Origin of the sequence: uncultured Tissierella sp., assembly GCF_902479755.1 — a bacterium.
Lineage (GTDB): Bacteria > Bacillota > Clostridia > Tissierellales > Tissierellaceae > Tissierella > Tissierella carlieri.
Map to the genome: position 1 here is coordinate 1 of NZ_CABSQO010000003.1, position 57,671 is coordinate 57,671.

Below are 57,671 nucleotides of genomic sequence, written 5' to 3' on the forward strand. Positions count from 1 at the left end.
TAGAGCAATTCTATGAAGATATTGTACTATTTTTTCATATTTAGTTTACAGAGCCTTTTTAATATTATTGTATATTCAATTATCTTCTATATATAGCAAGAACCATGCCATACTTTTTATCACTTTTTCTAAGTAAATAAAAAAAGCGCCTATGGGCGCGTTAAAGGTAGCTTTTCTTGATATTAAATTATCGATATTAAAATATTAAAGTAAAACTTTAATATTCGTTATAAAAAAGTCATCTCAATAATGAGACAACTTTTAAAAAATTATGTCTATTTTTGTCGTTTAGTGTCCTTTTTATCTATCGTCTCATTATTGAGATAATTCTCATGATTGAGACAGATATTATACTCCTTTATTTTTCTATATAATGTTGCTCTGCTAATGTCTAATTCTTTACAAACACAACTGATCATTTGATCTTTTGTGTTAGAACAAGAATATTTATTTATACATCTTATAATAATTTCCTTTTCTACTATACCTAAAGAGATGGATAAAGATTCACCATCAAATCGTTTAGTAAAGCCTTCATTCTTAGGTTCAAGACGTTTTTCTATCACTTGACTACTTATTAGACTTCCAGTTTCAAAATTACATGCATATTCTATAAGGTTTTGCATCTCTCTAACATTACCAGGCCAATGATATTCCATCATTAGATTAATAGCCTCTTGTGTTAGACCACGGATATCTTTGTTAAGCAGTTTAGAATAATACTTGATAAAATGGTTTGCAATATATAAGATATCTTCATGTCGTTTGACCAATGGAGGAACCATTATAGGTATTACATTTAATCTATAATATAGGTCTTCCCTAAAAAGCCCTTCTTTAACTCTCTTTAGCAAATCTTTATTTGATGCAGCAATGATCTTTACATCAACTTTTTTTACAACATTGCTGCCTATCCTGCAAACTTCTTTTTCTTGTAAAATCCTCAATAGTTTTACTTGAAGATCATAGGGAATGTCTCCAATTTCATCCAAGAAAACTGTCCCTTTATCTGCTACTTCAAATTTACCAATTTTGTTAGCATATGCTCCAGTGAAAGCCCCCTTCTCATAACCAAAGAATTCACTTTCAAATAAATCATAAGGAATAGCTCCGCAGTTAATAGGGACAAATGCGAAGTCCCTCCTGTCACTGGAATTATGTATAGCTCTCGCAAATAATTCTTTGCCTGTCCCACTTTCCCCCTGAATCAATATATTAGATTCAGATAAAGCTGCCTTTTCAGCTAATCGCTTCACTTCTAAAAATTCTTTCGAGATTCCTAAGATATTATCAAACTTTAGCCTGATATGATTTTTTTCAATGGATTGCATAACTTGCTTCTTGAAATAATCTATATTTTGAATAGTTAACATTATTTCTTTAGAATTACTATCCATATTTAAATAAGTTATGGTCACAAGAAGCGTATATTTTATTCCAAGAATATCTATGGCAATTTCACAGGGTCGTATACATTGTCCTGATTCCAATAACTCTTGAAGCTTCTTATGTTTCCTTATCTCGCTTACAAAATCATCTATATTTTCAATACCAACTTCAGCAAATATACCCTCTAGTGCATTGTTTGTATATAATACCTCTCCACTGTCTGTATATAAGATTACACCTGAGTTTATGGTATTTAAGATACCGTTCATTCTTTGTGCATATCTTTTCTTAGATAGATCCATTTGATACTGATCATATTTACCGCCTAATAAAGATGCCATCTTTTCAAGGTAGTTTAAATAAATATCTCTATTACTTTGTATTCGATGTTTTTGCTCATCATTAAATGCTATAACACCTAAAACACCAATTATCTTCTCCTTACACTTAATTGGTACACAAATCTTAGCTAATTCCTGACAATGAATACGATTGGTGCATCTATTATATATAGATTCATTTTTACAATGATTTATAATAACAAAAGATTCATCAGATAAAAGACAACTTTCAAATGCAGAGTTCTTCGCAATTTTATTATTAAGTTCTTTCTTATATATTCCAGTTCCAGCTATCCGATCCATATTTTCATTCATCATCGTAACATCTAAATTAAGAACCGCCTCAATAGCTTCAGCAATCTTTTGTGCTAAGTCATAATACTCTTGTAATTCTAATTCGTTAATCATGGCGTCCTCCTAAAAACACTTATTTGAAAATCTTATAATAAGTATATTATATATAATTAATATGAATAACTGCAATAGAGCTCATATGGTAAATTTTATAATGCTTAAATTAAAATGAGGATTCTTATCCAAAAGAATCCTCATGTCTCCTATATTTACAATACTTCTAGATATAATAAATGCATCTAAGATATTATTCCTAATATATTTAAAGAATCCAAAACACTCTTAATTAATCAAGCCTTATATCTTATATTACATATACATTCATAATAAGCTGCATTATTACCCATATCGGAATATCTCTCAGAGATAAGTCTATTAACTCCTCCCAATCTTTGTATCCACCATCCCTGATATATCATCAGTATATCTCTTCTTATGCTGTCATTATACTCAACTACACAATCTAAACTACCAGTATCTGTGAATACTTCAGCTACTGAGCCATTCCTTATACCCATCTTAGATCCAGTTTCACTGTGCATATATACGATAGGTAACTGTTTTTCATCCACTAGAACAAAGTGCTGGGAATTAAGCGAATCTTTAGTATGTGGAGTAAGCAGATAAAAAGGATATTCTTCATTTGGTTCTACATCTATACTTTTATATACAGGGAGAGGTTCAAATCCCTGATTTTTAGCTAGGTTAGAATAAAGTTCATATTTCCCACTAGGTGTTTGAAAGTTTTTATCATGCCAAGCCACAGGAGTAGCTCCAGGTACTATTATTGGACCTGACTTTATATCATCTATAGTTATACCCGTTAAGTCAGTCATTGGCTTTAGTGCCTTTTCTATCCACCACTCACTATTCTCTATAGGAAAGTTTTCTAGTTTCAATCTCTTAGCCAATTCATTCCAAATCCACAACTCAGATGGTATCCAAGGATTTGGTTCTATTACCTTATTACAATAATTTATATAATTGTGATTAGATGGAGGACAAATTATATTATCTTCCTCTAAAAAATGACGACAAGGTAAAACAACGTCAGATAGATTTGCTGTATCTGTCATGAACATATCTATAGTAACCTTAAATCCTACCTTTTCAAATGCCCTAGTCATTCTGTTACTATCCATAAATTGAGTTAATGGATTAGCTCTAGTAGTAAATATAATCTCTACCTTTGGGTCTTCTGCTGTTTCAATAAATTCAGCCATTTTAGGTCTAGAAAATACTCTATGATGCTTTCTTAGTGTCTCTCCCGACAGAAGCTCATGATCAACATAATCATTCATCCTGCTATTATTATAATTTACTCCTCCGCCACTTATTCCAATATTTCCAGTTATTGCACCTAAGGCGTCAATGGTTCTAACAGTATAGCCTCCATTTGTATATCTTTGTATTCCAAATCCAATTATAATAGAGGAAGGCTTAGATTTGCCATATTTATCTACAAGAACTTCAATATCTTCCATAGGAACACCAGATATTTTAGCCCCTTTCTCTAGGGTAAAATCCTTTATATAACTCCTAAACTCATCAAAACCTACTACATACTGATCTATAAATTCCTTGTCAATCAATCCCCTTTCAATAAGGATATTTGCCATTGTAAGAGCCAATGCTCCGTCGGTCCCTGGCAATGGGGATATATGCATATCTGCTAGTTTTACTGTATTTGTCTCCAAAGGGTCTATAACTATGATATATGATCCCCTTCTCTTTGCTTCCTTTAAAAACGGAACAAGATGAAGTCCAGTATCCATAGGATTTCTTCCCCATATGATGATAGTCTTTGAATTTACAACGTCAGAAATTTCATGGCTTAGAGATTTTCCAAAATCATATCTTTGACCTTCACTTCCTGCTCCTACGCATAAACTGCCTATTGCAGCAGTAACTCCGCCATATGCACTAAAAAATCTATTTTCCACTTTTTTAAGTAGTCCTACGTTACCTGCGTGATTACAATGTAACAAGGCAGTAGTAGGGCATGTTTCCCTCAACTCATAAAGCTTACTTGCTACGAGATCCAAAGCTTCCTTCCAACTAGCCCTTTTCCATCCATTCTTCTCTTTTATCAACGGTTCTCTAATTCTGTCTGGATGGTTTATCATATCCATATACCTCATACCCTTGGCACATAAAACATTACCTGTAATATGGTTTCTATTATCTCCTTTAAGAGATATAATCTTATTATCTGATACAGTAGCTAAAATAGAACATGAATCCCAGCAATCCAAGGTACAAGAAGTACTTATTTTCATTTCATTATAGTTCATTATCAACACCTCAAAATAATTATATCAAACTGGAGAGTTTTTTTCTCTAGTTAATTATATTATCTAATTTTTATAAATTTCTTCCAAATTTAAAAACCCCAAGACTACATTCAAAGCCTTGGGATTTCTATATTATTCTGCTGGATTAATAACAGTTATTCTTCCTTCTAATTCTGGAGATACTGTTTTAACTTTCATTAGATATTCTACAAAAACATCTCTTAAATAAAGCTTAGTTCTCAATGTTTCTGTTGTTTCATCCTTAAGCATAGTGAAATTATCTCCTCCACCTGTTAAGAAATCATTTGATACAACCTTATAAACTTTATCCATTTCTATAGGTTTATCATCTACTAATACTTCTGTTACCCTTGAACCTACTTCCTTAGATGCATCAAATGTATATTTAAGTCCTGCTACTTGTAAGAAGCCACCTGCTGCTCCTGGATACCAAGATACTCCATGCTCTAAAGTCTTCCATATAGTTTCACCAGTAGCTTCTACTACAACTACTGTATTATCAAATGGTAAAACTGCATACACATCATTCATAGTAATAGGCCCTTGGGCAATACTTGCCCTTACTCCACCACCATTTTGAAGAGCAATATCAGCACCAGTTATATCTAATAAGCTATCTGCAATTAAATTTGCTAAATTAGATTCTTTCATTCTTGCTGTTCCTCTTTCACCATCTAAGGCTACAGTAGATTCTCCTACTACTTCTTTCATCTTTTCATCTAATTGAGTCTTATATTTCCCTATTATGCTTTCTGCTACTGGATCATTTTCAAGATTTTCAGTTAAGAAAATATGTGCAAAATTAAGACCTATCATTTTATTATCTAATACATTAATATTTATCTGATTTAATACTTCTGCATGTTTTCCAGGAGAAATTAACCAAGTTCCTTCAATATCTTGTGGAAATCCAACTACGTCTTGTCCACCACCGATTTCTATATCAATACCCTTTACCTTTGTAGGAAGTATCGGATTGTTTCCATGAATATGTGCAAGAGTTATTATTATATCTGTTTCATCCTTAATAGCATCTATAGCATTTTGTGTAGCTTCAAATTGCTCTTTAAAAGTAATTCCTTTAACATTATTAGGATGAGTATATACATGACTCATATCATCTGTTATACCAACAATCCCTACTTTAATTCCATCTACTTCCTTTATAATAGATGGTTTTAAAAACTCTGGATATTTTTCTTCAAAATAAGTATTTGCTGATAAGAATGGGAATTTAGCATTACCAGCATTTCTCTTCATAACCTCAAATGGGAAATCGAAGTCGTGATTTCCTAATGCCATAGCATCATAGCCCATTTCATTCATTACTTCTATAGTTGATGCCCCTTCAAATAAATTAGCAATATTAGTATTATAAGGTGCATCACCACCGTCTATTAATAAAGTATTAGGCTGTTTTTTTCTAAAATCTTTTATAATCTTACTCATTTTAGAAAGTCCACCTATTTCTCTTTCCATTCCTGTTGCTTTATATGGTTCCAAATGACCATGAATATCAGATGTTGCAAATACAGTGATTACTTTAAAATTAGGATTAGATAAGATATTGTGAAGAAGATATGCAGCTTCTTCTCTATTTATCAACTCATCAGAAGTAGCAAATTCCTTAGAAACAAGACCTAAATCAACCATTTCTTGAATGAAATCAATTTCTTTATCTACTCCAAGTACTACCTTAGCTATCATCTCAGTAAATTTTGTTTTTGTAAGAGTATCATTTGGTTTATATTCATTACCAACAACTTTATCTGCCCTTACCTTCAGTAATCCTTCAATATAATTCATTCCCCAATGATTAACTATATCCTTTGAAGAAGGAATAGAGAATGCATCTGTTATTACTTCTAGCGGATTGCTATAGCTAAATTTCTTTTCTAGCTCTGTATTTTCCACCATAAGTGGTTCAATTTCAGATAGCTTAAAACCTCTTACTAATAATGCAGCAGCCTCTGCCTTTGTTAATATTCTTTCAGGATAAAACTTATTATTAGGGTTAGAGCTAATAACACCCTTAGTGTGTAACTCCACTATAGCTTGATTATAAGGTGATTCTCCAATATCATTGAAAACAATCTCCTCTGCTGCTAATGTTGGCATACCAAGTCCTAATACTAGAATGATCGCCATAAAAATGCTAATAAATCTTTTACTCATTGTCATGCCCCCTTAATTTATTATGGTCTATTAAATTATAGTATATATAGGTTAAGGGAACAAGACCTTCGCGTTAAATATTGGTAAATTTAAAACATAAAACCTGTCCCTATATTTCACGGAGACAGGTTTTATTAATTCAACTATTCAAACAGCTCAATATAAGTGAACAAGATATACTCTATTTTTAAATATATTGTTTCTTAAAGTTTTCTCCTATGGCATCTGCAGCCAATATTGCTGCATATACATCTTCTGCTGTTACCTTAAATGGCATATAGTGAATAGTTTCACCTTCTGCACAGCTTAATTCTGCTGCTTCCATTAATTTTTCATTTGATACATTAGCCATATTTAAATCTGCTAATGTAGTTGGAAGACCTACCTCATTACAGAAATATAGCACTTCATTTAATTCTTCTATAGATGCATTTTCTAATACTAATTGAACTAATACACCAAAAGCAACTTTCTCACCATGATATAAATCATGAGCCTCTTCTATAACAGTTAATCCATTGTGAACAGCATGAGCTGCACCAAGTCCTCCACTTTCAAATCCAAGACCGCTCAGAAGCGTATTTGCTTCTACTATTTTTTCCACAGCCTTAGTTACAACTTTCTTCTCTATGGCCAATTTTGCCTTCAAGCCTTCATTTATCAATGTATCATAGCATAAATTTGCTAAAGCAATTGCAGCATCTGTCGGAAGTCCACCAGCCATAGTAGTTGAACCTGATTGAGAACTGGCCCTAGCTTCAAATTTTGTAGCCAAAGCATCACCCATACCTGCAACAAGTAACCTTGCTGGCGCAGATGCAACTGCCTCTAAATCAATCAATACAACATCTGGATTCTTTGGTAAAAGTAGATATTCATCAAATGCTCCTTCGTCTGTATATAATACAGATAAGGCACTACAAGGTGCATCAGTACTTGCAATAGTTGGAACTATGACTACTGGCAAACCTTGATAATAAGCAACAGCTTTTGCAGTGTCATGGATTTTCCCTCCGCCTATACCGATAATAACATCTACACCTATTGATTTTACTTCTTCTTCAAGTCTTTTTATCTCTCCTTTTGAACATTCACCATTAAATTTTGCAAAATGAATATTAACAGAGTCTCCAAAACTTTCCTTCACAGTTTCTCCAAATCTTTTATGACCTGATTCACTAATTATAATAAAGAAAGATTTTCCCAAATGTCCTACATGATCTTTAATTCTCTTTAATTCGCCAGCACCTTGTATATATTTTCCCGGAGAAATTATAATTTTTGTCATAAGTACCACTCCCTAATTGTTTTTAATTAATATACCCTTGATTGACAATTAATAATCAAGCTATAGATATGTTTTATATGGAATTATAATAATATAGATAAATGATAGTATGGAGTAGTAAACCGATTATATAATCATTATGGTGATATAAAAATACCCTAAGGCTTATGATCACTAATAGCCTTAAGGTCTGTTAGATTAATGGCTCTATATTAAATATCTAAATAATAAGCAAACACAATAAATACTTAACAATCTTAATATTATCTTTTCACCCTTACCATTTGTCTTAATTTTAATAGGAAATGATATATTATTTTTCAAAGGGTAAAATAACTTTACTCCTCTAGTAGTAAATAAATCTGCTATTATATGTAGTACATATCCTATAGCAAAACCAGAATATACAGAGGTTAATCCATAATTCACTGTTCCCAGTGTAACTATAGATGTAGATGCTAGAAAACCTACTATACTATGGGTAAAACCCCTATGACTAGATATCCCTATGAGAAAGGATATTAGTCCTAAATAAAGAAAGATACTTATTTGATTTGAATAATACAAATACATAAATAAACTGCCTAAAGATAGATAAAATAATATCCTATAAAAATTATTATTAACCAATAGTATTTTTTGATTTAATTTACCCTTAGGATGATCTAAATCAGGAATTAAAGAGCTTACTGCTGAAGCCAGTACTACTATTAACTGATTTTCTACTGGCTGACCAAAGGATACTGTTAATGCTGCAGTGATTCCTATTACTACATGTGTTTTTCCCGTCATAAAACTCCTCCATAGATGTCATTTTCATATACCTGCCTAATTAGTATACTTTATTATAGAGAAAAGAACAAGTATTCCATTTAATATAAATTTATATTTCTCTATTATATCTAGATATAATCAATACAGTTTTATACCTTCTAGTTCCTTATGGCTTAAATAAACCTGTGGTATAATAATGATAATCAGTCTCTCTCTCATTGACCACTAGAGTAGAATCCTTTAAGGAGAAATTCTTATCATATCTATATAAATATCCATCTCCCAGTATGATAATATCTTCATCATCTAACTCTAACTGTTCTATATTATGTGTAAATTCAACTATATCACTATTTTTATCATCGACATTAAATATACTAATTTTATTTCCTATAACTCCTACAGGATCAAAATGGGTGATAAGTAATTTGTCATTATATCCCATTATTTGGAAAGGAAAGTTTTCTTTTAAGTCATATATTCTAACTTCTCCACTTTCTCTATTGTATTCACATAATTTATTTATCGGTTGACTTTCTGTACCTTCTATTGAATGAGATGCTGAAAAGTATAATTTATTGTCTTTCATTACTGTATCATATTGTCCAAATCCAATATCTGTAATATCTATTTTTTCTAAGATATTTAAAGTATCAGCATCTAGTCTATAAAGAGATGAATTCATTTTTCCATTTTCATTGCTTTCACCAAAGGCAAATAATTCATTCTCATAAATTTCAATATAGCTGATATAGGTGTTAGGTATTTCTACTTTAGATAGTTTCTTTGTTTCCCTATTACATCTTACAATATTTGATACAAAGTTCATGGTATTAACACCATAAATATAGCTATCATCTACAGCAATACTATTCATGTTCTGTAACCCAGTATTATATTTTTTTATTTTCATCTTATCCAAATCATATTCCATAATAAAGGTAAGTTCTTTTTTACTATAAAGTCCTTTAGGAACAATAAACATACTATTTTTAAAAACTTGAGGCAAAGAAAATCCATCTCCCATAGATCCATATTTAATTTTTTCCTCACCTATCTTTTCCAAGTTATCATCATAAAATGATATATATGAGTTATTCTCTTGACCTGTAGTTTCAATCACTCCATACTTATAATTAAAACCCTTTCCCTTAAAGCTCATATTGTTACATCCTGATAATAGGAATAAGATAAGAATTGTAGCTATAAGAAAATTATTTCTTCTATACATTTGTTTCCCTCCTAGGTAATAATAGTGGACATACTAAATGTATATCCACTATTATCTAAAATTATTATTCGTAAAGTTAGTTTTCGTATATTTTTGATGTTCTGCTAGTATTTACTAACTCCATAGGATGAACTGCAACTCCATAGGAACCAGTATCTAAATCTATTCCATATAAATCTAAAAAGGCTGCCCAAACTAACTGAGAACAATAGAAGGAACTCCTTGTTGAAACATTTAAGTAATTCCAGTTATAGCTTTTTCCTCTTTGTCTATAACACCAATCAGCAGCATTGCTATCTTGGGTCGTAGTTGTTCCACTTACAGTTACTCCATAACATTTTGATCTAGTTTTATTCCAATCATTAGGTCCTGTAGTTACTCCGCCAGATAAGGATTCAACAACTGTTGTGCTAGTATAGATAATAGCTGCATGACCTGTAGGGATAATGCCCTTAAATTTGTCAGGTGTAACTAAAATAACTCCTTTTCTTGTTGGATATGTGCCATAGGCAGAAAGTTCAATGCCTTTGGAATTTTCTGAATTTTTATCTTGCACTAAAGGTACTTTTGCTGCCTTTTCCCAATCTTCTTGAACTTGCTTCATATCAATGGTGTAATTATCACTACCATTGGCAAACACTGGAGAGACATTTGTCAACACCAAAATCATCATTAAAAGAACACAACTTAACAAACTTACCCTTTGCCTTTTCATTTCAAATCAACCTCCAACAATTTATTTTTTCCGTATAAAAACTTATGCATGATTATCTTTTAATATTCATTGAAATGAAATTACTTTCTTTTTTATTGCCTATCTAGTGATGATTACTCTCGCATTATAAACTACTTCCTGCTCCTTTATTTTCATTGACCTATCCTCATAACACCTACTTACTATATTACCATTTCTCATATGCTTATCTATTGTAGATAAACTACATAAGCATGGAATGTAGACACCATTAGATAAATATACTACAGTGGATTCTTTTTCTTCTCTAATTTTTTCTATATGTCTCATATTAATATATCCAAAGGCTCCATCATTCTTATACATGGGCACTCTAGTCTTGAAAGGTATGAAAACATCTCTCTTACTTAATGGAATAGGTACTAGATTTGGTGATGATACTAAAGCTCCATATCTCTTCTTCAATTCCTTTAAATCAATCATATAATGTTTACCAATAAGACGTAGAATCGTTTTAATACTTTTATCTAGTATTAATGGTTCTAAACCCACAGCATAAATCTTAGTACAGTTCCCCCTGTTATCTACGTACTGCGGCAAAATTGCCATCAGTTCTTCATTAAGTACTCTTTCCATCATATTCCCTCCTCTTTTTTAACAGTTATTTAACTCTTAGACTTATAATAACAGAACATATGTTTTATTGCAAGTCCTTTGAAAAAAATAAGGACTTTTATTTAGTCACTAAAAATCCGTCTTATTCTTCCCATGACTTGTTATAAATCTGCTTTTCCAATTTAAGTAATAACCAGATATATTAATCCTAAATAATTGTGCACTGTGAATTGTCAAAAAGGGAGTGAATAATATGTTGGATAAATTAATTGAAGAAGCTAGAAAAGGAAATAGGGCGGCAGCAGGAGAAATTATCAATAGATTGCAGCCATTGGTTATAAGCTCAATTAGAAAATATTATAATAATGGAAAAGAGTATGAGGATTTAATACAAGAAGGTAATTTAATGATTTTGGAAAGTTTAAAGAGCTATGACTCTACTAGGGCCGTACATTTCTTAGGATATATAAAATTGAATCTCAAATATCTATATCTAAATAAACATAAAAGAAAAATACATCTATCCCTAAACGACTCGATAGCAGATGGAGAACTGGAAATCATAGATATTCTAGTATCAGATGACAAAGCTGCACTGGATATAGTATTAGAAGATGAAAGAAATATCCAGCTTAACAAAGCTCTAGAAAAGCTTACTGAAAGGCAGAGAGAAATAGTAATTCTTTATTATGTAAAAAATATGAGTATTGGTTATATAGGAAGTAAGCTTGGTATAAGCTACAGAACTGTGGTAAATACAAAGACTAGAGCCTTAGAAAATTTAAAAAAATGGATAAGGTAAGGAAAGAGCCAGTTCCTAAGAGCTGGCTCTTTAATGTGGGACATAAGGTTGCATAAATATAGTTAGATATCATCTGTCCCAGTTATTCAATTTCAATTTTTTTAGTATTGCCTGTATTTTCTTTTTTAGAAACTGTAATATGAAGAACTCCATTATCTAATTTTGCTTTTACTTCATCAGATTTAGCTTCATCTAAATATATAGCACGACTCATTGAACAATACCTGCTCTCTTTGTAAACATAGTTCTTCTTTTCCTCACTAATATTCTCATCTCTTGCCACAGAAATACTAAGTCTACCATCATTTAGTTGAATATCTATTTCCTCTTTTTTCACACCAGGAAGTGCCGCTTCTACTATATACTCCTTATCATTCTCTTGAATGTCTATTTTAAATGACCCATTTCCACCAATTCTGTTAGAGGACCAATTATAATTAAAAAAGTCGTCCATTATGTTGTATAAGTCCTCAAAACGAGAATTAAATATACTTGTGTTTCTTCTGTTAAAAGGTACTAATCCAGACATATTTAACAACTCCTTTTTATATTATTTAATATTTCATTAGCACTCTAAGTCACCGAGTGCTAATTTCTACATATAATATACCATTTATTCAAGATTATGTCAACCTATTTTCTTGATTTATATAAAAAAATAGAAAACCAATTCCCTTGATTGATTCCCTATTTTCCCTTTAATAAATAATGATTTATTCTCTAACTACCTCAACTAATGCCTCAACTATTTCTTTTTCATACCATATGCCTGAATAAGTTCTAAGTTCTTGGATGGCATCATTAACACTCATAGGCTTTCGATATGGTCTATTAGATGTCATAGCGTCAAAACTATCTGCAACTAAAATAATTTTGGCCTCCACAGATATTTCTTTGCCTTTTAGACCAAAGGGATAACCACTGCCATCAATTTTCTCATGATGCTGCAAAATAATTTTAGCAACTTCTTTATCTCCAATTGTCTCCATGACTATATCATGTCCCCTCTGAGGATGTTTTTTTATGAAATTAAATTCTTCTGCAGTCAATTTTCCAGGTTTGTTTAAAATTTCAATAGGGACATCGATCTTCCCTATATCATGAATTTTACCTATAAATAAGACATTTTGAACAACCTCATCTGAAAGCCTTAAATAAGTTGCTATTTTAACAGCTAAATTCCCTGTACTGTTACAATGTTTCTCTGTATAATGATCTTTTTTCTGAATCATATCCATAAGCTCCATGACCTTATTCATTTTGGATACTTGCTCCATGAAAAAACTCTTTTTTCTAATCATCAAGAGTTCTGTATCTTCCTCTACACTGAGGTGATGGGTTTCTTTTAAATTCTTAAAGGTATAATGTTCTCCCCCTAAAATATAAGACTTTGTATTAGTATGATAAAGTTTACCACTTAATACAAAGACTGCATTCATCGAATTCTCACATTCATATGGCTGACAAATCACCGAATGCCCTGCATGTATGTAAGATTCAAAGATTTCAAAATCACTATCTTGAATCATAAGTTTAAATCTTCCTGCTTTGTTTATATCTTCTTTTATGGCTTCACCGTTTTTATAGATTTTAAAACCATCCATGTTGTACCTCCGTGTGAGTTTTCATTAGAACATAAACTTATGAATAATCATTGCTATTACAGTTAGATATTGACTTATTATAATTAAAATAATTATACCAAATATTTCTACAATTTCCAACAAAGTTGTATATAATACGACAAAAGAAAAAAGTTAGCTTTAGCTTAATCTTCACTAAAATCCTAACTCTCTTTCTTTAATATTCTAAGAAAAAAATTTAAATTGTAAATCAATGCTTTCAGGATGTAACTCTAATATAATATAAGAATACCATCTTTCTTGACGTTTATTGGTCAATGACCCAGGATTCAACATCAATATTCCCTTTTTAGTTTTAACTAATGGTTGATGGCTATGACCAAATATGATTATATCCACATCATCTTCTCTGAATTTTTCATAGGCTCGATCTAAAGTATTGCTACTAGTACCATGTCCATGAAAAATCCCTATTCTATAGCCCTCTATAGTGACTATTTCTTTTTCCTTTATCAGATTTTTTACTTCAGGTTCATCTACATTTCCCCACACTCCAATAAAATTCTTGTACTTTTGTAATGCTTCTATGACTTCTATACTTATATAATCACCTGAATGAACAATGATATCCACTTCCTTAAAATAAGTATCTAGAAAGTCAATAAAGCTAGAGATATTTTTTGTAATATGAGTATCAGAAATAATACCTATTTTCACTTAATTTTCCTCCTATATTCATAATTATATATTTTAGATATTTCTTTTTTCCAATAAAGCCCTTAACCTCATAGTATTGAGAATCCATTCTAATTATTCCCAGTATTTAGTCATCTCTTAAAAGATATGATATAATAAAATTATCATCTTAGTGGGAGGTATAACCTTGGGTCATAAGGCTTATAAACAAATTGCAATTATTTTTATAATACTTATCATATTATTTCCCCTCTTTATAATTCTAAATAATAGAATTAATTTATCTAATAATTTAACCAAAAAAGAGAGAGAATGGTTACATCAACAGGGAAGTCTAATATATGCTGCTGATAGAAATGCTCCTCCTCTTAGATTTCATGATGAAGCAGATGGACAGTATAAGGGAATTCTTATTGATTATGTAAATTCCTTATCTATAGAAATAGGAACTAATATCGAACTTCATCCTATGCTCTGGGAAGATGCTATAGACAGCCTTTCACAAGGTCAAACTGATATATGTGATATGTTTGCTAGTGCTGAAAGGAGTAAACATTTCCTATTCACTAAACCTATATATAATTTAAGATCTGTATTGGTGATTCAGGCTAGCAACACTGACATACATAGTTTACAAGACCTTGAAGGTAAGGTTATGGCTATGCAAAAGAAAGACTATGCCAGCGAATATCTAAGTATTAATTTCCCTAGTATCGAGCAGCATTATGTTGGTGACTTAGAGGAAGCATTGCTACTTCTTGGAGAAGGGAAAGTAGATGGAGTTTTAGGAGACGAACCTGTCATATTTTATCACTTAAATAATAATCATCTAGAAAATAAAGTAAAAATAATTGAAAAACCTGTTTATGAAAATCAGGTGGTTTTCGCTGTTCCTAAGTCTAAACCTGAATTAATTCCTATTTTAAACAAGGGTATAGATGCATTGAAGAAGAAAAATGCTGTTGAAAAAGTGCAGCAAAAATGGTTTGGCATTTCAGCACCTATTGTTAGACAATTTGATATTGAGGTAGCTAAAAAATATATATTTTCCCTTATACTTATAATAGCTACTATTATTATCTTGATGAGTCTATGGAATAGTTCTCTTAAAAAACAAATTAAAGTTAGAACTAAAGAGTTAGAAGATAGTAGAAATGACCTGCAAATCGTTTTTGATGGAATGACTGAGTTTATGTTAGTTTTAAATAGAGATAATATAGTTGTTAATACTAATAAGTCCTTCTTAAATTTCATAGGAAAGAGCAAATATCAGGTCTTAGGAAAGTATTATGGTGAAATTTTGGATATGTTTTCTACTTCTGATTTTGATAATATTATAAAAAGTACTTTTGAGGATAGTATTAATTGTAAAAATGAAATATATTTAAAAAATGAAGTCTATGAAGTCAATACTTATCCCTTAAAGGACACCAATAATAATATTAACAATACATTAGTTTTAATGTATAACGTTACTAGCGATAAAATAAGTAAGAATAAATTGCTCCAAGCTAATAAAATGATGGCAATTGGAGAATTAGCTGCTGGTATAGCCCATGAAATTAGAAATCCTTTAGGAATAATTAGAAATCATAGTTTTATTCTAAGGTCATATTCCAATGCAAATATCAATAAATCCCTTGATTATATTGATAATGCGGTACAAAGAGCCAGTAGAATTATTGATAATATTCTCAATTTCTCTAGAATTTCTGGTGATACGGAAGAATTTGTGGATATAGGTGAATTTATCCACAATATTTTAGAGCTACAAGTAAAGAATTTACAGAAACAGGGGATAAGTTATAAAGTTGAATGTATAAATAACTATAAATTTTTAATTAATCAAGAGTCTTTAAAGCATATATTGATAAATTTATTGTCTAATGCTATGGATGCTATTGAAGAAAATGGAGAAATCATAGTAAAAGCCTATGAATATGATGAAGGTATCCTAATAGAATTTATAGATAACGGAATTGGAATTAGTCCAGAGAATATAGAGAAAATCTTCAATCCCTTTTATACTTCTAAGGAACCAGGTAAAGGTACAGGACTGGGACTTTATATAACCTATAATGAAGTTAAAAAACTAAAAGGTGACATTTCTGTAGAAAGCAAGTTAGGATTTGGTACAAAATTCAAAGTGTATTTACCAGCTGGAGGGAATAGCAATGAAGGAAGTATTTAAAATATTAATAGTTGATGATGAAAAAGAACATAGAGAAACCTATAGGATGCTTTTAGAAAGCAGAGGCTTTATTATTGGGGAGGCAAAAAGTGGAGATGAAGCCTTAAATATTATGGAAAGTGAATACTATCCAATAGTTCTATGTGATGTAATCATGCCTGGTTTAAGTGGTATAGAGGTATTGAAAAAGATAAAATCAGACTACGAGTCCGTAGAGGTAATCATGGTTACAGGCTACGGAGGAGTAGAAACAGCTGTAGAAGCCATGAAAATAGGAGCATTCGGATATTTTATCAAAAGCCATAATCCAGAGGAACTTTTAATTGAAATAGAAAAGGCTAAAAAACTGCTAAATTTACAAAAGAAGAACAATATGATTTCAACAAAGAAGAATAAGGAAAGATATCTTTATCAAAGCAAGAATCCTAAAATGAAGGAATTATTAAACACTCTAGAGGATATTGGACAATCAAGTGCAAATGTACTTCTTTTAGGGGAATCCGGTGTAGGAAAAGAGATCATAGCTCAAAGACTTCACGATATAAGCAAGAGATCTAACATGCCTTTTATCGCTATTAATTGTCAATATTATTCTACAAATCTATTAGAATCTGAATTATTTGGACATGAAAAAGGTTCTTTTACTGGTGCTAATGAAAAGAGAATTGGTAGATTTGAAGAAGCTAATGGAGGTACTATCTTTCTAGATGAAATAGGAGAGATATCTCAAGAAATTCAAGTTAAATTTCTAAGGGTATTAGAAAATAGAAAAATTGAAAGAATGGGTTCAAATAAACAAATAGAAGTTGATTTTAGATTAATCTGTGCAACTAACAAGAATCTACTACATGAGATTCAAAGTGGAAATTTTAGAGAAGATCTCTTTTATAGAATAAATACTATTATACTTGAAATACCTCCTCTCAGAGAGAGAAAAGAAGATATCTTGGATATGATTAATTTCTTTATAGATAATTATAAGATGGAATTTAAAAAGGATATTACTAAGATAGAAAATGAAACATTAAAATATCTACTTAATTATAGCTATCCTGGTAATATCAGAGAATTAAAAAATATAATCGAGAGAATGTTTGTCTTATGTAAGGATGGAATATTGAAAATGGAGGAAATAGAATCAAGTACAGCAAGAAACTTTGATTCTCATAAACACTTTGATACTTTAGACTTTAACCTTGCAAGGGCAAACTTTGAAAAAGAATATTTAATCAACGCTCTAAAATTAAACGATAACAATATAACCAAAACCGCTGAGGTAATCGGTTTAAGTAGAAGACAACTTTTCAATAAAATAAACGAGTACAATTTAAGAGAATTTATGTCATAGTAGAACTTTACTATTCGTTATAAAAAATAATTCCTTGATGATATGATACTTCCAAAGTAGATAGTCTAATTAAAATAGACTATCTACTTGGAGGTATTTTTTATGCCTTTCCGCTAATTTTCTTAGCTTGTTTCATATTATCGTATCTACCGATTCCAAATATTATTGAAATAAACATTACTGCTAGCATAGCATAGGAATATAATACATATGGCGTTACTTCAACTGCTGTTAATGGAGCTGCACTGTCTTTAGCAAAACTTATGGTATAGATTATAGCAGGTGTCCAAGGTAGGGCATAAACAAATGTATTAGATTGGGCGTCTAAAAGATTTGCAATACGATATGGACTAATTCCATGTTTCTCACCTAGTGGTCTAGCAAAGGAAGCACCAACTGCTAATATTGCAGGAGCATTAAGTCCCATTAAAGCTGAAAGTATTATAATCATAAAGCTTATAACAAACTCTGCACTCCTTGGGCTCTTTGCTACTTTTCCTAAAGCATTTAATAATTTAACATCTCCATGTCCTGCTCTCATGATTTCAATTGAACCAAATAATAAAAGTGCTAGGACTACAACCTGCATCATACTATTGATACCTGTATAAATAACACCATCTACTGTTCTATCAAGTCCAGCACCTGAAACTCTAATCAAAGCCTCCTTAACTACATCAGCAGCAGGATCTATTTGTATAAGGTCCATTAATCCAAATAATACTGCTGTTCCACCTGCTAATACAGACCCTACTGTAGTTGCAATAATAATATCTCCAGATTTAACGGCAATCCAAATGGTTAATGCAACTGGAATCAGCATAAATAATGTCTTAGGGTTATATGAAATAGATTCCATAGCTGAAATATCACCTTTATATCCACTTCCAATAATGATAATTCCAATAATAACTATAATACCTGAAGTAATGGCATATTTCAGACGAGATTTAACTACACCTGGAACATCAACACCTTGTGAAGTAGCAGAACAAATAGTTGTATCAGAAACCGGTGCAAGATTATCTCCAAAGGCACCACCAGAAATTATAGCACCAGCTAAAAGAGCAGGATGTGCGCCTAAAGCAATACCAGCTGGATATAAAACACCCATTCCAGCAGCAATTGTACCAAAGCCTGTACCAGAAGCTGTCGCAAAGACTGCTGATGCTAAAAAAGATATAACGATAAAGAAAGTCCCTTGAATACCCATAGAAGCAGCTACACCAGCAATTCCATCAGCTAAACCTGAAGTACGAAGAATTCTAGAAAAGACTCCTGCAAAGATCCAGCATACTACAGGGATTATAGCTTCTTTACTAGCCATACCATTAATTAGAGCATTAGAATATTGTGACTTATCCTTTGCAAAGAAAAAAGCAACAACTAAGGCAGTGAATGCAGGTATCCAAAGAGCACCATCTGATATAGAGCCAAAGTGGAATGTTGTAAGTATAATCATAACTAAGAATACAACAAAAGGTAAGAAAGAAACCCATTCACCACCATAAAACTCTAATTTTTTTGTTTCATTACTCATTTTACTCCCCCTCTTAATATTATTTATTAAAGTATATATATGGATTAATATATAATTGCAAGAAGGATGCCATGTCCTTATATAGGTAATATGCCCAAAATCCCTTAGTAGAACAATATAATTGAAAAAAATTGCTATGTAAAATAGTTCACCCTATGCAATATATTGCATAGGGTGAACTATACTAGGTAGGCTTTACTTAAAATCTTTTATTATACAAAACGCCTTATAGGTACTTCTACCTATAAGGCGTTCATTTTGAAAATATCTTATTTATTTTAGAAAAGACATAAATTTATCTAAATCTATATTTTGATTGATAACCATTCTAGGAATTTCATATTTTTTAGTATATCTAGATACATATCCTGAGCTTACTGTGAACCCCAGCTTATATCCTGCTTCTTCTACATATTTAATAGTGCGTTTATCATATTCTCCAAAGGGATAAGCTATGTATTGTGAATTCAATAATTCTTTACTTTTAAATAAATCCTTCATTATTTCTTCCTCAGAAAGAGATTTTAAAAATGGAATCCCTTCTTCATTATGACGATGTAGATCATAGGTATGACAGGCAAATAAGAATACATCATTATATTTTCCCATATCCCCTACTGGAATATACTGTAAGCCCTTAGGATCAAATTCCATTTTTTCTCTAGTTGCCAGCTCTCCTACTGAAAAAATAGTTCCTTTCATGCCATATTCTTTCATTATAGGATAGGCATATATACCATTGCTTAGATATCCATCATCAAAGGTTATAACCACTGTTTTTTTAGGAAGTTTTATTTTTCCATCCATAAAGGATTCAAGCTCATTCATGGTGGCTGTATAATAACCATTTTCCTTTAAATATTTCATTTGTTCAGTAAATTTTTCAAGGCTTAGTACACTATTATTATTTTCCCAACCGCAGTTTATAATATCCTGTTCAGGCAATATATGGTGATATAGAAATACAGGAATCTTATCTAAACTAGCGTAGGAAACTGTAGCTGTACAGGCAAATAAAAAAATAACTATAACTAATATTTTTCTTATGTAATCATCCCCTTTTGTTCTTGTTCTTCGATTTATTTTATCATGATTACATAGAGTCTTCAATATATTAATTTTATATCTGTTGAGAAGGTTATTTGTTGTATAAATTATCTTTTGAAGATAAGAGTTTTAAGTTATATTCTTAGTATTTTTATAATCAAATATTATAAGTTTTTAAGACGTTATTTATCTTGCTTATAAATTATTATCAATAGATTCTATTTAAATGAAAAATATAGGGATTTTAGTTTCCTTGAGGCTGTCGAATTTAAACAAGAAGGGGAGAAGTATATCTAATACAGCTTAAAGAAAAATCTCCTCCCCTTATATATCACCTAAGTTATATGTTAATGAATTTATTGTAATCCCATAATAGTAAGAATTAATCTCATTAATAACATACCTACAATAGTATCAAATATGGGAATAAATAGCATAAGCTTTCTATACTTAGGATTAGTATCTGCAACCAGAACTATCCTTGCATAATGTCCTACTAGAGTTCCCATAAGCATACTAGGCATAATAAGTATAGTTGCTTGTGCTGCATTTATTAACCCTTGAGTATATAAATTAGCTGCTGTAGCCGCTCCTGCTGCTTTTGCAAAGAATGCAGATATAAACACTACTACAGATTCTCCAGGTAATCCAAAAATACCCATTATAGGTCCAAAAACATTTCCTAAAATATCAACCAAACCAGTTAGCTGCAAGAATTGAACTATTACATACCCAAGAACCATAGCGGGAAGTATTTGTTCAATGCCTATATAAAACCCTTTCTTTGCACCGCCCATAAAAGTTTCAATGGTACTTTTCTTTTTCTCTTTAACTAATTGGCTCATGTTTTACACCTCTTTCCTTCCTATTTTTAATACGAATAATTAGTCTAACTAAATTTGCACCTAAAATCTTGCAAACTATTTCTATCAAAATAATTGGTCCAATAGCAAGTAAAGATATGGGCAATAATGGTGCTTGAGTATTTATTGTATTCAATACAACAGCAGAACCTGCATATTGATATGCTACATATATGGTTCGTTCATCATCAGTCATATGCCCATCCTCTACTAATTCCTTTGTCATAAATGATCCAATATCTGAGCTGGTAAAAGAAGCAACAAAAGATATGCCTGCAATTCCAGGAATCCCTAGTAATGGCTTGAGCAGAGGATTAAATAGCTTTGCAGCCGCATCCATTGCTCCCATAGATTCCACTACATCAATTAGCCCTACTGCAAGGCAAACTGTAGGTATTAGAGTAAGTGTAAATAGAAGTCCTTCTTTCGCTCCTGTTCCACCTTTTCCAACAAAATTTATACCTTCATAAATTTCTCCAAAATTACCTGTCAAGTTTGCAAAGTCAAATGCTTTGAGTACACCATCAGAATCTTTGAAAACTCCTGAAAACAAAATAATCAAACCTAATAATGATAGCCAACCTTTCCAAGTTACTTTGTTTTGATTTACCATATTCATAATATGCTCCTTTCACTATTGAAATTTTTGTAAATTCATGATAATCGTAGATATTAGCTTTGTCCTCTTCAATAAAGAATCCACCAAAGCATATTCTTTAATAGTATGGTTCCATTGACCTTGCACTCCAAATGAACACAAAACAGGAGTTTTTGCTATAGTTATATAGGAAGCATCTGAACTACCTCCAAGCCTTTTATAACCCATTTCTCCAAATCCATATTTCTTAGATACTTCATTGACAAAATTATAATATTTCATGACATCTTCTGTTGTTTCATAGGCTGCCATTGAGCTTACGATTTCATATTTTGTTGAAGTTCCTTCTATATATGTTTTCTTGCATATATCTTGTATTTTTTCTTTAACAATATCCATATCACTCATTTTATCAAACCTAATATCAATTTCTATAGTGCATTGTGCAGGTATTGCATTGGATACTGTACCACCATTTATTTTTCCTACGCTAACAGTAATTCCAGATTCTAAATCAGTAAGTTTTTGAATTTCTATAACCTTTAGAGCCATTTCCGCTATTGCATTTTTCCCACTTGAGAAATCATTTCCAGCATGTGCCTCTACTCCATCTACAGTAACATGGCACTCCATCCTGCCTTTTCTTCCTACACATAGATAATTATCAACTAAGCCTGTCTCCATATTAAATGCACAAATACCACCTTTTGCTTCATTTAATATTATTTCTGCACCCTTTGAATTTACATGACCGATTTCTTCATCTCCAGAATAAATAATCTTTATTGGTCTTTTATTGTAATTAGTCTTGTTTAAAGCTTTAATAACATATAGAGAAATGATTATTCCTCCCTTCATGTCCAATACCCCTGGTCCATAGGCTTTACCTTCTTCCATTCTAAAAGGCTTGTCTCCAAAGGTTCCAGTAGGAAAAACAGTGTCCATATGTCCAGAGAAAATCACAGGTTTATTTTCTCTATCAGAACCTAATTCTCCAACTAGAGTAACTCCATTTTCTTCTCCCACATCAACTAATCTGCAACTTAATCCTTCTTTCTCAAATTCTTCTTTTAGACGTTGAGCTACTATATTTACATTATTCCTTTCTCTAGCATAGCTTTCCAAATTAACAATATCTCTCCATAAGGCTATCATTTCATCCTTACTATCATCTATATATTTATAGATTTGATTTAAACTATTTTCCATAATCTTATCCTCCTTGAAATTTTTATTAATGGTGTACAGATATTGATTTTAAATTATATTTTTTTGATAAAGCTAGATCTAATACTATAATTAAAAGCAAATTTTATAAAAGAAATATCTGCAAAAACGCTAGTGATAGGACTAAAATATGAATTGACCATGATGACTTGTTATAGTTAAGAGTTATGAATTTTTTATATAGATTTCTCATTAGATTCACCTCCTGATAAAATATTGGTCATTCAAAAATAAAGCATACAAATATTAGTAAATTAAATAAATAAGTAAAAGATGATGTTTAAGCTATTGTAATAATTGGCAAGTTGTTTTTAATCAAATTACCATTCGGTAACATAATGTTACCATACCGTTTGGTAATACGTCAACATCTTTCTTGTATTTTTGGTAAATATAATGCTAGTAAAACTTATATGGATTATAATATTGGTAAGATATTATTTAGGAGGAACATAACAAGTGGCAAGTATTGGTGAAAGAATATTAGAATTGAGAAAACAGTTTAATTTAAGTCAAAAAGAATTAGCTGAAAAAACAGGTATTACTGAAGCTAGTCTATCACGATATGAGAATAATTTGAGAGAGCCAAAAGCAGAAATAATCACAAGAATATCAGAAGTTCTCGAATGTTCCACTGACTATCTCCTTGGACGTACTAACAATAAAAAAGATTATACCAAATCCGATACTAACTTGTTCAATGATAATTTTAAATCTAAAGGATATAACGAAATAGAAGAGAAAATTAGGGAAAGATTGTTGAATGAAGGAATTATAGATAAAAATGAACCTATTACTAAAGATATGCTTGATAAAGTTTTAAAGTATGGTATAGAAGCTACTATAGAAATATTAAAATTAGAAAAGAAACTAGAAAAATAAAATTTACTAGTTTCTTTTTTGTTTTGCGAGCATTAAAAAAATTAATTATTTATCCAAATAAAGTGTTTTATGAATTTTTGCCAACCTTCTTGATCTGTTCCATATCTACCAAAGCTTAATGAAAGTATAAAAGTAAACAATAAAATAAAACATATTTTTTGCTTCATGCCTTTAGTATCCTCCTTGTTCCTCAACTAGATACTAATGTTCTACCCACAATTGCATTTAAATCATTAGACTAATTCACAGTCTTTTAATATTTTTTTAATAACCTCCCATATTCCTAATGAGGGATTCTCTTTGTAATATTTGAATCCTTTATATTCATGTAGTATATATCCATTATCTTTATTACGTTGCATAATGACTTTTGCACGGTTAACAGCAGTTATTACATCTGTCAACGTTAATTTATTCAAGATACGTTTAAAATTGGCTTCATGCTTGTAATCATCCATACTTTCAAAATTCTCATTAAAAGCTCGATTAATTGGAAGAAGGTATTGTCGCCTATGCGCAAAGGGACCATTACAATCAGCCTTATGCAAAACAATCCACAAATCAAAAGTTAAATTGGTGTATCCAAATTTATATGTTATTTGCTTGCCTAATTCTTTAGCCTTTTTCATATTATCCATAGTATCTTTAAATTCTTTCACATGGATCGGTTCGTCACTTTCATAATCAGAAATATGGTAAATGTCTGTTTTTCTAATAACAACAAGTGACTTTGCCCTTTTTAATGGATTCTTCTCTATAGGACAATCAAAAGAAACCTTGAATGTAGCTTCTGAAGAATCATTGATTTCACCTTGTAACCACTTAAGATACCACTGCTCCGTTTCACCTTCTACACTAAAATAATATTTTTTAGTTGATTTCAATTTCGCCATTATTACACCTCTCTTTCTTGAGAAATCAATTCCTCGAAGATTGGTGTAAAATCAATATCTTTAATAGCTCCATATTGACTGATAAAATAGTTTTTCATATAATCTTCATGCTTACGCACTCCTTTTTCACCAGTAGTTCCAAAATCAGATAAAGCATATACTACACTATTATGAGCATCCTCATCTCTTTCAACAAATTTAATTTCATCCCGTCTGAATAAGTTTGAATTTAAAAATATTGGATTATGAGTATTAAAAATTAATTGTGCATGTTTAATATTGATATCGTCATTATGAAAAATGTTTATAATACTCATCAATGCCATGGGATGAATAGAAGCATCAAACTCATCAACTACTAACGTGCCTCCTGTCAATATTGCTCTAATTACTAAAGGAAACATATTAACAAAACGAATTGTTCCATAAGATTCAAATATCTCTGCGGCCATTGCAGCTCTTTTTTGGTCTTTTATATCTTCAAAAATTGAACATAGCTTTGCATCTTCTTCATCATCGCTTATGACATATCCCAATGCATTAGAATTAATTCCAAATAGTCTTGCAGCATTATTTGTAGTCTTTTCCACATAAACCGTTTGCTTCTGAGGATCAACAAAGCGCTTAATAAGCTGCATTGAATCCGCTCTATAAATAACCATAAATTTCTTTGCAAACCATTCTGTAATTAATTTTACAAAATTCTGGCTAAATATTAATTTAAATCCGTTTGTTAGAAAAAGTTCCTCATCATTTAAACTATTTCTAGATATTTCAATAACACTCTTTTCATTTTGATAAGTAGTATCAACTAAATAGTTTTTTATGCTCTTCAAATTACCGAAAGAAAGCCCATCTTCTCTTAAAAATATTTTTTCTCCATTTACATAAAGCTCTTCCTTTAATACTTTTCTAGAGTAAGTATCATCCAGAAAGCAACCTAAATCTAAATTTATGGAGTAATGAATAAGAAGGCTATTTTCTATAAAGTCTATAGAGAATAATACAGGTTCTGAACATCTTGCATTATTGTTCGGTATCAATTCCAATGCATTCGCTGCTGGATTTAGTGTAGTTTTCTCTTCGGAATTTCGAATGTTTCCTCGTAATACAATAGCTCTAAAAGTGTCCATTGCACCAATAATATTAGTTTTCCCTGCTGCATTAGGCCCATATATCACCGATGAACATAACCCCTTAATATTTTTGCCTTTTATTCTTTCTATAAGTAGACTGTAATCTAAACCTTTTTGCTTCGGTGCAGCCGTCATTGAAAAAACAGTTTCATCTACAAAAGATTTATAATTTTTTGTTCTAAATTCCAAAAGCATATTTTTTCCCTCCATTCTGCAATTATTTTGCAAAATCACACTTCATATTATACTTATATTATGCTCAAAAGTCAAATATGTTATTCAATTTTGAAATTATTTTGCAAAATTATTATAAACACACTTTCTTAATAATCACAACTTGAAGCTTATTTATTCTTCATTCCACCCAATCTCTGTTACATACATAAAGGTAACATAATTCAATGATACTATGATGAAATGTAGCAAATTCATAATCATATTTTTTATTGGCAAGTTTCGATAAAAGTCGGATGGTACCTGGTACTTTTTGGACTTGCTGAAAATAAAAGAAAACACAGGATACAATCTTTTCCTATGTTTTCTATGCCTTTATTTACTTCTCATTCCACTCATTTCTCAAGCTTTCATTACTAAATACTACATATAGTGGTCTTATAAATTCTAAGGCTTTTATTGAATGTATATTTGAGAATTCTTCTTTTTCTAATATATATTCTTTTACACCCTTATCAAATATGCCCAAATCAACTACCTTATCATTAATAGCCTTGAGAAGCTCTGTTTGGTCTTTGTAGCTAACCTTCAAAGAAGAATCAATATTATCAATATCATCACCATAGGTATAATTAGCTATAACACCTAAAGTCAACTTGTTTTCTTCTATTTCTTTATAGGAGTTAAGCTTTATTTCTGGATTACCTGTAACTACTTCTGTAATTGCATTTCTAAATAAATTTGAAAAAAAGTATTTGCTTTCTCTCTCCTTAGTATATTGTACTTGAAATGCTGCATCTAATTTCTTGTTGACAATATTATCTTCAATGATTTTCCACTCATCTAAAACTATATTTACTTCATACCCCATATTTTCAAATTTGTTTTTTATATTTTCATAATCAGAGCCTTTTAGATTTCCATCTTCATCATAATATTGATATGGGGGAAATGGATCTGCTCCTATATTTATTATTTTTTTCATTGTAGCACCATCCTTTATTAGAAGTACTGTAATTTGGCTGCCAGATTACTGACAGCCAAAGTTTATTTATTTACCTAGTTTTTTTGCAAGTTCTTCTAGTTTTGGATCTATGAAAACACCATCTTTTAATATTTGGCGACCATCTAACCAAACTGAGCAATTTAAGCAAATACCGTCAATATGACTCTTAGCCTCTCTTGATTCACCACCAGAATAATTAGATCCTTGGTGACCGAAGCCCCACTCTGTACTACCCCAAACCCTTTCATCTTCAGTTGTACATCCTTCTAACTTTGCATTAGGGCTACAGCCATAGCAAACATGTGCTGCAATATACATATTTGGATCATTCAGAGATTTGAAATAATTTTTAACTAATTCTGCCTTGCTGCCACCTTCAAAATCAACTATTCTTCCCTTTTCAACAACATAAGTTATGACCTCATCTAATACTCCTAGTTCTGCATCTCCACCACCACTTAATGCTCCATCAATAGCAATTCTACCATTAATACTTTCTTCTATAGGAGCCCATCCAATTTGTCCTATTAAGAAATGTGCCCCTGGAACACTATAATCTATTTCGCTATTAATTGGTCTATTAGGGTCATTTTTAAAGGATACATCTGTACCAGCTTTATTTGTTATCCTTACTTCAGATGCTTCCTTAGTCATTCTTGTTAGTTCATCTTGGAATTGTTTTTGAATATCCATATCAATTTTTCCAATATTCCTTACAATTCTTTCAATTCCTAGACCACCAAGCATTACCTGTCTGGTTCTTCCATTAGTAACAGCCTTGTCCCACAGTGGTGAATAAAGAAGCCATTGGTCATTTAATTCTATCCATACATCTGTTTTATCTGCACAAGCAATCAGAGGTTCTGGTAAATATGGCATAGTTAACGCCCCATATCCCTTTGGTGTTGAGTGCCATGCTACCATTACCTTTGCCCCTAAAGCTTCTGACATTTTTGCTATTTCCTCTGCAACTCTAAAATCAGAAACTGAATCAATTGTAATTAATACGCTTTCACCTTTTTTTACTTTAACCATATCATGCATCAACTTATATGCTGCTTGTGCTAATTCCATATCCATATATTTTGGCATATTAAATTCCCCCTTGATATTATTTTTATTATAAATTGAACTATTATGGTTCAATATATGTGCCAATTAATCCAATCTTCTTATCCTTATTCATCTTCATAAGAATTATATATACTACCATTCCTACGATTAGTGAATTTAGTGAAGCTATTCCCCAATTAACAAAGTAACCTACCAAACAAGCTATTGCCCAGCTTATAAATGCATTTATATTCCACTGACAATATTCACTACCTTTGCCATACTCATATTTTTGATTGCTAATAAAGAAGTAGTCTGCCAATATTATTCCTGCCATTGGTGGAACTCCTATACCTAATAAAACCAACCAATCAGCGAAGTAGTTTGATAGACCTGCAACACCTACAAGGGTAGCTATAACACCTGATACAAGAACTATCTTTGATCTATCTACATTGATAATATTTGCAAGTCCCAAGGATGAGGTATATAAATTATTATCATTAGTAGTCCACTGTGCACCTATAAGTACTAATAATGCAGGGATACCAAGACCTAGTTGTAGCATAGCTGATGGAAGATCACCTATACCAGTAGCTACTGTAGTTACAAATCCAGCCATTATAATGAAAACATTTGCAACCATATATCCGAAAATTGTACCTAACCAAGCTACTTTTGTAGATTTTGCATATCTTGTAATATCTGCTTGGGCAGAAGCCCCTCCTGCAAATGATCCTACTACCATTACTATTCCAGCTCCTAAGCCCATAGATTGCTCTGGTTTCATACTTGCAACCACATTCCAGCCTCCTACTTGCTTTACTGCCACAATCATACCTATAGTTGCAGTAATGACTATCAGTGGAACCGCTATCTTGCTTAATAAGCTAATTCCTTTGTAGCCATAGTAGGCAGTTAAAAGCATTAGTATCCCACCCCAAAATGCTGCCACATATTTTGTAGTTAAAAATCCACCGTTAGGGAACATAGCATTAATTGTGTCTCCAAAGAATCCTACTTGAACAGAAAACCAACCTAACATACTAAGAGCAAGTACTAAACTTACAACCTTTGAACCTTGTCTTCCAAATCCTGGTCTAGCTAACATTGGAGTAGCTACACCTTCTTTAGCCCCTGCAGCACCTACTGCACCACCATAAATAGATAAAATAGTGTTACCAATAAAAGAGGCTATAATTGCTTGTTTTAGATCAAGACCTACTGCTATCGACGCTCCAGTAAAGAGTCCTGACATGGCAATACAGAAACCTGCTGCTACAATGGCAACATCAAAAAAACCTTTTTTCTGGTTTTCAGGTACTCTTTCAGTTGCATTGTCGTGTTGGGCTGTGTGATGCGTTTGAATGTTGGTAGTCATACATTTTCCCTCCTATTTTTTATTTTGTTGATTAATTTTAATTTTAACACCTCTTAATTGATATTACATTATAGTAAAAGACAAATATAAAGGTATGTATTTGTGCAAAAACACAAACACATACCACCTAAAATTTCTTTATTATAGACTATTTATCATAAATGCCAATAAATAATTGAGCGTATATGGCATTTCAAATGGATTATCATTCAATATTTCAGTTATCTTGTTTTTTCTATAAAGTACAGTATTTTTGTGCAAATACATATCCTTAGCGACTGTTGAAATATTCATATTATTATCTAAGAGATTTTTCAATGTCTCTATTAAATCAGTACCATTGGCCTTATCATAATCTATTAATGGTGCTAATAAATAATCAATTATAACTCTAATATCATCATTAAATTTCAGATCCTTTAATAATGGAAAAAAGCCTAGCTCATTATATTTAACTACCCTATTTTCTCCAAATAAATTTCGTCCCATTATAGCGGCACTTGTTGCCTCCTTATATGCCTTAGGAATTTCAGTAACTTCTTCCATATGGTTGCTTATTCCTATGGATACAGAGCCTATGAAATCATTATTACATATTTTTAATATCCTTTGACCTAAAGAACTGGCCTTATCTTTATCTTTGATTTTATCATTATTACTATGTAATAATATAAAGACCACATCAGATCTAAATCCAATTAAATTATTAGGGTTAGAATATTTAACCTCCTGAGACAAGGTAGGATATAGAACCTTCTTAGCATAATTTTGAATATCCTTTACACCTTTACTAGATAAATTTTCTTGAATGCTATTAATATTAATAATCATGAGTCTAGTTTTATTGACGATATCCCAATTAATGTCTAATCCTGCCTTTAAAGCAACTTCTTCACTTCTAAAATTCCAAGTAATTAAATCACCAATATAATCTTGAATATTAATTTCTTCTAATTCTTGGATTCTACTTTTTTTTGTATAAATCAATGTGCATATCTTAGCAATATTTTCTATTTTTCTCAATGTATGTTCAAATCTTTCTTCTTCATATCCGACTACTACAAAACCATAGAACTTACCTATAGTTTTAATAGGATATAATACCTTCTTCTTTTGTCCAATATTTTTGATACAGTAATTAAACTTATCACATTCTGAGTTTATAGTGTTGAAGTTGAGTCTTAAATAATCCTCTACTGTTTTTATAGTGTTTTTATCTGCATTTTTAGAGAATATACAATTATTGTCTAAGTCAAGAAACAATATTTCTTGTTCAAACATACTTGAAATATTGTTAAATATATCTTCCAATTCTTCTTTATTTGCAACCTGTTCTATTAGCTTATTTTGTGTTGAAAGAAGTAGCTGGAAATTATCTATATTTATTTTCATAAGTTTTTCTATTATAGGGTTTAATATCTCTACATAAGAAACTTCAGAATTTGCAACAATAAGAGGGAAATCTATAGTATTACATAGTTCTATTATTTCTTTGTCAATATCTTTTATCCACATATCAATATGGCATAGTACAAGCCCACAGCCTCCTGACTTATGTAAGGCTCTTATTACTTCTTTTTGCTTCTCAATATTTGTATGAATTGCATAAAATGAAGTTATATATAATTCGTTTTTTAGCACCCACTTTGAAATATTAGAGTCTGCCACTTCCAAAACGCTTATACTATCTACTATATTATTGACTCCACCATTGCCAGCTACTATACTAGCATCTCTTAAACCACCTAAACTAAGTATGTCCCTTACTGTAAGATTCATTTAATCATCCCTTCTTTCTTGCTAAGTGAAGATAAAAGTTAAACTATTTCAATATTTTCCAGCTTTATAACTATAATCTATATAACTGAAGTTACCTTTAGTTTTATACTAACAGAATCTATTCGTATTTGCAATTTTGAGAAAATTCTTCATCTCAGAAGAAAATAGCCATTTGTTTAATAGATAAATTGCTTCATCCTTATATTTCCTTTTTTATCTATAACTCTTATTTATGTTCCTATTTTATTCATAAATTTCATCTACTAACAAAAAAACTAGCTCTCAAATGTGCGATTTTTAGACGATATGGGAGCTTTCTTTTAATTTTTGTAAATTAATGATATTATGTATTATATGTATTTTTTAACCAAAGAGATAGGAGAATTTGATTTGAATAATATAATTGGAATATTGGTATCTATAATTTTTGTATTTTTAATCATAGGTGCGGCTTCTTTAATGAAAAAACTAAATATTTTATCTAATGAGGGCAGTAGAAAATTTATTCATATAGGTGTTTCCAATTGGTGGATTATAGCAATGATTTTTTTTGACAATAATATAAGTGCAGCAATTGTACCAGGACTCTTTGTTATTATCAATTATATATCGTATAAAAAACAGATCTTTAATGCTATGGAAAGAGATGGATCAAGAAAAGATTTGGGGACTGTCTACTATGCCTTATCTTTACTGGTTTTATCTTTGATTACTTTCAAGAACAAAGAACTATCTTACATAGGTGCTTTAGGCATCCTAATCATGGGTTATGGTGATGGCTTCGCTGCAATTGTAGGAGTAAACTTTGGAAATCACAAGTTTAAAATATTGGGAAATGATAAAAGTATAGAAGGTAGCTTGACTATGTTTATTTTCTCTTTTATAGTCTCTATAATAATATTATACATATTCAACCCTGTTAATATATTATTATTTAGCTTTATGTTAGCATTACTTAGCACAGCCTTAGAGTTGTTTTCTCCCCTTGGATTAGACAATCTTACTGTACCATTAGGATCTGCAATGTTCTTTTATATCATTATATTATTACAAATTTAGGAAGTGGTTAAATGTTAAATTTTACAATAGGATTAGTTTATTCTTCTTTAATTTCCTTTGCAGCTTATAAAAAATCATCATTGAATATAAGTGGTTTTTTAGCTGCTATAGCGTTAGGTACTGCAATCTATTTTTTTGGAGGTTTATGGTTCTTCAATATAATGATAGCCTTTTTTGTGTCCTCCAGTCTTTTAACTAAGTTTAAGGGCATCAACAAGAAGTATCTTGATAAGTTAAATGAAAAGGATGGAAGGCGTGACTATATTCAGGTTTTTGTTAATGGAGGAATAGGACTTGTTTTGGCTATCTTATATTATATTTACAATAGCCCTATATTTCTATTAGCTTATGCTGTGTCCTTTGGAGTTGCAACTTCAGATACCTGGGCCTCTGAAGTAGGTGTATTAAGCAAGGATAAGCCCTTATCTATATTAACCCTTAAACCTATAGAAAAAGGAATGTCCGGCGGTATAAGTATATTGGGAACTACCTTTGCCTTTCTAGGCTCAGCCTTTATATCTTCAATGTTTTTAATTGCTTATATTGTAATATATAATGATATACGGCAAGGACTTACTTATTCTTTAGTATGTCTAATTCTGGGATTTATAGGATCAATTATAGATAGTATACTGGGAGCTTCTATACAGGCTCAATATTATTGTGAGGAAATAAAGTCATTTACTGAAAAAAAAGTATATAAAAACAAGCCTAATAGGCTTGTTAAAGGTTTTTCCATTATAAATAACGATGTTGTAAATTTTGTTAGTAATTTATTGGCTACTTTGATGGTGTTTTTGTTGTAGATGTACTTCATATGATATTACATAATTAGTATAATCTTATATTTTGGGGACAGCACTGTCCCCCTGTCCTTATCTTATCCTAGTATTTTATTGTAATTGTAATCGGTCTTTTAACGCTTCTTGTAATAATTGGGAGAAGTTTATTCCTTCTTTTTCTGCTGCCTCATTTAACCAGCTAGGAATAGTTACATTTTTCCTAATTGTTCTCATGTCATTTGCTCTACGATATGCTTTGAAATCAACATCTACAAGAGTAACTATATCATCACTACCATGCTCTATTTTTTCCATTTCTATTGTTGTTGGCTCTGGAATATTTCTCCCACAATCCTCCTCAGTTATTCCCCATAACCCAATGGCATCTCGTGCCATTTCAATTGCATCTGCTATATCCGCTCCTTCTGTATTTATTTTTAAATCTGGAACATATACGACATATCCTGTCTCAGCTGGAATTAAAATTATAGGATATACTTTTTTCATCTTATCAACCTCCTTGGTAAATGCGACTATTAGGGGTCATTTCAGTCCTTGCCGCTTAATAATCGCTTTTGCTAAAAGCTCATTTATCTCAGTGTGTCGTGGTATAGGCTCTCTTACCTCTCCATTCGTATATATGTCGTGATTTGCACCCTCCCTGAGTTTCCACCATCCGTTCTTTTCTAGCCTCTTTATTAAGTCCCTTCGTTTCATTGTAATCCCCCCAACACACTTACTATCTTAATTATTATTATACGTATTTAATGTGTACCAGTCAATGGATTTATTCAATTATTTTATCTATTTCGTATTATACGAAAATTTCCGCTTTATCCCTACTATGGGACACTGATCCTGTCCCTTTTGATTATGTCCCTTGATAATATATGATAAATACTTTATAATACTAGTGTAAAACTAATCTATGAGGTGCTAATATGTTATTTAATTCAGTACAGTTTATTATATTTTTTATTGTTGTAACCTTAGTTTATTATATTCTTCCCCATAGATTTAGGTGGGTTCTGCTTTTAGTTAGCTCCTATTATTTCTACATGGCTTGGAAACCTGTCTATATACTATTGATACTATTATGTACCATAATAAACTATATTGCAGCTTTAATAATAAGTAAACATAAAAATCAAGGAATTAGAAAATTTTGGCTGGTTCTTAGCTTAGGTATTAGCTTTGGAGTATTATTTATATATAAATATTTTTCCTTTCTCAATGATTCTTTAGGGAATGTATTTGCATATTTCAATCTTAATTATCCAATTGGACATTTTGATATACTTCTTCCCATGGGAATATCATTTTATACTTTTCAAACATTGAGTTATACTATAGATGTATATAGAGGAGATATTAAACCTGAGAAGAATTTCTTTATGCTATCCTTATATGTAACCTTCTTTCCTCAGCTTGTGGCAGGACCAATTGAACGTTCCGATAGATTACTACCCCAATTACGTAAGAAGGCTTATTTTGACATCTATAGGGTCTTAGATGGTATAAAGATTATGGTAATAGGATTTTTCAAAAAAATAGTAATAGCAGATAGATTAGCCGTAGCCGTTAATGCAGTATATAACTCTCCACAGGATTTCTCAGGTATATACTATATTATAGCCACCATATTATTTGCTTTTCAGATATATTGTGATTTCTCTGCATACTCGGAAATAGCCTTAGGAGCTGCAAAGGTATTGGATATTGATTTGATGAGAAATTTTGATAGACCATATCTTTCTAAAAGTATACAGGAGTTTTGGAGAAGATGGCATATTTCTCTATCCACTTGGTTTAGAGACTATCTATATATACCCTTAGGTGGAAATAGAGTAAGTAAGCCTAGATATTATTTTAATGTATTAATTACATTTTTACTCAGTGGTCTTTGGCATGGTGCAAATTGGACATTTGTCATTTGGGGAGGACTACATGGTGTATATCAGATTATAGCCCATATGACTAAAAGAGTTCGCTCTAAGGTTAAGTCAACCTTAAGGCTTAATAATAGCTTCGTTCTAAAATTATTTCAGGTAATATTTACCTTTACTTTAGTGTGCTTTACTTGGATATTCTTTAGAGCAAATTCCATTTCTGATGCAATTTATATTATAGAGAATTTATTTTCAGATATAGATAGTTGGAAAGATATAAATTATCTATACTTAGTAGCCAATAACATGGGACTTAGTTTCTTTGAGTTTTTATTGGGAATTGCCTCTATTATATTATTATCTATTGGAGAGCTTATTGCTAGGAAAAGACCTTTATATTTAACTCTCAATAACTCTAATTTTATAATAGAAGGTTCCTTTTATATCATACTATTATTGATAATATTAACGATGGGGGTATACTTCAATGCAAACCAATTCATATACTTCCAGTTCTAATAGGAAAAGATTTATATGGATAAAATTGATTTTATTTATAATCATCTTATCAATTTTATTACATTATATCGGAAATTACTATGAGGATATAAGCAATGAAAATCAAATTACATCTGCATATAAAAAGGCATGGACTGAGTTTTATACTTTAGAACCTAATACCTTAGATCTAATATTTATAGGCTCATCCCATGCATATTGTACCTTTGATCCTGAAATCATTGATGCAGAAATTGGAACTAGCAGTTTTAACTTTGGTTCTCCACTACAACATGCTGATTCTACTTACTATGTTTTAAAGGAAGTCCTAAAATATCATAAGCCTAAGGTAATGGTATTTGAATTATATTGGGATATGCTTAGTAATGAATTTGAATTAAAGCAAGCAGATACAGTTATTTCAGCAATAAATAACAAGGAATTTGAAAGAGAATTTTTAAGAAATGCTTTTCCCTTAAACGAACTGGTAAAATATATTTTTAAACCTGTTAGATTTCAGCAGGATGTATTTAGCTATTGGAATGATGAATTAAAAGAAGATATAGAAAAGCAACTCAAGCCTATAGAGGAGGAACAAAAAAATGTTCCTGGAGTGAGCTATCATAGATCGAGAGGGTTTATATATTCAAATATAGTTATACCTGAATCAGAGTTCCATGAAACCAATCAATTTATTGGATTTGATGGTGCCACATGGGATTTTAATGAAACACAAAGATCCTATATTGAAAAAATAGTTAAACTCTGCAAAGATGAAGGAATTACACCTATATTTGTGACAGCACCTATTGCCAATGTTTCAATGGAATATATTAAAAACTATGATATACTTCATAAAAAGATTGCAGATTTTGCTGATGAACTGGATGTACCCTATAGGGATTACAATATAGTAAATAAAGAAAAGAATTTATTTATCAATGAAAACTTTAGAGATGACGCCCACCTTAATTATAGTGGGGTGCAAATATTCATGAAAGACTTTATAGAATGGTATAAGCAAGGTCAATATTGACCTTGCTTATTATTATTTTACTAAGATGATATCTACTTCTCCATCTTGATTGAAATGTAATTTAACTAGAGAGCCTTCTTTAACAAATCCTATTTCTATATAATCACTAGTTACCCAATAGGACTTTTCTTTATTGTTTTCTTTTACTGTGATTTCAACTACTTTTCCAGAAGAAGATTCTAGTTTAGTTACCTCTAGATATTTATCAGAGTTATTGAAGATTAATTCTACTCCAATTACCTCATTATTCTCATTTATAAATAGTTTGACATACTCATCTGGGTTTATATCTATTAGTTTAGTATTCTTTTCAACTTTATATACTACAGACTTGTCACCAACAAAACCTTCTATTTCATCATCATAGCCAACTCTAAATTTATATTTTAGTCTAACTATCTCTTCTTTACTATTCTTTAAGCTTTGTTTAAATCCTGTAAATAAAATTGTATTTATTTCATTTTTATCTCCTGATGTAATGACCTTATCTCCTACTTTTAGTCTGTCAAAGTCATAGTCTGATATTATATACGCCTTTAGTTTTGCATCAGATTTTGTATTTTCTAGGACTTTATTCACTTCCATAGATTCAATATCTTTTATGCCCTTACTATCTTCATGGAATAGGAAAGAATTTGTATCCTTGTCTACAATATATTTTTTATCTAAAGCAAATTTTCCATCAGAACTCTTGTTTATAGATATTGAAGCTATTTTCATACTTTCAAAATCCTTTACTAGGTATAAATCTTTAATATCTTTTCCATCTTTAATGATATATACTAAATCCCCTTCTTTTAGAGAATTAAGTTTGATGTCCTTTTTATTTACATCTTTGATGGAAGTCTTTAAGCTAATTTCAAATTCTACTTTAGTCCCATTTTTATCTACTAATCTAATATGATTTGATGTAACTCTACTAACTATATAGAAATCTTCATCACTTGTTTTAGATGATACTACATATTTTATATTTCCTGCTGCATCTACTCCAAATTTGACTTCTTGTCCTCTAATTAAATATAAATCATCATATGCCTTATCAGAGTCTAATACTATGAATTTATCTCCATCAGTAGAATATACCATATGGAATTTATCTGATACCTTGTAGTCTTTGTTATCTATTCTAACGACTACACCTTCCCTATCTTTGTATAGGACATTGTCTAGTATACCATCTAATTCTACTTCTTCAGTAACTAAGATTTTTCTATCTCCATATACATGTCCAATACTAAAATCTTTGATATCATCTAAATCTATAGTTTTTAATACATTGTCTTTGATTAAAATAGCTCTATCTATAACCATAGACCTTTCATCAGTAAAAGTCACTTTGTTTCCATCGACTTTAAGAATAGGTTCTACCTTGGAAAAACTAAAGGATTCAATCGCCAATACCTTGTTTCCATCAACGGTAATTCTAGCAAAGTCTGATTCTACTTTGTTGTAGAAATCATTATAATCAATTTCTTCATCATTATGATATACAAATTGTAGTTTATTGTTTACATTATCAGATGAATCCTTAAATAAGATATCATATGTTTTGCCATTCAAATTTACTTCATCTCTTCTAAATTCTGCTTTACCCATTAGATAATCATAAGAATTATCTATTTCATAGGATTTTAAGTTATTATTATCATCTAATTTAACTTTAACTACTTTTCCTAATAAGTCTTCTAGAGAATCTTTATTAGTATGTTTTATCCTAGTATATTCATTAGATTTATACTTACTAGCATTGTTGCTATCTTTAAATATAGTAAGTCCTAATTCGTCCTTATCTATGGAGTAAACTCTTTCTACTTCACGGACTATAGCTTTGTAGGCATTTAAATCTTTATCTTCATTAGGTTTTACAGTATTATATAACATTTCAAAGGCTACTAATCTAGTAGCATCTTTTTTGTAATCTAAGGATTTCATAGATGAGTCTAATATACCTAATTCATTAGCTTTAAGGATATATGGTGTTGGCCATACTCCAGCTTTTTGTTCTTCTGCTGTAAGTCCACCTTTTACTTGGACTAACATAGTGATTATCTCTTGATAAGTAATATTCTTCTTGGGTCCAAAGGTCTTGTCTGGAAAACCACTTACAATTTTCTCCTGTACTGCAACATTGACCATACCATTTGACCATACTTTGGAATTCATATCTTTAAATATATTTTCAACATTTTGATATGAAGCGACTAAGGATTCCTTACCTAAAGCCTTGACTATAATGGTTGCAGCCTCTTCACGAGTTAGATTTCCATTAAGATTTAAATCTCCACTTCCATCTCCCTCAACAAACTTCTTCTCAACTAACCAATCTATTTTCTCATTTCCAGTCTTAGCGAAAGTAATTGTACTTAAACTAAGTATCATTATAAATACAAGAAAAGTAGATATTATTTTTCTATTCATGTCATTTTCCCCCTTCGCATTTATATATTATATATTCCCATGATATATAATGTAAAACAGATTTCAAATAAAAAAGAGTCTTGAGACTCTTTTTTATTATGGATAAACTTTTTGATTTTTGTAGTATACTTTTATAAGTATATCTTGCTTATATACGTCTTTCATTTGATATACTATATCAGATTTCATCTCATCTACTAAATCTCTTATTTCAGAATCATATAAATTTTTATATAAATCTACTTCAACATCTACATTATATCCACTTACAGATACGGATACTCTATCTACATCATTTCTATATCTATTTTCTAGATAAGCTTTCATTTCTGTTGCTGTTAAATAACTTCCTGAACTAGAACCTGTTCCATAGTATTGAACATCTCCTCTTTTATCAGTATAGAAATCTAGAGAAGTACTGTTAAGTCCACTGTTTACATATCCTTTTACAGAAGCATTTTTATACTCTTTTTGAATAGCATATACTATATCTTCTACTAAATCTTTTCTTTCCTTATCATATAAATCATCCCATGTACCTCTATCAGCTTTAGATACTACAACATCTACTTTTACTTCATCTTTATCCCCTTTAAGAACTATATCTAATCTTACTTTTTTGTAATCTCCATAGTCTCTTTTTAATTTTTTCTCTAAATCAGAAAGATTTCCTATTTTATCATCTTGTTCCTTAAGTTTAGCTTCTAATTCTTTAACTTTGTCTTCAAGTGTAACTATCTTTGCATCTTTTTCTTTTACATCGGCTTGTGCCTTTGTTATCTGTTGTAAAAGATAATTAATGTCTTGTTGATTTTGTCCTGACTTATCAGTAATATAAACACTATTTGGATTAGATGCAGTCCAGTCTATATTTTTGTCAAGGGCTTCTCCTAAAGCTCTAACTGGTAAATAAGTTCTATTATTTACTATAATTGGTTTTTGATCTGCTGGTAAGCTCATTGCTGCACCATTGTTGAAAATAGTCATGTTTGCAATTTTTCCAACAACATCTGTGCCAGCTGCCATAACCCCCGTAAATACAGATGTACCAAGTATTGTAGCAGCACCTAGAACAGCTACTGCTTTCTTCTTCATATTCTTCATAATATTAACCTCCCTTTTTCCTCCTGCTTTATCTCACACTATAATGATATTATAAAATAGTGCTTTTGTCAAAGACACTAAGGTTACAATAGTATTACATTTATATTACAATTCTTTATATTGAATAAGAAGAACCCCTTTGGATTTACTCCTCTGGGGTTCTTCTTTAGTTGAGATGTATTATCTCAATTTAGTTCGTTGATTATTTTACAGCAATTGTTACTGCTTCTAATGTGTTTGGAACTGTTACTACAAATACTACATTCTCTGTAGCTGAAGCTTCTGTTCCATCAGTTATAGTTACAGTAAGTTCAAATGTGAATGCTTTTGAATCTTTTGTTATATCTACTGGACTAGTTCCTGTAACTGCACCCGTATCTTCAAATGTTGGTAATGTTCCTACAGCTAGAACATGTTTAGCCCCATTTGTATGATTGCTTGGTTCAGCTATAGTATAATTAGTATCTGATACTTTAGTAACAGTTAATTTTAAATCAGCTTTAGCTTCTGCTACATTTTCCCAAGCAGTTATCATCGCTTCAGCTTCAGTTAATTTAGTTAAAACTAAGCCTGTTGCTTGTGCTGGAGTTAATTTATTGTATGCTGCTCTTGCTGCTTCTACTTGCGCTTTATCTGCTAATTTTACATTAGCTTTTGCTGGTAATGCATCTATTAACTCTTGTACTAATGTTCCTGCTAATGCATTTTCTGCATTTGTTAATGCAGTTACATTAACTGGTTTTACTAATGCTTTTTGAGCTGTTGTTAATTTATCGTAAGCTGCTCTTGCTGCTGTTACTTCAGCTTTTGTAGCTGGAGTTGAGAAAGCTTCAATTAATGCATCTACTTTCGCTGCTTCTATTTTTACAGAGTATGTGATATTAAATCTATCGCCTTTAATATCTACTTTATCTCCTTCAGTTAATCCAACAAAGTCTCCTGCTGATAATGGTTTACCATCTACTCCATTAACTATTGTATCTTTGTTTGCAGTGTATGTTTTTCCATCTACTATTATAATTGAACTAGTAGCGTTTTTATAAGTTACTATACCTGAATCTGTAGTGTCTCCTCCACCAACTACTGCATCCTTATCTCTCTTTAATGTAGCTAATAGATAGTTGTCATCTTTACCATGGTAAATAGAAACTTTATCTCCAGTTCTTAAAGAACCACCAAATGATTCAGTTTTACTATTTTCATAGTATGTTTTTCCATTACTTAGCTTAATAGTTCCATAAGCGTCAGCATCTTTAACTTCGTATATAACTTTTGAATCTTTAGCTATTACAACTTCAACTTTTGTTACTGTTCTATCTTTTTCTTCTTTTTCTTTAGTGATTTCATAGCTAATGATATCGCCAATTCTTAAGTCTTTTGGTAAATCTGTTCCTCTTGCTATTTTTATAGTTTTTTCACTTCTGTTAGCGAACTCAACATTCATTAATGTTTCTTGTCTATCATCAAATCCAACAAATTTAGCTATTTCACCTTTAACGTCAGGTTTGATATCGATTTTTGTGAATACTATTGTATGAGCTTCATTTTCTCTATTTATACCAGAAGTTCTAGTTCTAGCTATTTCTTCGTGCTCTTTACCGTTTAGAACATAAGCTTTGTCAACGTCTTTCTCTAATGCATCTTTAACGTCACCAACAGTTCTAACTTCTGCATAGTCTAAGTTTCCTTTTTCATCTTTGATTACAACAAAGATTACTGTATCATCTAGCATTCTCTTTTCAGTTTTGTCAGTAAATTTGATATATTTACTATCTACGCTATTTACTGTTTTTGATGTGTCATCAATTTTGTTTATAACTTCAAGTTCAGTTCCACTTGCTCTAACATATACAAGATCTCCAGCATTTAATTGATTTAAACCTTGGTGTCCTGTACTGTATGAGTTAACTTTTGTGCTTAATGTAGCAGTATAATCTTCTGTTTTGTTATCTGGTTTTAAGATTCTTACATCTTTACCTACAACTTTAGTTACTACTCCTACAAATTCTCCTAAATCAACTTCTGAACCAACATATTGTAATTTATTTCCTAAGTCGATTAAAGCAGTTGCTTTTTCTCCTCTGAAATCTTTTAATTGGTTATGAGCATCTCTAGCTACTAAAGTATAGAATTTTGCATCTTTTTCAAATTGGTATACTGGTTTTTTGTTATCTACTGCTGATACAGTAAATGCTTTGTCATCAATATAAACTTGAACGTCTCCATCTCTTGTTTCTGAAACTTTCTTGAATTCTCCATTAACACTTGCATCTTTTCTAACTAAGAATCCATTTTTGTGTTCATGTATAACGTCATTAGCTTCTATTTCATCAAAGCTTCCTACTGAGAATTTATCATTTTCAACAAAGATTACATTTTTGATATCTTTCTTCTCGTATACTTTTGTTCTTCCATCTCTAACATCATCGTATACTACTACTTGGTCTTTCTTTTCATTTAATTCTTTAACTGGAGCTATGTCTTCAAAATTGAAAGCATTGATTAATAATACTTTACCATTTTTAACAGTAACTCTTGCATAGTCTACTTTAAATTCTGTAGTTTCTTCTCCTCTTTTTGCATCTGGAGTAGTGTAGAATTCTTCGTATTTATATGGGTTGTTGTTGTAGTATGTTCTAAATATAGTTTCATCAGATTTGCTATATCTTTCTGGTAAATCTACAGTATATGAACCCATTTTGTTTCTAGTTGCTTTAAAAGATCCTGTTTCTACTTTGTAGCTTTCATCTACTTTAACCTCTACTACTTTACCATCTTTTGTTACTGTGAAGTCTGCTACTTTACCTAATAAGTCTTCAACATCAGCAACATCTGCTGGTACTGTTAGAGATATTTGATCTCCTTTTTCTTCTCTTGACTCTTTTACATAGTCTGCTTTTTTGATTTCTTTAATAATTTCTACTAATATTTCATCTTTATTTAATTTTTGTACTCTATGGTTTTCAAGTACTATTGCTTTGTAGATATCATATTTTCCATGTTGTTTTCCTGTAATTACATTGTAGAACATTTCAAATACGTCTTTTCTTATTGCTGCAGCATTAACATCTGTTATATTAACTCCATCAGTTACTCCTAACTCAGATGCTTTAGCTATATAAGGAGCTACCCATGATCCTGCATTTCCTCTTTCTTCAGCTGTTAGATCTCTTCCTAATGATAATCTAACTAAGATAGCTAAAACTTCTCCGTTTGTGATGTCTTTTGCTGGCATGAAGTTACCCTTTGCGTCACCAACGATTAAGTTTTTACCTGCTGCTAAGTTAGCATATCCATTAGCCCAGTGAGCTGTTGTCATATCTTTGAATCCTGAGTTAATTAATTTTAATGACTCAGCTTCTGATTCTAATCCTAGAGCTACAGCAATCATTCTAGCTGTTGATGCTCTATCAATCTTAGAGTCTAATTTTAGATCTCCGGATTGATCTCCTTTGATCATTTCCTGTTTTACTAACCAGTCGATTTTTTCGCTACCAGTTCCATCAGCGAAAACTGTACCAAAAGTTCCTAGTACCATAACTAAAGCTAGTACTAAGGATAAAATTCTTTTTGTACTCATAGTCTATTGACCTCCTTTAAAATTATAAATTTTACAAAACAGTTAAGTTTTGCATTCTATTCTAGATTATAGCATCAAAGGAAAATAAAATCAATTCCAATAATGCTAATGTAATAAATTTGTAATATAACTACTAAATCTATTACCATAACCCTTATGCTACTAGTATATACTAAGAAGTAATGTAATACAATTACAGTTGTGTTACAGTTATATTACAATTAACAATTAACATAGAACAAAGAACAATTATTAAGGGTTTAGCTATTGGGTCTTTATTGGCGACCTGTGGTCGCTTCCTTAATTGTGAATTTGTTTTAGTTATTCAGTATGTTTTCTCTAAAGTCATACATCAATCTTGTTTGTAAGTAGTTAATGAAATTAACCAATATTACTGCTGTTTCTTCCTTTGTTATATTTCTATTTGGGTAGAAGTATTGGTCGTTATCTATTATGTCTAATTGCTTTGCCATATATACATGATCTTTTGCCCATGTTGGTATGCTTGAATCATCTTGGAATCCTGTTGTATAGTTCTTAATTGGTGCTTGGTTTTGCATGCCTAATAGACGGATTAATATTGTAATTGCCTCTGCTCTTGTCAGGGCTCTATCTGGAGCAAATTTATCCTTACCTACTCCTTGCATTATATTTCTCTCTGATACTGCTTCGACATATTTGAAATTTCTATGTGTCTTAGGTACATCTATATATATAGGAAGTTTTTCTACTTTATTTCTCGAGGATCTTCTGCTGGTTTCTTCTTCTATTGGTAGTTCTATATCCATTGTACCTACCAATGCCTTAGCAAAATCTCCCCTACTCATTGGTGTACTTGGTCCTAAAGTTGTAGTATTTAGGGGTAACCCCTCCATACTTGCTATTAAAAGTATATCCTTCTCTGATGCTAATCCTCTAATATCCCTTAGTGCTGGGATATTGAGCCTTGTAATTATTGGGTTGGTATCTATTTGTGTAGAGCCATTACCTATATTTCTCCAAAGCATCTTTCCTTCTTCTGTGATTACTGGTAAATCATAATCATATTTCAATGTATTTTCATGTTTCTCTGTAAGGATATATCCTCCTTTGAAGGAGATTTGATTTGGCACATTTTCTACGTAGTTATAGTCCTTTGTTTTATTATAGGATGTCTCAACTACTGCTGTACCCTCCCATGCACCCTGACCTGTTACTTTGTTTTCGTAGTTCATTATATATTGTAATGTTTGCGTTTCTGTAGCAGACCAAGGGCTATCATAGCCTACTAAATTACCTATGGTCTGTACTATAATTTCTTCTCTGCCTTTATCTAGACGATAGGTCTTTCTAGCTGACCAGTCTCCTGCATAGAACTGTAGTAGTCCTGTATCTTGTACTACTTGTCCTTGATTCCATTGATAGTCTTCTGTCTTTACTTCATATTTCTTTTTTCCTATTTGGAATGTTTCCTTATAAGAATCTAAAGTTTTCTTTGATGTAGTTTGCTTACCATTGGTTTCAAAGGTTGTAATTAGTTTTACTGTTCTAGATAGACTTGCTCCTACCTTTTTATTGTCTAATTTATAGGTATATTGTTCTGTTTTTGTGTCACCTTTTTCTTTTATGCTGATTTTCAAAGTTCCTTCCAGTTCTATTGGTTCTCCTGTAAGGAATACTACTTCTTTATAACTGTTTTCGTTGTTGATTCCTCCCTCATAGCCTGGAATGTCTACGGCGAAGGAAGCAATTGATTGCATTAGTATTAAGATTGCTATTATATAGGAAGTAATTCGTTTCATCATTGTTCTCCTTTTTTTAGTGAATAGTGAAGAATGAATAGTGAAGAGTTCTAAGTCAAGCTTTAGAGTCTTTAGTCTTTTCAACTATTCACTTTTCACTATTAGTTATTCACTATCATGTTAATCTTCGATTAATATGATATATGTCGTACTCTTTGATGTTTGTTTTTGTTTTACTAGATAAGCCTTGCTTGTTTTTCTTATCTTGTATAACTCTTCTAATGGTATCGGTTTGTCGTTGACTAAAACTATTGCTTGGGTTAGGTCTAGAGTTTCATCTGTGCCTTTTTCCCATCTTTTTGTTAAGGTGTTGTAGTTTGTCACCTTTGTTAGTTCTATGGTTTTAGTTCCTTGGTCTATATTTTTTATTTCACCTAGTGTACTGTAATCCATTCTTACTAATTGGTTGTAACTATTAGTTTCCTGTGGTACTAAATTGATGCTTAAAACTTCTTTCCCTAGTTCCGTTTCTCTAGCTACTACATAAGCTGGTTTGTTTTTGTAATAGTCTTTTTGTATCCTATCCCTTAGGCTCCTATCCTTTATATCTATTAAATCTATATACTTAGAGTCTAGGAATGATTTAGTTGGTATATTCTTCTTTAACTCTGAGTCATATACTAATGTATCTTCTGTGAATATCATTTCTTCTGAATTTGGGTTAGATACAAATCCTGCTGTAGTAAGTATTGTTTTATCTAGTTTGAAGTTGTTGCCTAAAATTAATTTATAGTCTAGTACATCCTCTATCTTTCCTTTATAGACTAATAGTCTTGAGCCGTCTATTCTATCCTCTAATAAGGTTGTTCCTTCTATAGATACTACAGATGCTTGTTTCATCCCATTCTTAAAGTCTGATACTAGATAGATGTCCTGATATTTATTGAGGTTTAAACTATCTACTAATCTATTATCTTTAACCACTATAGTTCCATCATGGAAAAAGAACATATTTGAATCTACTATCATTTGTCCATTTCCATAGTCTATATTCTGTAATAAATCATTATACTCCATGCTAGAACCTGCTTTTATAAGCATCTTTCCTACTGATTGTTTTCCAAAGGCATTTTCATAGGCTATATAGGCTTCTAAACCTTTTCTTTTTTGGAGGTCGGATAATGTTAACTTCTTCCCTCCTTCGTATATGGAACCTGTGCCTAATTTTATTTGTGTCTTTTGTACTGTTCCAGTCCATACTCCTTGGTTCAGTACCTTTGGTTGTGAGATTATAACTTCCTTATTCCTCTCATCTACCATTTCAATTTTACCCTTTAATACTCCCTCTATATGCTTTTCTTCATCTTCTATTTTTATCTCTGATACTGTGGAAGAATAAGGATCATTGAATGTCAGTAATACCCTATCCCCTTCCTTTAACTGACGAAGCTCTGCTACCATTCCCTTTTTATATAAGGTTGTGGAAAAAGGGTCTATTTTGTATTTTTCTCTAGATTTAGTTGTTAGAATCTCTATATCTTGATTTGTGGCAAATAACACTGTACCCACTCTAAATCTTGTATTAGGTATGATATATCCATCCCTAGTAGGGTCATCTTCTTCTATTAATTGTATTTTTACTGTGTTTCTATCTCTTACTGTGGCTATAACTTCTTGCCCAAAGTACAGATCTGTTACTTTTATTTCCTTTGGTAAATCAATGGTATGTAGATTATCATCCCAATCTAGGATTGTAATCTGTCTATTCACTATATCTATGACTTCTATTGTACCGGAGATGGTTAGTTCCTTTGGGGCAGCGATTATTGGGATTGATTGAAGTAATAGAATTATTGTTAATATTAGGGTTGTTAGTTTTTTCATGACATTCTCCTTTTTAGTGAATAGTGAATGGTGAATAGTGAATAGTCTTGAGTAATGCTTTGGGGTCTATAGGTTTTTAACTATTCACTTTTCACTATTAGTTATTCACTTGTTTCGTTATTCACTATTAGTTCTATTTATCAGAAATTAGTAAATACTTACCTTTCTGATTAAATGAAACGGTTCTAGCTTCTCCCGCCTTTTCATATGTTCCTGTACTTATATTGAATACTCCTAAATATACATTTTTCGTATTTGTATATAGTAGAGTATCTAAGTCTAAGGTTAATTTTCCTGACCTTAGTAGCTTGTCTATACTTATTGTATCCTTTCCTCTTTGGAAAAGAAAGTCTATATCGTAAAGAATTGATGCTACTTTTTTTCCTCTTGGGATATTAGTCTCTCTTCCTTTTTTGATAACAATCTGTAGGTTTGAGTCCTTATCCCCTTCATCCATTGTACTTACCTTATAGGTATACATATCCTTTGGATTGATGGTCATTGTCATTGTGCCATCTTTGATATTCAATGCGGAATCAGTTCTTGCTAAAGCTAGTGGTATTTTGATTATATATTCATTTGCTCCTTTATACTTAGTTAGAGTGAAATCTATAAAACCAAGTCCATTTTTAATATCATCTGAGCCCAATGTCCTAATAACTTTATTTCCTTCTATAGTCTCTTTACCCTTTAATTCTATATTCTTTTGATCTTCTTTTAGTTTGTCTTCTTTTTCTTTTTGTTTGTAATCTTCCTGTATACTTAATGTCTTCACTGTAACTGTGGCAAAATCTATAGCTGCACCATGTTCATTTAATGCTCGTACCATAAATGTATATTCTGTATTTGGTTCTAATCCTTTTACTAGATACTCTGCTCCAGATGTTGTACCTACGAAGGTATTGACTGAGTCCTTAGTTTTTCTACCATAGATTTCATAGTCTGTTGCTCTATTTAATAAATCTGGGTCTGACTTATTCCATATTAGCATCACTGTAGATTCATATCCCGGTATACCTTCTAACACCATTGGTTTTAATGGCAATGGTTTTTCATATTTAAAGTCATTATATGGGTCTGAGATACCACCGTCTGGGTTGATGATTATTAAGCTGGTATTTTCTAAATCAGTAGCTTCAGCAAAGGTAACTTTAATTTGGTTTTCACTGACTACTTGTACCGTAGCCGCTTCCATACCTCCTATGACTGATGATTCTATATTATTTCCATCTTTATCTACTCCTGTAATACCTTGTCCCTTTAATTGCATATCTGGCTTTACATCTTTAGTCGGTATTATCTTTCCCCCTACTATTACTTTAGCACCCGGTAAGAACTGTATTCCATCTATAGTAACTACAGTCTTAGTGTCATTGGTAAATAATTTCTTAGGGCTTACATCATTTATTTTTGGCTTTGATATATAAGTGAAAATTAAATTATCCTGAGTCAAAGTGCCGTCTGGATTCTCTATAGTTACTTTAACTGGTCCAAGCCTTGGTGATGGTGGAGTTATTAGTTTTATTGTAGTATCTGTTATTTCTAGTATATCTTTAGCAGGTACTTCTACTCCCCCAAAGAATACTGATATAGTATTGTCTCCATAGCCCTCCATATTTTTTCTAAAGTCTTTTCCTTTTATAGTGACCTTAGTACCTCCTGTAGCAGGACCTTTATTTGGTTCTATATTTCCTGCACCCGGCTCTGATTCTCCTTTTATAAATTGAATATATATTGGAGCATTCCACATATTATTTGGATTATCTGATGAAACTTGAGCTCCATCTCCATTTGTTACTGTAACCCTATATAGATTTCCTACTACATTTTCATTGACTCCCGGCATTGTAAATGCTAGTTTATTTGGTGCTGCATTTAGAGTTTCTGTAATATCTTTATTTTCTATCTTTAGTATATTTCCTATTTGAATAGTTGCACCTTCTCTAAAATCTTCTCCTAGGACTGTAATATTTTGTCCACCTCTATAGTCTAGTCTTATTATTCTTGTATTTCCATCATCACCTTGCTCTGGATCTTTACCATCTCTTGTAATATTGGTTATTTTAGGCTTACTAGCTGGATTAGTATATTTATATTTCGTTGTAGCCCTTCCTCCATCTGGGTTTGTAACCTCTACCTGCACATCTCCTATTGTATGATAGGAAGGAGTTTGTAAGGATATAAGTCCTGAATTTACAAGCTTTGTTTCTGGTGAATATCCTTTTGCTACTACTAGTTTTCTATTCTTTATTTCTATCCTAATCAGTTCATACCCCGGGTGAAATTTTTTATCTGTATTTTCTAATTCCCATATAGGCAGATATATTGGCGAGCCATCATAGCCATCTATGGTAAATGTCTTTTTATATATTTCCTTGTCATATTTAGCTGTCAGTGTAATAATGGCTGATGTAATGCTTGTGTTGTTATAGTCTAGAGTAAAGTCTCCGTTCTCTAAGGTTATTTGTGCCATATTGTTGTTTATATCCTTTGTATCTCCTATTGTTCCAAACCTAACTAATGGCATATTATACTCTTTTTTCTGTCCCTTTTCCATCACATATAATCTTGTATTCTGGAAACCTGTACCTGATATTTCTACTGAGTCTTTACCTTGTTTTTTACCTATATCTCCTACTATTTTATTTATTGTTATCTTTGAGCCTTCAAAGCTTAGAACTACCTTGTTAGATGTACCAAAGTCATTGTTTACCACATATAGCTCCTGTTTACCTGCTGCTATTTGTGGTGTAATAACTCTTATATATCCATCTCCAAACTCTACTATTCTAGCTTCTATTCCACCAATTCTCACTGTTGGAAGGATTGGTGATGTTAGATATTCTGTGTAAGTCTCTACTGGTGCCAATAGTTTTTCTTTAGCTCCATCATAGTTTAGCCAACTGGTATAGGAAGTGTACTCTCCATCTCCATTTAGGTCTTCATAGAATACCTTCACTCCGTTTCTTTCTCCTTCTATCCATCCAGAATATTTTGGCGTTAGAGCCCAAGGCTCTTCAAATTTAAAGTATTTTCCTGTAATAGTTAATATCTCTTCTCCTGCTGCAGAACCTATTTGATTTTCCTTTTGAAACTCTGCCTTATCTATTACCGGTCTTGCAGATGGTGGAATTACATAGGTAAATCTTCCTAATGCAGTACCACCGTTTCCATTTTCTACAGTAACGGGTACTAGCTTTCTATCGGTTCCCTCTTCATTCATATTTCTTCTGTATGGTGGCATTGAAGTTATTATAAGTGTATCCACTCCACCTCTTATTTCTCTTTTTATACTGCTTTGAGGTACTAGTGCTCCATCTACATAAACCTTTGAATTATCTTCAAAATTCTTTCCTTCTATCAATATCTGATATCCTCCATCTATGGAGCCTATGGATGGTTTGATTTCTGTTATTTGTGGTTTTAAAGATACAGTTTCATAGTAGTAGAATAAATCCTTTGCTATCGATTTCTTTGTATCTGGATTTTCTACTGTGATTGTATATCCACTTGGTAGCTTTGATACTAATGGTGGAACTCTAAATTCTATTCTATTTTTATCTTTAACCTGTACCCTAGAACCATAGATATCTTCGCCACTAAATTTATATGGTGTCTTCATTACAAGGTCTAGAACTAAAGTACTTCCTTGAAATAGTTTAAGTCCATCTTCTGAGACATCTACTCTATATGTTTGTCCGCCTTTTTCTGCGATTAAATCACCATTTTCATATCTTATATTATATAGATTTATTATATTGTTCTCTTCTGCTCCACTTCCTCCATCTGAAAGGAAGATATTCATTCTATTATCATTATAGATAGTAAAAAATTTGTTTTGATTGTTTCTATCTACTAATATTACGCTATGAGCATAACTCGATAGTTTTGCTACGCTATGCTCTGAAGCTATTAACATTTCAGATGAATTCGTATATGGCTGCAATACAATATTTCCATTGATATCTCTATTATATTCATTGATGTCTTTCCCATCCATCAATACTCTACTACCTATTAATCTATGGATTCCCATTCCTGTAATACTTACAACTGATGGATTTGGTGCTAGGAAATTATCTCCATCTATGACAACTACAGTATCTAATGTTCCACTCTTAGGTGAGAAGCTTGTAAGGATCGGGTCTCTTTGTAATGATTTTACAAAGGTGAAATCCTTTACTGCTATACCGCCGTCTGGATTCATGACCATTATTTTAGTTGGTCCATCTATTATTTGTGGAAACTTAGGTGCATTAAATTTCAATATTGTATTTAATCCTGATGGATCTAGTTCCTGCTTTACTCCTGTAACCTCAACTCCCCCTAAGAATACTCTTGCGCCTTGTTGGAAGTTTGAACCAGTGACTATTATTTCTTCTCCTGAATCTATTGCTACTACATTTGGTGTTACTGTATCTATAGTAGGTGAAGGATTGTCTTTTAAATCTATAAACATGACTGCTACGTTGTCGTTGCTAACAGGTTCCCCTGGCTTTTGACTTCCTAATACTGGGTTCATTACATATACTGGTTTAGGTATTGGCTGAGACCTATCTGTAGTAACAGAATCTGTTGGTAGGTTTATATCTGCATTTTTAGGTAGATTTATTATTATTTTATTTCCTACATCTTTACCTATGGTACCGTCTATTATATTACCCTTAGAATCTAGGATTGTAATATTTGCTCCAGATATAGTTTCCCATTTATTATTTTTGTAGATCTCTACTTGTCCCTCTTTTTCTGGACTCATTCTAAGGACTATACCATCATCGCTGTTTTCTAGATTTGCTCCTATACCTACTATCGGATAATTTGTCACATCTTTACCAGTTGTATTATCTCTAGATCTTAATACTTTGAAGTTTTGACCTTCAATAGTTATTACCATATCTTCCTTTAATCCATATCCAATTCCTCTTTGAACTACTTGAATTTGTTCTGGTATTATTTTAGTTATGCTAGGTCTTGTATGGCTAGGTATTATGGTGTATTTAATATTATCATTTGTTACTATATTTACAATTGTACGTGTACCTTCATCTGTTTCTATTTCTGTTTGTATTATTACAATAACATTTACTTGTTTTTCGGCATTTACGTTACTTGAAGGAACTCTAACAGATAAACTGTCATATACCTCATCAAAGGAATATACTGGCTTATCATTTACTGTATGGGGAGTTGTCCTATCTCCTACATATACTGCTATATATCTGTTTATTGAATGTACTTTGCTATTATTATAAGTTGTTGATCCACCTACATCATATTTAATGTGGAAAACCTTGTCCTGTCTATTATCAGTATCTATACCTTCTGATCCTATAATATCGCCTATTACATTGTCTAAAATTTTATCTTCTATAAGGACTTCATTATGTTTTACTCCTTGAATATTATCAAAGCCATCTATAAAATCTACTTCGTCAAACTTTTTACCTCCTATTCTAACTACCTCACCTGTATCTGGTCCCTTTGCTGGGGTTATGCTGGTGATTACTGGAGATTTATCCGCTCCTATAACGAAGTATTTGTTCTTCACTGCTTTTCTCTCTAAAACCTGAGCATCTATATTTCCTTTAGGATCTTTTACTCTATTGGTTACTTGAACCTCATAGGATTTACTGTCTTGTATCCCCTTTGGAATTTTTATTTTCATTACCTTTCTATTCTGTGAATAGGATATTATTTCAGCCATATTATTTACTGAATATTTATCAGTAGTATCTGTAAGGAAAAATACAGAGTATTCCCCTACTCCATCCTTTACATTAAATTGTCCGTTATTAGCTCTAATATATGCAACGCTTTCCTTTTCTCCCATTTCTGGTATGATCTCTAAATAATCACCTGGCTGGTCACCTAATTCCTTTAATGTCCCCATCAACTTAAATGCATTAGGGTATGTTACATTCTGTATAATTTCCCCACCTTGAGAGTGAGAACCTCTAACTTCAAAGTTAATAGTTTTATATCCAGGATTTCCAGTCATTAGTGGCTGTGAAAATTCAGTCGCACTATTTGGAACTATTTGTCCTAAACCTTCTATAGTCATTGTACTTCCATATGCATTTAGATTTTCCCCTTCAAATCTAAGGTTTTCACCTAATAGTACATCATAGGTCTGCATTTTTGTTATTTTAGGTGTAGGATTTAGTGTAGGTCCTGATATATTTATTATTTGTCCACCTATATATATTTGGTTAATTCTTATATTATCCTTTGGTCGTAATTCAAAGCTTGGATATATTAATTTATCCACGTTATTATCATCTATAGTTATTCTTCCTATAGTATGCTCAGTTCCCTTTGAATCTCTGACTTTTATGTCATAAGTCCCCTTAGTATCTATTCTTGCAGTAATATAGAAAGAAATCTTATCTAGCTGAGTTTCATCTCGTTCTTTATAGGTATAGTTTATTGTCATCTGCGGAATCACAACACCAGATTGTGCAAATGCAATTATTTCTCCGATTGGGATCAGGGGAAGTAGTATTGATATTAACAATATCAGGGATACTATTTTTTTAAATTTTGTCATGAAATCACTCCTTAGACTTATGTACTGGCGTACTTATACTCATTAATTCTTATCGGCAAATATAGACAATTTCTTGAGGTTATTATGAAGAAAAATACATTTTCTGCCGATAAAGATAGTGAATAGTGAATAACTAATAGTGAATAGTTAAAAAGACCCCGAAGCCTTACTCAAAACTATTCACTATTCACTTTTAACTATTCACTAAATAAATTGGGGGGAGATTTTTTGAGAAGGAGATTTATTTCATTTGTATTAGCAATAATTATTTTAATTCCTCTAGTACCAATACCTGTTTTTAGTAATGGATTGGTTAAGGAAATTGATGTTTTCATGAATAATTTTAGGGTGCAAGTAGAGGGAAAAAATTTTTCTCACAAGGAAGTTTTTCTTTATGAAGGTGATATTTTTGTACCTATGAAAGACTTCGGTAAAGCTCTGGGTCTTGGAGTTAATTTTAATTCCAATAAGAGGACTCTTACTTTGAACTCTAATAATAAACTGAGATTTAATGATAATTCTAAATATCCTATAGCCTATCAAAGAGGATATGAAATAGAGGTCAAAGAAAGATTGATGGATAATATTAATCAAGAAATTCGTGATTTTTTGAGGGACACTAAATCAAAATCTAGTTCAAAGGATATAGATTTAAAAACTATTCGTGCTGGTTTTTCAGGTATAGAAATTACATTAGATGGAAAAAAGATTTTTTTAGATGGGGAACCTCTTTTATATAATGATGATGTCTATCTTCCATTGACATCCTTGTCACCTTATCTATATATCACTCCAAAGTTAAATAATAATGTTATAGATATTGATTGCAATGGAGTATTGAAGGACAAGCCAAAGGATACTATTTATCCTAGCTATTATTCTATTGATGAATTAGTTAAATTTAGAGAAGATTTAAATAGTAGATATGCTAGGGAATTGGAAGAACTAAATAAAAAGAAAAAAATAATAATTGATGTAAAGATTCCTTATGAAGAAATAAAATCCTTATCGGATATGGAAAGATATTTAAATAGACATCTTTCAAAAATTAATGACTTAAATGTGGATATAGACCTTCGCTCTGGTACTGGTAATTGGTATTATGTAGAAATTGATTTCTCTACTCGTGATAATAGTAGATGGCGTAATCTAAGTAGAAGAGATGTGGAAGCCTATATATGGGATATTTATGTGGCTATTTCTAGTCTTTATGATGAAGAAGCCAGAATCCAAGGAAATATAAAGAGATATGTAAGTTTTGATACTAAGGCGAAAAATATTGTCTTTAGCTTTATGGATAGCGGATTAGATATGAAATCAAAGGTAGATCCTGTATTTATTGGAGAACTGCTTAATAAGACACTAGGCAAATATGGCGGTGAATACTTTGATTATACTGCTAGGATTTCAGGCTATGATTTGGAGCTTGTAATCACTCCTTCTCATAGTGACTATATGGAAAGATGGTCTCCTAGCCGTAAACTGGACTTGCTGGAGAGGATAAATAGTGAAATCAGAAGATATTATCCTGGTCTTAAAGTAAATGGCAAAGTTGTTTACAGGGATTTAGAGCCTATATCATTTACTATTGATGATAATAAAGTAAGATCAACTACTTTGATGGCAGACACTGCCGAGTATTTAAACAATAGATACGGTGTGCTATATACCAATGGAGTTAGGATTCCTATAAAGTATAGTTTAAATCAAGTAGATAATGATAATTTCAAACTAATGGTAGATATGGACTTCTCCGCATCTGACTCTAAATGGAATACTAGTTCAAAGGATGATTTAGCTGATTTGATGAATGAAGTTATGAAGCTAATAGTAGATATGTGGGATGCTAATGTTTTCGTTCAGGTATTTGATAAATCTCAGTATTTGGTTTATGAATACATTGTTTCTCAAGATACTGTACAGATGGTAAGAGCTAATCCTAGTGGTGGTGAAGTTGTAGAAGGTTCTACTGTTACTTTGAGCACTGCCACAAATGGAGCCAAAATTTACTATACTCTAGATGGCTCTATGCCTACTATTAACAGCAACTTATATACTGCACCTATAGTTATTAGCTCCAATACTACAATAAAAGCCTTTGCTGTAAGAAATGGATTTAAAGATAGTCCAGTATCTACATTTGAATATACTATAGTAGCTGATGATAATATGGCTACTGGTTTAGATAGTTTAAGATTTGATATAGGCACTCTTAGTCCTAGATTTGATAGGAGAGAATCTAATTATACTTTATCTTTACCTTATGGAACTTCAAGAGTTAAAGTCACTCCAACAGCGGTCATAGGAAGTATCACTGTAAATGGCACTACAGTTGCCAGCGGAGATAGCATAGATTTAAATATAGACTCTAATCCAATTAATATCATCCATACTGAATCTGGTAAGGCTAAGAATAGGTCTTATACTATTAATGTAAAACTTGAAGATAAAGAAGAATCTGATGTTAAGTTACGTAGCTATAGCTTTAATACCTTAGGTTATGGTATCTTTAGTGGTCAGCTTACAGGAAATTATAGTGGTCATAGGGTGAAACTATTATCTACTACTGATAGTGAATATGACGAAGTATCAGTTGATAGCAATGGTGAGTTTGAGATTACGGGATTCCCTATTGATTTTCTAAGCAAATTAATAGGATACAAATATGAGGTTATAGATTCAAATGGAAATATAGTCGATTCTGGAACTTTAAGTGAAAGATAGTGGAGGTGATGATTTGAAAAGAACTTTGTCAGTTTTACTAGCTATTGTACTTCTACTCCCTAGTTTTACTTTTGCTAGTCCCTATGATGATTTGATTGATAATGCCAGAGTTTTTCAGATGGGTATAATGGGACAAGGCAGAATTGATTTAGATAAGAAGATTAGTCGAGAGGAACTGGCTACCATTGCTGTTAGACTAAAGGGATTAGAATATATGAAGGATTTCCAAAAACAATCTACTCCATTTAAGGATGTAAAAGGCTGGTCTGTTCCATATATAAATATTGCCTATGATATGAAATTAGTAAATGGAGTAAAAAAAGATTTCTTTAATCCCAATGGCAAAATCAGCTATGGGGAACTTCTAACTGTATTGATGAGAATTCTAGGCTATGAAGATGGTGTAGACTTTAAAAAATATCCTGAAGACTATTATTCTAAGGCTTTAGAAATAGGTCTAGGAAATCTCTATATTCCCCATGATGAGGTTGTGACTAGAGGCATTGCTGCTGCTACTATTAATAAGGCATTGGATTTGAAGATGAAAAATAGTGATAAGAATCTGTCTAGCTTACAGGGCAGTTATTATATAAATATACCAGGTACAAGTCCAAATGCAGAAGATTATATAGTGGATAATAAAGTTTATATGAGAGATTTAAACTTTAATACTACTATTGTAGGAGTTTTTTCTGGGGTGTTAATGGGTGTAAGTGATTTCTCTGAATACAAGGTTGTTCTATTATCTAAGTCTGATAAGATTTTGGATTCTATGATATTAGGGAGAAATGGAAAGTTTTCCATTGAAAACTTTGATATTAGCACTTTAAGTAAATTACAGGGATATAAATATGAGATTTATTCTCCCAGTGGAAATTTAATTCTATGGGATAATTTAGACTAGGAGGTGTTTATGTGAAAAGGATATTTGTTTTTGTTTTAAGTATAATTATTTTACTCAGCAGTTCTATTAGCTTCGCCGCTCCCGGAGACTTTATCCATACTGGATTAAAGAAGGGTTATAATATGAAGAATACAGATGATAGAGCCG

General features: G+C 31.4%; 41 protein-coding genes (1 of these 41 running past the window's edge). 11 read left to right on the forward strand and 30 right to left on the reverse strand.

What is annotated here, in order from left to right; genetic code table 11:
- Positions 1-275: 275 nt before the first annotated feature.
- From RDK80_RS02680 to RDK80_RS02715, 8 genes are all read right to left on the reverse strand, one after another.
- Positions 276-2,138, reverse strand: coding sequence for a sigma 54-interacting transcriptional regulator (locus RDK80_RS02680; RefSeq protein WP_308523390.1), 1,863 nt, complete (start codon positions 2,136-2,138; stop codon positions 276-278).
- Positions 2,139-2,374: 236 nt separating this feature from the next.
- Positions 2,375-4,378 (reverse strand): molybdopterin-dependent oxidoreductase, encoded by a 2,004-nt coding sequence (locus RDK80_RS02685; RefSeq protein ID WP_308523391.1) that lies wholly within the window; start codon positions 4,376-4,378, stop codon positions 2,375-2,377.
- Positions 4,379-4,510: 132 nt separating this feature from the next.
- Positions 4,511-6,574, reverse strand: coding sequence for a 5'-nucleotidase C-terminal domain-containing protein (locus RDK80_RS02690; RefSeq protein WP_308523392.1), 2,064 nt, complete (start codon positions 6,572-6,574; stop codon positions 4,511-4,513).
- Between the two features lie 187 nt (positions 6,575-6,761).
- Positions 6,762-7,862, reverse strand: a complete 1,101-nt coding sequence (locus RDK80_RS02695) for a glycerol dehydrogenase (protein WP_308523393.1) — start codon at positions 7,860-7,862, stop codon at positions 6,762-6,764.
- 207 nt (positions 7,863-8,069) lie between these two features.
- On the reverse strand, positions 8,070-8,654 hold the full coding sequence (locus RDK80_RS02700; RefSeq protein ID WP_308523394.1) for a metal-dependent hydrolase: 585 nt from the start codon (positions 8,652-8,654) through the stop codon (positions 8,070-8,072).
- 148 nt (positions 8,655-8,802) lie between these two features.
- On the reverse strand, positions 8,803-9,867 hold the full coding sequence (locus tag RDK80_RS02705; protein WP_308523395.1) for a hypothetical protein: 1,065 nt from the start codon (positions 9,865-9,867) through the stop codon (positions 8,803-8,805).
- A 76-nt stretch (positions 9,868-9,943) separates the two neighbouring features.
- Positions 9,944-10,582, reverse strand: a complete 639-nt coding sequence (locus tag RDK80_RS02710; RefSeq protein ID WP_216560372.1) for a YiiX/YebB-like N1pC/P60 family cysteine hydrolase — start codon at positions 10,580-10,582, stop codon at positions 9,944-9,946.
- Between the two features lie 99 nt (positions 10,583-10,681).
- Positions 10,682-11,197 carry a competence protein ComK gene (locus RDK80_RS02715; RefSeq protein WP_216560374.1) on the reverse strand — a complete coding sequence of 172 codons (516 nt, stop codon included), beginning with the start codon at positions 11,195-11,197 and terminating at the stop codon, positions 10,682-10,684.
- A 232-nt stretch (positions 11,198-11,429) separates the two neighbouring features.
- Between RDK80_RS02715 and RDK80_RS02720 the strand changes: the two genes are divergently transcribed.
- Positions 11,430-11,978 carry an RNA polymerase sigma factor gene (locus tag RDK80_RS02720; RefSeq protein WP_216560377.1) on the forward strand — a complete coding sequence of 183 codons (549 nt, stop codon included), beginning with the start codon at positions 11,430-11,432 and terminating at the stop codon, positions 11,976-11,978.
- A gap of 82 nt (positions 11,979-12,060) precedes the next feature.
- On the opposite strand, the gene RDK80_RS02725 is transcribed toward RDK80_RS02720, so the two are convergent.
- From RDK80_RS02725 to RDK80_RS02735, 3 genes are all read right to left on the reverse strand, one after another.
- Positions 12,061-12,507 carry an Hsp20/alpha crystallin family protein gene (locus RDK80_RS02725; RefSeq protein WP_216560380.1) on the reverse strand — a complete coding sequence of 149 codons (447 nt, stop codon included), beginning with the start codon at positions 12,505-12,507 and terminating at the stop codon, positions 12,061-12,063.
- Between the two features lie 184 nt (positions 12,508-12,691).
- Positions 12,692-13,582: an HD-GYP domain-containing protein gene (locus tag RDK80_RS02730; RefSeq protein ID WP_308523396.1), complete on the reverse strand. Its 891-nt coding sequence runs from the start codon at positions 13,580-13,582 to the stop codon at positions 12,692-12,694.
- Between the two features lie 204 nt (positions 13,583-13,786).
- The gene (locus RDK80_RS02735) at positions 13,787-14,278 is read right to left on the reverse strand and encodes a metallophosphoesterase family protein (protein ID WP_308523397.1); all 492 of its coding nucleotides are present in this window, start codon (positions 14,276-14,278) and stop codon (positions 13,787-13,789) included.
- A 166-nt stretch (positions 14,279-14,444) separates the two neighbouring features.
- Here RDK80_RS02735 and RDK80_RS02740 point away from each other — a divergent pair, with 166 nt between their 5' ends.
- Entirely contained in the window at positions 14,445-16,448 is a 2,004-nt protein-coding gene (locus RDK80_RS02740) for a transporter substrate-binding domain-containing protein (protein ID WP_308523398.1), read from the forward strand.
- Positions 16,432-17,796, forward strand: coding sequence for a sigma-54 dependent transcriptional regulator (locus RDK80_RS02745; protein WP_094901037.1), 1,365 nt, complete (start codon positions 16,432-16,434; stop codon positions 17,794-17,796). The genes RDK80_RS02740 and RDK80_RS02745 overlap by 17 nt, the downstream gene beginning before the upstream one ends.
- A 100-nt stretch (positions 17,797-17,896) precedes the next feature.
- Here the strand turns inward: RDK80_RS02745 and RDK80_RS02750 are convergent, their stop codons facing one another.
- The 5 genes from RDK80_RS02750 to RDK80_RS02770 all read right to left on the reverse strand — a co-directional run bounded on the left by RDK80_RS02750 (position 17,897) and on the right by RDK80_RS02770 (position 23,053).
- Positions 17,897-19,336 carry a Na+/H+ antiporter NhaC family protein gene (locus RDK80_RS02750; protein ID WP_308523399.1) on the reverse strand — a complete coding sequence of 480 codons (1,440 nt, stop codon included), beginning with the start codon at positions 19,334-19,336 and terminating at the stop codon, positions 17,897-17,899.
- A 273-nt stretch (positions 19,337-19,609) separates the two neighbouring features.
- Positions 19,610-20,446 (reverse strand): polysaccharide deacetylase family protein, encoded by an 837-nt coding sequence (locus RDK80_RS02755; protein ID WP_216560398.1) that lies wholly within the window; start codon positions 20,444-20,446, stop codon positions 19,610-19,612.
- 293 nt (positions 20,447-20,739) lie between these two features.
- A complete protein-coding gene (locus RDK80_RS02760) occupies positions 20,740-21,228 on the reverse strand; it encodes a nucleoside recognition domain-containing protein (RefSeq protein ID WP_216560400.1) in 489 nt (162 codons plus the stop codon).
- Positions 21,212-21,865: a nucleoside recognition domain-containing protein gene (locus RDK80_RS02765; protein WP_216560402.1), complete on the reverse strand. Its 654-nt coding sequence runs from the start codon at positions 21,863-21,865 to the stop codon at positions 21,212-21,214. The genes RDK80_RS02760 and RDK80_RS02765 overlap by 17 nt, the downstream gene beginning before the upstream one ends.
- A gap of 15 nt (positions 21,866-21,880) precedes the next feature.
- A complete protein-coding gene (locus tag RDK80_RS02770) occupies positions 21,881-23,053 on the reverse strand; it encodes a M20 family metallopeptidase (RefSeq protein ID WP_216560405.1) in 1,173 nt (390 codons plus the stop codon).
- A gap of 477 nt (positions 23,054-23,530) precedes the next feature.
- On the opposite strand from RDK80_RS02770, the gene RDK80_RS02775 reads away from it, so the two are divergent.
- A complete protein-coding gene (locus RDK80_RS02775; RefSeq protein ID WP_216560408.1) occupies positions 23,531-23,953 on the forward strand; it encodes a helix-turn-helix domain-containing protein in 423 nt (140 codons plus the stop codon).
- A gap of 233 nt (positions 23,954-24,186) precedes the next feature.
- On the opposite strand, the gene RDK80_RS02780 is transcribed toward RDK80_RS02775, so the two are convergent.
- The 6 genes from RDK80_RS02780 to RDK80_RS02805 all read right to left on the reverse strand — a co-directional run bounded on the left by RDK80_RS02780 (position 24,187) and on the right by RDK80_RS02805 (position 31,375).
- Positions 24,187-24,846, reverse strand: a complete 660-nt coding sequence (locus tag RDK80_RS02780) for an RloB domain-containing protein (protein ID WP_216560411.1) — start codon at positions 24,844-24,846, stop codon at positions 24,187-24,189.
- 2 nt (positions 24,847-24,848) lie between these two features.
- Positions 24,849-26,177 (reverse strand): ATP/GTP-binding protein, encoded by a 1,329-nt coding sequence (locus RDK80_RS02785; RefSeq protein ID WP_216560414.1) that lies wholly within the window; start codon positions 26,175-26,177, stop codon positions 24,849-24,851.
- Between the two features lie 358 nt (positions 26,178-26,535).
- Positions 26,536-27,141, reverse strand: a complete 606-nt coding sequence (locus RDK80_RS02790) for an ABC transporter substrate-binding protein (protein ID WP_216560417.1) — start codon at positions 27,139-27,141, stop codon at positions 26,536-26,538.
- A 66-nt stretch (positions 27,142-27,207) separates the two neighbouring features.
- Positions 27,208-28,254 (reverse strand): hypothetical protein, encoded by a 1,047-nt coding sequence (locus tag RDK80_RS02795; protein ID WP_308523400.1) that lies wholly within the window; start codon positions 28,252-28,254, stop codon positions 27,208-27,210.
- Between the two features lie 43 nt (positions 28,255-28,297).
- Positions 28,298-29,596 carry a cytosine permease gene (locus RDK80_RS02800; protein ID WP_308523401.1) on the reverse strand — a complete coding sequence of 433 codons (1,299 nt, stop codon included), beginning with the start codon at positions 29,594-29,596 and terminating at the stop codon, positions 28,298-28,300.
- A 141-nt stretch (positions 29,597-29,737) separates the two neighbouring features.
- Positions 29,738-31,375, reverse strand: a complete 1,638-nt coding sequence (locus RDK80_RS02805) for a PucR family transcriptional regulator ligand-binding domain-containing protein (protein ID WP_308523402.1) — start codon at positions 31,373-31,375, stop codon at positions 29,738-29,740.
- Between the two features lie 390 nt (positions 31,376-31,765).
- Between RDK80_RS02805 and RDK80_RS02810 the strand changes: the two genes are divergently transcribed.
- On the forward strand, positions 31,766-32,434 hold the full coding sequence (locus RDK80_RS02810; RefSeq protein WP_308523403.1) for a hypothetical protein: 669 nt from the start codon (positions 31,766-31,768) through the stop codon (positions 32,432-32,434).
- Between the two features lie 11 nt (positions 32,435-32,445).
- Positions 32,446-33,240, forward strand: a complete 795-nt coding sequence (locus RDK80_RS02815) for a DUF92 domain-containing protein (protein ID WP_308523404.1) — start codon at positions 32,446-32,448, stop codon at positions 33,238-33,240.
- Between the two features lie 87 nt (positions 33,241-33,327).
- Here RDK80_RS02815 and RDK80_RS02820 read toward each other — a convergent pair whose 3' ends face one another.
- Both RDK80_RS02820 and RDK80_RS02825 read right to left on the reverse strand, forming a co-directional pair.
- Positions 33,328-33,723 (reverse strand): type II toxin-antitoxin system HicB family antitoxin, encoded by a 396-nt coding sequence (locus RDK80_RS02820; protein ID WP_216560434.1) that lies wholly within the window; start codon positions 33,721-33,723, stop codon positions 33,328-33,330.
- A gap of 36 nt (positions 33,724-33,759) precedes the next feature.
- Complete coding sequence (locus RDK80_RS02825) at positions 33,760-33,933, reverse strand: type II toxin-antitoxin system HicA family toxin (protein WP_216560437.1); 174 nt, start codon at positions 33,931-33,933, stop codon at positions 33,760-33,762.
- A gap of 224 nt (positions 33,934-34,157) precedes the next feature.
- Between RDK80_RS02825 and RDK80_RS02830 the strand changes: the two genes are divergently transcribed.
- Both RDK80_RS02830 and RDK80_RS02835 read left to right on the forward strand, forming a co-directional pair.
- A complete protein-coding gene (locus RDK80_RS02830; protein ID WP_308523405.1) occupies positions 34,158-35,624 on the forward strand; it encodes an MBOAT family O-acyltransferase in 1,467 nt (488 codons plus the stop codon).
- The gene (locus tag RDK80_RS02835) at positions 35,593-36,639 is read left to right on the forward strand and encodes a DUF1574 family protein (protein WP_308523406.1); all 1,047 of its coding nucleotides are present in this window, start codon (positions 35,593-35,595) and stop codon (positions 36,637-36,639) included. Before RDK80_RS02830 ends, RDK80_RS02835 begins: the two co-directional genes overlap by 32 nt.
- A 12-nt stretch (positions 36,640-36,651) precedes the next feature.
- Here the strand turns inward: RDK80_RS02835 and RDK80_RS02840 are convergent, their stop codons facing one another.
- From RDK80_RS02840 to RDK80_RS02865, 6 genes are all read right to left on the reverse strand, one after another.
- On the reverse strand, positions 36,652-39,060 hold the full coding sequence (locus tag RDK80_RS02840) for an S-layer homology domain-containing protein (RefSeq protein ID WP_308523407.1): 2,409 nt from the start codon (positions 39,058-39,060) through the stop codon (positions 36,652-36,654).
- Positions 39,061-39,156: 96 nt separating this feature from the next.
- Positions 39,157-40,164 carry a stalk domain-containing protein gene (locus RDK80_RS02845; protein WP_308523408.1) on the reverse strand — a complete coding sequence of 336 codons (1,008 nt, stop codon included), beginning with the start codon at positions 40,162-40,164 and terminating at the stop codon, positions 39,157-39,159.
- Positions 40,165-40,366: 202 nt separating this feature from the next.
- On the reverse strand, positions 40,367-43,744 hold the full coding sequence (locus RDK80_RS02850) for an S-layer homology domain-containing protein (RefSeq protein ID WP_308523409.1): 3,378 nt from the start codon (positions 43,742-43,744) through the stop codon (positions 40,367-40,369).
- Positions 43,745-44,061: 317 nt separating this feature from the next.
- The gene (locus RDK80_RS02855) at positions 44,062-45,525 is read right to left on the reverse strand and encodes an S-layer homology domain-containing protein (RefSeq protein ID WP_308523410.1); all 1,464 of its coding nucleotides are present in this window, start codon (positions 45,523-45,525) and stop codon (positions 44,062-44,064) included.
- 120 nt (positions 45,526-45,645) lie between these two features.
- A complete protein-coding gene (locus tag RDK80_RS02860) occupies positions 45,646-47,349 on the reverse strand; it encodes a hypothetical protein (RefSeq protein WP_308523411.1) in 1,704 nt (567 codons plus the stop codon).
- A 133-nt stretch (positions 47,350-47,482) separates the two neighbouring features.
- Positions 47,483-53,896, reverse strand: a complete 6,414-nt coding sequence (locus RDK80_RS02865; protein WP_308523412.1) for an IPT/TIG domain-containing protein — start codon at positions 53,894-53,896, stop codon at positions 47,483-47,485.
- Positions 53,897-54,124: 228 nt separating this feature from the next.
- On the opposite strand from RDK80_RS02865, the gene RDK80_RS02870 reads away from it, so the two are divergent.
- The 3 genes in view from RDK80_RS02870 to RDK80_RS02880 are tightly spaced (at most 13 nt apart) and all read left to right on the forward strand, a layout consistent with a single transcriptional unit that may run on beyond the window.
- Positions 54,125-56,620 carry a chitobiase/beta-hexosaminidase C-terminal domain-containing protein gene (locus RDK80_RS02870; protein WP_308523413.1) on the forward strand — a complete coding sequence of 832 codons (2,496 nt, stop codon included), beginning with the start codon at positions 54,125-54,127 and terminating at the stop codon, positions 56,618-56,620.
- Between the two features lie 13 nt (positions 56,621-56,633).
- On the forward strand, positions 56,634-57,524 hold the full coding sequence (locus tag RDK80_RS02875) for an S-layer homology domain-containing protein (protein WP_308523414.1): 891 nt from the start codon (positions 56,634-56,636) through the stop codon (positions 57,522-57,524).
- Positions 57,525-57,535: 11 nt separating this feature from the next.
- Positions 57,536-57,671, forward strand: the 5' end (the start) of a protein-coding gene (locus tag RDK80_RS02880) for a hypothetical protein (protein WP_308523415.1). Its footprint extends 6,797 nt past the window's final position; the window shows 136 of its 6,933 coding nt (coding positions 1-136); it begins with the start codon at positions 57,536-57,538; the stop codon falls past the right edge of the window.

Bases quoted from the DNA above. Each gene is read 5' to 3' on its own strand.
- RDK80_RS02680 (WP_308523390.1), bottom strand. From the start codon at position 2,138: ATGATTAACGAATTAGAATTACAAGAGTATTATGACTTAGCACAAAAG.
- RDK80_RS02685 (WP_308523391.1), bottom strand. From the start codon at position 4,378: ATGAACTATAATGAAATGAAAATAAGTACTTCTTGTACCTTGGATTGC.
- RDK80_RS02690 (WP_308523392.1), bottom strand. From the start codon at position 6,574: ATGAGTAAAAGATTTATTAGCATTTTTATGGCGATCATTCTAGTATTA.
- RDK80_RS02695 (WP_308523393.1), bottom strand. From the start codon at position 7,862: ATGACAAAAATTATAATTTCTCCGGGAAAATATATACAAGGTGCTGGC.
- RDK80_RS02700 (WP_308523394.1), bottom strand. From the start codon at position 8,654: ATGACGGGAAAAACACATGTAGTAATAGGAATCACTGCAGCATTAACA.
- RDK80_RS02705 (WP_308523395.1), bottom strand. From the start codon at position 9,867: ATGTATAGAAGAAATAATTTTCTTATAGCTACAATTCTTATCTTATTC.
- RDK80_RS02710 (WP_216560372.1), bottom strand. From the start codon at position 10,582: ATGAAAAGGCAAAGGGTAAGTTTGTTAAGTTGTGTTCTTTTAATGATG.
- RDK80_RS02715 (WP_216560374.1), bottom strand. From the start codon at position 11,197: ATGGAAAGAGTACTTAATGAAGAACTGATGGCAATTTTGCCGCAGTAC.
- RDK80_RS02720 (WP_216560377.1), top strand. From the start codon at position 11,430: ATGTTGGATAAATTAATTGAAGAAGCTAGAAAAGGAAATAGGGCGGCA.
- RDK80_RS02725 (WP_216560380.1), bottom strand. From the start codon at position 12,507: ATGTCTGGATTAGTACCTTTTAACAGAAGAAACACAAGTATATTTAAT.
- RDK80_RS02730 (WP_308523396.1), bottom strand. From the start codon at position 13,582: ATGGATGGTTTTAAAATCTATAAAAACGGTGAAGCCATAAAAGAAGAT.
- RDK80_RS02745 (WP_094901037.1), top strand. From the start codon at position 16,432: ATGAAGGAAGTATTTAAAATATTAATAGTTGATGATGAAAAAGAACAT.
- RDK80_RS02750 (WP_308523399.1), bottom strand. From the start codon at position 19,336: ATGAGTAATGAAACAAAAAAATTAGAGTTTTATGGTGGTGAATGGGTT.
- RDK80_RS02760 (WP_216560400.1), bottom strand. From the start codon at position 21,228: ATGAGCCAATTAGTTAAAGAGAAAAAGAAAAGTACCATTGAAACTTTT.
- RDK80_RS02765 (WP_216560402.1), bottom strand. From the start codon at position 21,865: ATGAATATGGTAAATCAAAACAAAGTAACTTGGAAAGGTTGGCTATCA.
- RDK80_RS02770 (WP_216560405.1), bottom strand. From the start codon at position 23,053: ATGGAAAATAGTTTAAATCAAATCTATAAATATATAGATGATAGTAAG.
- RDK80_RS02780 (WP_216560411.1), bottom strand. From the start codon at position 24,846: ATGGCGAAATTGAAATCAACTAAAAAATATTATTTTAGTGTAGAAGGT.
- RDK80_RS02785 (WP_216560414.1), bottom strand. From the start codon at position 26,177: ATGCTTTTGGAATTTAGAACAAAAAATTATAAATCTTTTGTAGATGAA.
- RDK80_RS02790 (WP_216560417.1), bottom strand. From the start codon at position 27,141: ATGAAAAAAATAATAAATATAGGAGCAGATCCATTTCCCCCATATCAA.
- RDK80_RS02795 (WP_308523400.1), bottom strand. From the start codon at position 28,254: ATGCCAAAATATATGGATATGGAATTAGCACAAGCAGCATATAAGTTG.
- RDK80_RS02800 (WP_308523401.1), bottom strand. From the start codon at position 29,596: ATGACTACCAACATTCAAACGCATCACACAGCCCAACACGACAATGCA.
- RDK80_RS02805 (WP_308523402.1), bottom strand. From the start codon at position 31,375: ATGAATCTTACAGTAAGGGACATACTTAGTTTAGGTGGTTTAAGAGAT.
- RDK80_RS02815 (WP_308523404.1), top strand. From the start codon at position 32,446: ATGTTAAATTTTACAATAGGATTAGTTTATTCTTCTTTAATTTCCTTT.
- RDK80_RS02820 (WP_216560434.1), bottom strand. From the start codon at position 33,723: ATGAAAAAAGTATATCCTATAATTTTAATTCCAGCTGAGACAGGATAT.
- RDK80_RS02825 (WP_216560437.1), bottom strand. From the start codon at position 33,933: ATGAAACGAAGGGACTTAATAAAGAGGCTAGAAAAGAACGGATGGTGG.
- RDK80_RS02830 (WP_308523405.1), top strand. From the start codon at position 34,158: ATGTTATTTAATTCAGTACAGTTTATTATATTTTTTATTGTTGTAACC.
- RDK80_RS02835 (WP_308523406.1), top strand. From the start codon at position 35,593: ATGCAAACCAATTCATATACTTCCAGTTCTAATAGGAAAAGATTTATA.
- RDK80_RS02840 (WP_308523407.1), bottom strand. From the start codon at position 39,060: ATGAATAGAAAAATAATATCTACTTTTCTTGTATTTATAATGATACTT.
- RDK80_RS02845 (WP_308523408.1), bottom strand. From the start codon at position 40,164: ATGAAGAATATGAAGAAGAAAGCAGTAGCTGTTCTAGGTGCTGCTACA.
- RDK80_RS02850 (WP_308523409.1), bottom strand. From the start codon at position 43,744: ATGAGTACAAAAAGAATTTTATCCTTAGTACTAGCTTTAGTTATGGTA.
- RDK80_RS02855 (WP_308523410.1), bottom strand. From the start codon at position 45,525: ATGAAACGAATTACTTCCTATATAATAGCAATCTTAATACTAATGCAA.
- RDK80_RS02860 (WP_308523411.1), bottom strand. From the start codon at position 47,349: ATGAAAAAACTAACAACCCTAATATTAACAATAATTCTATTACTTCAA.
- RDK80_RS02865 (WP_308523412.1), bottom strand. From the start codon at position 53,896: ATGACAAAATTTAAAAAAATAGTATCCCTGATATTGTTAATATCAATA.